61 protein-coding genes, 3 tRNA genes and 1 pseudogene (1 of these 65 only partly in view) are annotated in these 55,866 nt (G+C 51.5%); 45 read left to right on the top strand and 20 right to left on the bottom strand.

Annotation, left to right across the window (positions count from 1 at the left end):
• Positions 1–467, bottom strand: a 467-nt coding sequence (locus tag QZ105_RS01635) for a hypothetical protein (protein ID WP_293728109.1), incomplete at its 3' end; no start/stop codon positions are given.
• A 269-nt stretch (positions 468–736) separates the two neighbouring features.
• Here QZ105_RS01635 and QZ105_RS01640 point away from each other — a divergent pair.
• From QZ105_RS01640 to QZ105_RS01730, 19 genes are all read left to right on the top strand, one after another.
• Positions 737–1,429, top strand: a complete 693-nt coding sequence (locus QZ105_RS01640; RefSeq protein ID WP_366935954.1) for a response regulator transcription factor — start codon at positions 737–739, stop codon at positions 1,427–1,429.
• Positions 1,430–1,435: 6 nt separating this feature from the next.
• A complete protein-coding gene (locus QZ105_RS01645) occupies positions 1,436–2,989 on the top strand; it encodes an ATP-binding protein (RefSeq protein WP_293728111.1) in 1,554 nt (517 codons plus the stop codon).
• Positions 2,976–3,755 carry an SDR family oxidoreductase gene (locus QZ105_RS01650; protein ID WP_293728112.1) on the top strand — a complete coding sequence of 260 codons (780 nt, stop codon included), beginning with the start codon at positions 2,976–2,978 and terminating at the stop codon, positions 3,753–3,755. Before QZ105_RS01645 ends, QZ105_RS01650 begins: the two co-directional genes overlap by 14 nt.
• 175 nt (positions 3,756–3,930) lie before the next feature.
• Entirely contained in the window at positions 3,931–4,551 is a 621-nt protein-coding gene (gene dhaL, locus QZ105_RS01655) for a dihydroxyacetone kinase subunit DhaL (protein ID WP_293728113.1), read from the top strand.
• A 55-nt stretch (positions 4,552–4,606) separates the two neighbouring features.
• A complete protein-coding gene (locus QZ105_RS01660; protein ID WP_293728114.1) occupies positions 4,607–5,599 on the top strand; it encodes a dihydroxyacetone kinase subunit DhaK in 993 nt (330 codons plus the stop codon).
• Between the two features lie 71 nt (positions 5,600–5,670).
• The gene (gene lsrF, locus QZ105_RS01665; protein ID WP_293728115.1) at positions 5,671–6,552 is read left to right on the top strand and encodes a 3-hydroxy-5-phosphonooxypentane-2,4-dione thiolase; all 882 of its coding nucleotides are present in this window, start codon (positions 5,671–5,673) and stop codon (positions 6,550–6,552) included.
• Positions 6,553–6,870, top strand: a complete 318-nt coding sequence (locus QZ105_RS01670; RefSeq protein ID WP_293728116.1) for a hypothetical protein — start codon at positions 6,553–6,555, stop codon at positions 6,868–6,870.
• Positions 6,870–7,772, top strand: coding sequence for a sugar-binding domain-containing protein (locus QZ105_RS01675; protein WP_293728117.1), 903 nt, complete (start codon positions 6,870–6,872; stop codon positions 7,770–7,772). Before QZ105_RS01670 ends, QZ105_RS01675 begins: the two co-directional genes overlap by 1 nt.
• A gap of 213 nt (positions 7,773–7,985) precedes the next feature.
• Entirely contained in the window at positions 7,986–8,993 is a 1,008-nt protein-coding gene (locus QZ105_RS01680; RefSeq protein WP_366935957.1) for an ABC transporter substrate-binding protein, read from the top strand.
• A 207-nt stretch (positions 8,994–9,200) separates the two neighbouring features.
• Positions 9,201–10,082 (top strand): ABC transporter permease, encoded by an 882-nt coding sequence (locus tag QZ105_RS01685; RefSeq protein WP_366935958.1) that lies wholly within the window; start codon positions 9,201–9,203, stop codon positions 10,080–10,082.
• Entirely contained in the window at positions 10,083–10,877 is a 795-nt protein-coding gene (locus QZ105_RS01690) for an ABC transporter ATP-binding protein (RefSeq protein WP_293728120.1), read from the top strand.
• Between the two features lie 244 nt (positions 10,878–11,121).
• Positions 11,122–11,415, top strand: coding sequence for a helix-turn-helix transcriptional regulator (locus QZ105_RS01695; protein WP_293728121.1), 294 nt, complete (start codon positions 11,122–11,124; stop codon positions 11,413–11,415).
• A 203-nt stretch (positions 11,416–11,618) separates the two neighbouring features.
• Positions 11,619–13,490, top strand: coding sequence for a DNA polymerase III subunit gamma/tau (gene dnaX / locus QZ105_RS01700; RefSeq protein WP_293728122.1), 1,872 nt, complete (start codon positions 11,619–11,621; stop codon positions 13,488–13,490).
• Positions 13,491–13,568: 78 nt separating this feature from the next.
• Positions 13,569–13,895, top strand: coding sequence for a YbaB/EbfC family nucleoid-associated protein (locus QZ105_RS01705; protein ID WP_293728123.1), 327 nt, complete (start codon positions 13,569–13,571; stop codon positions 13,893–13,895).
• A gap of 1 nt (position 13,896) precedes the next feature.
• Positions 13,897–14,496, top strand: a complete 600-nt coding sequence (gene recR, locus QZ105_RS01710) for a recombination mediator RecR (protein WP_293728124.1) — start codon at positions 13,897–13,899, stop codon at positions 14,494–14,496.
• A 16-nt stretch (positions 14,497–14,512) separates the two neighbouring features.
• On the top strand, positions 14,513–14,803 hold the full coding sequence (locus QZ105_RS01715; protein WP_293728125.1) for a pro-sigmaK processing inhibitor BofA family protein: 291 nt from the start codon (positions 14,513–14,515) through the stop codon (positions 14,801–14,803).
• Between the two features lie 173 nt (positions 14,804–14,976).
• Complete coding sequence (locus tag QZ105_RS01720; RefSeq protein ID WP_293728126.1) at positions 14,977–16,188, top strand: dicarboxylate/amino acid:cation symporter; 1,212 nt, start codon at positions 14,977–14,979, stop codon at positions 16,186–16,188.
• A 162-nt stretch (positions 16,189–16,350) separates the two neighbouring features.
• Positions 16,351–17,235, top strand: coding sequence for a diaminopimelate epimerase (dapF, locus tag QZ105_RS01725; RefSeq protein WP_366935959.1), 885 nt, complete (start codon positions 16,351–16,353; stop codon positions 17,233–17,235).
• A 98-nt stretch (positions 17,236–17,333) separates the two neighbouring features.
• A complete protein-coding gene (locus QZ105_RS01730) occupies positions 17,334–18,533 on the top strand; it encodes an LL-diaminopimelate aminotransferase (RefSeq protein ID WP_293728128.1) in 1,200 nt (399 codons plus the stop codon).
• A 212-nt stretch (positions 18,534–18,745) separates the two neighbouring features.
• On the opposite strand, the gene QZ105_RS01735 is transcribed toward QZ105_RS01730, so the two are convergent.
• Entirely contained in the window at positions 18,746–19,114 is a 369-nt protein-coding gene (locus tag QZ105_RS01735; protein WP_293728129.1) for a PDGLE domain-containing protein, read from the bottom strand.
• Between the two features lie 167 nt (positions 19,115–19,281).
• Here QZ105_RS01735 and QZ105_RS01740 point away from each other — a divergent pair, with 167 nt between their 5' ends.
• The 9 genes and pseudogenes from QZ105_RS01740 to QZ105_RS10505 form a co-directional block, all read left to right on the top strand.
• Positions 19,282–19,704 (top strand): hypothetical protein, encoded by a 423-nt coding sequence (locus QZ105_RS01740; protein ID WP_293728130.1) that lies wholly within the window; start codon positions 19,282–19,284, stop codon positions 19,702–19,704.
• 79 nt (positions 19,705–19,783) lie between these two features.
• Positions 19,784–22,381: a DNA polymerase I gene (gene polA / locus QZ105_RS01745; RefSeq protein ID WP_293728131.1), complete on the top strand. Its 2,598-nt coding sequence runs from the start codon at positions 19,784–19,786 to the stop codon at positions 22,379–22,381.
• Between the two features lie 16 nt (positions 22,382–22,397).
• The gene (mutM, locus tag QZ105_RS01750; RefSeq protein WP_293728132.1) at positions 22,398–23,219 is read left to right on the top strand and encodes a bifunctional DNA-formamidopyrimidine glycosylase/DNA-(apurinic or apyrimidinic site) lyase; all 822 of its coding nucleotides are present in this window, start codon (positions 22,398–22,400) and stop codon (positions 23,217–23,219) included.
• Positions 23,220–23,228: 9 nt separating this feature from the next.
• Positions 23,229–23,837 (top strand): dephospho-CoA kinase, encoded by a 609-nt coding sequence (gene coaE / locus QZ105_RS01755; protein WP_293728133.1) that lies wholly within the window; start codon positions 23,229–23,231, stop codon positions 23,835–23,837.
• Complete coding sequence (locus QZ105_RS01760) at positions 23,827–24,441, top strand: lytic transglycosylase domain-containing protein (protein ID WP_293728134.1); 615 nt, start codon at positions 23,827–23,829, stop codon at positions 24,439–24,441. The genes coaE and QZ105_RS01760 overlap by 11 nt, the downstream gene beginning before the upstream one ends.
• Positions 24,442–24,516: 75 nt before the next feature.
• Positions 24,517–24,602 (top strand) — tRNA-Leu (locus tag QZ105_RS01765).
• A gap of 32 nt (positions 24,603–24,634) precedes the next feature.
• Positions 24,635–24,720, top strand: a tRNA-Leu gene (locus tag QZ105_RS01770).
• Between the two features lie 267 nt (positions 24,721–24,987).
• A complete protein-coding gene (locus QZ105_RS10500; RefSeq protein WP_366935955.1) occupies positions 24,988–25,239 on the top strand; it encodes a site-specific integrase in 252 nt (83 codons plus the stop codon).
• Between the two features lie 505 nt (positions 25,240–25,744).
• Positions 25,745–25,903 (top strand): annotated as a pseudogene (locus tag QZ105_RS10505) (type II toxin-antitoxin system HicB family antitoxin); the annotation flags it as partial.
• Positions 25,904–25,962: 59 nt separating this feature from the next.
• Here QZ105_RS10505 and QZ105_RS01780 read toward each other — a convergent pair.
• Both QZ105_RS01780 and QZ105_RS01785 read right to left on the bottom strand, forming a co-directional pair.
• Positions 25,963–26,037, bottom strand: a tRNA-Gly gene (locus tag QZ105_RS01780).
• 387 nt (positions 26,038–26,424) lie between these two features.
• Positions 26,425–27,114 carry a DUF554 domain-containing protein gene (locus tag QZ105_RS01785; protein WP_366935960.1) on the bottom strand — a complete coding sequence of 230 codons (690 nt, stop codon included), beginning with the start codon at positions 27,112–27,114 and terminating at the stop codon, positions 26,425–26,427.
• A 122-nt stretch (positions 27,115–27,236) separates the two neighbouring features.
• Here QZ105_RS01785 and QZ105_RS01790 point away from each other — a divergent pair, with 122 nt between their 5' ends.
• Positions 27,237–27,851, top strand: a complete 615-nt coding sequence (locus tag QZ105_RS01790) for a DUF4163 domain-containing protein (RefSeq protein WP_293728137.1) — start codon at positions 27,237–27,239, stop codon at positions 27,849–27,851.
• A gap of 158 nt (positions 27,852–28,009) precedes the next feature.
• Here QZ105_RS01790 and QZ105_RS01795 read toward each other — a convergent pair whose 3' ends face one another.
• The 11 genes from QZ105_RS01795 to QZ105_RS01845 all read right to left on the bottom strand — a co-directional run bounded on the left by QZ105_RS01795 (position 28,010) and on the right by QZ105_RS01845 (position 37,599).
• On the bottom strand, positions 28,010–28,480 hold the full coding sequence (locus QZ105_RS01795) for a cytidine/deoxycytidylate deaminase family protein (protein WP_293728138.1): 471 nt from the start codon (positions 28,478–28,480) through the stop codon (positions 28,010–28,012).
• A 1-nt stretch (position 28,481) separates the two neighbouring features.
• The gene (gene upp, locus QZ105_RS01800) at positions 28,482–29,102 is read right to left on the bottom strand and encodes a uracil phosphoribosyltransferase (RefSeq protein WP_293728139.1); all 621 of its coding nucleotides are present in this window, start codon (positions 29,100–29,102) and stop codon (positions 28,482–28,484) included.
• A 32-nt stretch (positions 29,103–29,134) separates the two neighbouring features.
• Positions 29,135–30,388: a serine hydroxymethyltransferase gene (gene glyA, locus QZ105_RS01805; protein ID WP_293728140.1), complete on the bottom strand. Its 1,254-nt coding sequence runs from the start codon at positions 30,386–30,388 to the stop codon at positions 29,135–29,137.
• 70 nt (positions 30,389–30,458) lie between these two features.
• Positions 30,459–31,025, bottom strand: a complete 567-nt coding sequence (locus QZ105_RS01810; RefSeq protein WP_293728141.1) for a TIGR01440 family protein — start codon at positions 31,023–31,025, stop codon at positions 30,459–30,461.
• 80 nt (positions 31,026–31,105) lie between these two features.
• Positions 31,106–31,549, bottom strand: a complete 444-nt coding sequence (gene rpiB / locus QZ105_RS01815; RefSeq protein WP_293728142.1) for a ribose 5-phosphate isomerase B — start codon at positions 31,547–31,549, stop codon at positions 31,106–31,108.
• 60 nt (positions 31,550–31,609) lie between these two features.
• Entirely contained in the window at positions 31,610–32,707 is a 1,098-nt protein-coding gene (locus QZ105_RS01820) for an L-threonylcarbamoyladenylate synthase (RefSeq protein ID WP_293728143.1), read from the bottom strand.
• Positions 32,670–33,614, bottom strand: a complete 945-nt coding sequence (gene prmC, locus QZ105_RS01825; RefSeq protein ID WP_293728144.1) for a peptide chain release factor N(5)-glutamine methyltransferase — start codon at positions 33,612–33,614, stop codon at positions 32,670–32,672. The genes QZ105_RS01820 and prmC overlap by 38 nt, the downstream gene beginning before the upstream one ends.
• A gap of 1 nt (position 33,615) precedes the next feature.
• Complete coding sequence (gene prfA, locus QZ105_RS01830) at positions 33,616–34,683, bottom strand: peptide chain release factor 1 (RefSeq protein ID WP_293728145.1); 1,068 nt, start codon at positions 34,681–34,683, stop codon at positions 33,616–33,618.
• Positions 34,684–34,840: 157 nt separating this feature from the next.
• Positions 34,841–35,743: a DUF1385 domain-containing protein gene (locus QZ105_RS01835; RefSeq protein ID WP_293728146.1), complete on the bottom strand. Its 903-nt coding sequence runs from the start codon at positions 35,741–35,743 to the stop codon at positions 34,841–34,843.
• An 81-nt stretch (positions 35,744–35,824) separates the two neighbouring features.
• Positions 35,825–36,028, bottom strand: a complete 204-nt coding sequence (gene rpmE, locus QZ105_RS01840; protein WP_293728147.1) for a 50S ribosomal protein L31 — start codon at positions 36,026–36,028, stop codon at positions 35,825–35,827.
• Positions 36,029–36,144: 116 nt separating this feature from the next.
• Entirely contained in the window at positions 36,145–37,599 is a 1,455-nt protein-coding gene (locus tag QZ105_RS01845; protein ID WP_293728148.1) for a sodium/proline symporter, read from the bottom strand.
• A 39-nt stretch (positions 37,600–37,638) separates the two neighbouring features.
• Here QZ105_RS01845 and QZ105_RS01850 point away from each other — a divergent pair, with 39 nt between their 5' ends.
• Genes QZ105_RS01850 through QZ105_RS01860 form a run of 3 tightly spaced genes read left to right on the top strand, consistent with a single transcriptional unit; the run spans position 37,639 to position 38,877 of the window.
• Complete coding sequence (locus QZ105_RS01850) at positions 37,639–37,878, top strand: hypothetical protein (RefSeq protein ID WP_293728149.1); 240 nt, start codon at positions 37,639–37,641, stop codon at positions 37,876–37,878.
• Positions 37,859–38,452, top strand: coding sequence for a hypothetical protein (locus QZ105_RS01855; protein WP_293728150.1), 594 nt, complete (start codon positions 37,859–37,861; stop codon positions 38,450–38,452). Before QZ105_RS01850 ends, QZ105_RS01855 begins: the two co-directional genes overlap by 20 nt.
• A complete protein-coding gene (locus tag QZ105_RS01860; RefSeq protein WP_293728151.1) occupies positions 38,368–38,877 on the top strand; it encodes a WYL domain-containing protein in 510 nt (169 codons plus the stop codon). The genes QZ105_RS01855 and QZ105_RS01860 overlap by 85 nt, the downstream gene beginning before the upstream one ends.
• 55 nt (positions 38,878–38,932) lie before the next feature.
• On the opposite strand, the gene QZ105_RS01865 is transcribed toward QZ105_RS01860, so the two are convergent.
• Positions 38,933–41,017: an AAA family ATPase gene (locus QZ105_RS01865; RefSeq protein ID WP_293728152.1), complete on the bottom strand. Its 2,085-nt coding sequence runs from the start codon at positions 41,015–41,017 to the stop codon at positions 38,933–38,935.
• 350 nt (positions 41,018–41,367) lie between these two features.
• Between QZ105_RS01865 and QZ105_RS01870 the strand changes: the two genes are divergently transcribed.
• From QZ105_RS01870 to QZ105_RS01925, 12 genes are all read left to right on the top strand, one after another.
• The gene (locus QZ105_RS01870) at positions 41,368–42,429 is read left to right on the top strand and encodes a hypothetical protein (RefSeq protein ID WP_293728153.1); all 1,062 of its coding nucleotides are present in this window, start codon (positions 41,368–41,370) and stop codon (positions 42,427–42,429) included.
• A 475-nt stretch (positions 42,430–42,904) separates the two neighbouring features.
• The gene (locus tag QZ105_RS01875) at positions 42,905–43,339 is read left to right on the top strand and encodes a hypothetical protein (RefSeq protein WP_293728154.1); all 435 of its coding nucleotides are present in this window, start codon (positions 42,905–42,907) and stop codon (positions 43,337–43,339) included.
• Between the two features lie 30 nt (positions 43,340–43,369).
• Positions 43,370–43,780, top strand: a complete 411-nt coding sequence (locus QZ105_RS01880) for a hypothetical protein (protein WP_293728155.1) — start codon at positions 43,370–43,372, stop codon at positions 43,778–43,780.
• Positions 43,781–43,890: 110 nt separating this feature from the next.
• Positions 43,891–45,105: an MBL fold metallo-hydrolase gene (locus QZ105_RS01885; protein ID WP_293728156.1), complete on the top strand. Its 1,215-nt coding sequence runs from the start codon at positions 43,891–43,893 to the stop codon at positions 45,103–45,105.
• Between the two features lie 143 nt (positions 45,106–45,248).
• Positions 45,249–46,238, top strand: coding sequence for an extracellular solute-binding protein (locus QZ105_RS01890; RefSeq protein WP_293728157.1), 990 nt, complete (start codon positions 45,249–45,251; stop codon positions 46,236–46,238).
• Positions 46,210–46,935 (top strand): ABC transporter ATP-binding protein, encoded by a 726-nt coding sequence (locus QZ105_RS01895; RefSeq protein ID WP_293728158.1) that lies wholly within the window; start codon positions 46,210–46,212, stop codon positions 46,933–46,935. The genes QZ105_RS01890 and QZ105_RS01895 overlap by 29 nt, the downstream gene beginning before the upstream one ends.
• Complete coding sequence (locus tag QZ105_RS01900) at positions 46,936–47,445, top strand: TIM barrel protein (protein ID WP_293728159.1); 510 nt, start codon at positions 46,936–46,938, stop codon at positions 47,443–47,445.
• Positions 47,446–47,488: 43 nt separating this feature from the next.
• Positions 47,489–48,871 (top strand): lipase family protein, encoded by a 1,383-nt coding sequence (locus QZ105_RS01905; RefSeq protein ID WP_293728160.1) that lies wholly within the window; start codon positions 47,489–47,491, stop codon positions 48,869–48,871.
• Between the two features lie 15 nt (positions 48,872–48,886).
• The gene (locus QZ105_RS01910) at positions 48,887–49,534 is read left to right on the top strand and encodes a uracil-DNA glycosylase (protein ID WP_293728161.1); all 648 of its coding nucleotides are present in this window, start codon (positions 48,887–48,889) and stop codon (positions 49,532–49,534) included.
• 482 nt (positions 49,535–50,016) lie between these two features.
• Positions 50,017–50,838: an AraC family transcriptional regulator gene (locus tag QZ105_RS01915; RefSeq protein ID WP_293728162.1), complete on the top strand. Its 822-nt coding sequence runs from the start codon at positions 50,017–50,019 to the stop codon at positions 50,836–50,838.
• A 1-nt stretch (position 50,839) separates the two neighbouring features.
• A complete protein-coding gene (locus QZ105_RS01920) occupies positions 50,840–51,199 on the top strand; it encodes a DMT family transporter (protein WP_293728163.1) in 360 nt (119 codons plus the stop codon).
• Positions 51,169–51,714 carry a DMT family transporter gene (locus QZ105_RS01925; RefSeq protein ID WP_293728164.1) on the top strand — a complete coding sequence of 182 codons (546 nt, stop codon included), beginning with the start codon at positions 51,169–51,171 and terminating at the stop codon, positions 51,712–51,714. The genes QZ105_RS01920 and QZ105_RS01925 overlap by 31 nt, the downstream gene beginning before the upstream one ends.
• 66 nt (positions 51,715–51,780) lie before the next feature.
• Here the strand turns inward: QZ105_RS01925 and QZ105_RS01930 are convergent, their stop codons facing one another.
• On the bottom strand, positions 51,781–53,250 hold the full coding sequence (locus QZ105_RS01930; protein ID WP_293728165.1) for a PLP-dependent aminotransferase family protein: 1,470 nt from the start codon (positions 53,248–53,250) through the stop codon (positions 51,781–51,783).
• A gap of 169 nt (positions 53,251–53,419) precedes the next feature.
• Between QZ105_RS01930 and QZ105_RS01935 the strand changes: the two genes are divergently transcribed.
• Positions 53,420–54,031: a LysE family transporter gene (locus tag QZ105_RS01935; protein WP_293728166.1), complete on the top strand. Its 612-nt coding sequence runs from the start codon at positions 53,420–53,422 to the stop codon at positions 54,029–54,031.
• 65 nt (positions 54,032–54,096) lie between these two features.
• Here the strand turns inward: QZ105_RS01935 and QZ105_RS01940 are convergent, their stop codons facing one another.
• The 3 genes from QZ105_RS01940 to QZ105_RS01950 all read right to left on the bottom strand — a co-directional run.
• Positions 54,097–54,924, bottom strand: coding sequence for a MetQ/NlpA family ABC transporter substrate-binding protein (locus tag QZ105_RS01940; RefSeq protein WP_293728167.1), 828 nt, complete (start codon positions 54,922–54,924; stop codon positions 54,097–54,099).
• 84 nt (positions 54,925–55,008) lie between these two features.
• Positions 55,009–55,668, bottom strand: coding sequence for a methionine ABC transporter permease (locus QZ105_RS01945; protein WP_293728168.1), 660 nt, complete (start codon positions 55,666–55,668; stop codon positions 55,009–55,011).
• Positions 55,658–55,866 carry the 3' portion of a methionine ABC transporter ATP-binding protein gene (locus QZ105_RS01950; protein WP_293728169.1) on the bottom strand. Its footprint extends 829 nt past the window's final position, so only the last 209 of its 1,038 coding nucleotides appear in the window; the start codon falls outside the window, past its right edge; its stop codon occupies positions 55,658–55,660. The genes QZ105_RS01945 and QZ105_RS01950 overlap by 11 nt, the downstream gene beginning before the upstream one ends.

Genomic DNA, 55,866 nt, shown 5'->3' on the forward strand with positions numbered 1-55,866 from the left:
AGGTTGGCGCGAACAGCGTCGCGCTGTTCGGGAGTCATATTATGCAGCTTTTCGCGGCGCTCCTGACGTTGGGCGATATCCTCTTTTATGAAGGCTTCTACCTCGGCTTTTTGTTCGTCAGTCAGCTTATCCATGGTTTTCTTAGCGTATTGCTCGTGGCGCTGCTGCCATTCCTGACGCCATTTTTCGTGAGCCTCGCGGCGCTGTTCCGGCGTCATTTTTTCCCATTCGGCGCGGCGCTGGGCCATCTTTTCGCGCTGCTCCGGCGTCAGCTGCGGTCTGCGGCGTTTTTCGCCGCGCGGAGCACGGTCGTTGTCGGCAGCGCTGTCCTCATGCAGAATAGCGTTTACGCGGTCGCGCATCGTCGGTTGTTTTGCGGAATTATCCGCCGGGTCGGCGGCGAAAGCGCTGGCGCACAATGCGGTTAAGATGGCGCCTGCCAATAAAGTTTTTTTCAAGTTCAACATAAAGAATCACTCCTCGTCTGTAAATTTTTTCTTGATTTTATTTTTAGGATGCCGGGTGCTGGACGCGCCCTGATTTTTGTTTTTGCTTTTTAACTTGCTCCTTGGATTGTCTTTATTGTACAGGACGATTATGACTTTTTTATGTTTTTTGGCGGCGTTTAAAAAAATTATTTTGGCCGGCGGTCATACTTTTAACACAAATTTGCGCTACGCTATTATATAATATAGAAGAAAGGAATAAGCAGACGGAAGCTGCGGAGATGACGCGAGTGAAAAAAATTTTAATCGCCGACGATAATAAGCAAATTACGACTATTCTTTCCAGCTATGCCAAGAAGGAGGGCTTGGGGCCCGTTATCGCTTTGGACGGAGCGGAGGCATTGGATAAATACGCCCGCTATCAGGACGAAATCGTTATGGTGCTGCTGGATGTGATGATGCCGCAGGTGGACGGCTTTGAGGTTTGCCGCCGTTTGCGGCGCGAATCCATGGTGCCGATTATTATGATTACGGCCCGCGGCGAGGATTACGATAAAATTATGGGGCTGGATATCGGCGCGGACGATTACGTTATCAAGCCCTTTTCCGCCAGCGAGGTGATGGCCCGGGTGCGGGCGGTGCTGCGGCGGATTCAGGCGCAGGAGCCTGCGGCGAAAAATGTTTTGACCTGCGCTAATCTTTTTATCAATTTGGATAAGTACGAGGTGCAGATAGACGGGCAGGAGGTGCCGCTGACCAAAAAGGAAATCGAGCTTTTGTGGACGCTGGCGAAAAATAATACTAAGGTTTTCAGCCGCGATAATCTTTTGGACAGCATTTGGGGCTACGATTATTTCGGCGACAGCCGCACCGTAGATTCCCATATTAAACGGCTGCGGGCTAAGGTAGATAAATTAGAGCATCCGGGATGGGAAATCAAAACCATTTGGGGCGTAGGCTACCGTTTTGAGATCAAGGCATAGGCGGGCATGATGAAAAATAAAATCGCTCTTAAACTGACGCTGTATTTTACGGCGGTGCTGCTGGTATTCGCGCTGATTATCGGCGGCGTGTTTTACGAATTTTTTAAGCAGCACACTATTGGCCTCAAGAAAAAAGAGATGACTATGCAGGCGCAAAAAATCGCCGAGGTTATCAGCGATAATATGGAGTTTTTAGAAAGGCGTTACGGAGATAATATTTCCAGCAGCCGTTTTATTAACTATTTGGATAATCTGACGCAGGAAATCGTTTGGGTGGTGGACAGCGAGCGGGGTTTGAATATCAATAAGGAGCGTATGCAGCGACAGATGCAGGCGCGTAAGCAGCGGGCGAGCCATCACGGACAGCGCGGCGGTATGGAAATGCCAGCGCCGCCCGTCGACCCCAAGGACGCTTATAATAAGCTGCCGCAGCATATCCGCGAAAAGGTGGAACAGGGTTTTACCGGGCAGCGCTTTATCATTGAAGAATATAACGACTGGCTGGATGGCATTATGCTGACGGTGGGCGAACCGGTTTATGATAAAAACGGCCAGGTCAAGGCTGTAGTGCTGCTGCATTCGCCGGTGCAGGGCATGCACGACGCAATTTGGGCGGGGCTGCGCATTTTGCTGCTGAGCGTGTTGGCAGCGCTGGCCTTGGGCATGGCGCTGAGCGTTATTTTGAGCTGGCGCTTTACGCGGCCCATGAAGCTGATGCGCAACAACGCGGAGCGTTTGGCCGAACGGGATTACGAAGTGCGCAACGATATCGCGCAAAAGGACGAGATAGGCGAGCTGGCGCACACGCTGGATATTTTAGCGCAGCGCCTGCAGCTGGCCGACGAGGAAAGCCAGAAGCTGGAAAAGCTGCGCCGGGAATTTATCGCCAATATTTCACACGAGCTGCGCACGCCGGTTACGGTTATCCACGGCAGCCTAGAGGCGCTGCGCGACGGCGTGGTGACGGACAAGGCGGAGGTGGACGAGTTCCACGAGCAGATGTATAATGAAAGCATTTTTTTACAGCGTTTGATTAACGATTTGCTTGATTTGTCGCGTTTGCAGAATACGGATTTTCCCATTGAAAAAGCGCCGCTGAATTTATGCGACGTGATTCAGGACGCGGCCCGCGGCTCGCGGCAGCTGGGCAAGGATAAAAATTTGCAGATTACTTCGCAGCTGGATACCGATTTATATATGGTCAACGGCGACTATGGTCGCTTGCGCCAGATGCTGATGATTTTTCTGCATAACAGTATTAAATTTTCGCCGGATGGCGGCGGCATTGAGCTGCGCTTGGAAAAATCCAAGCTGCAAATCATCGACCACGGCTGCGGCATTAAGCCGGAGGACGTGCCGCACGCGTTCGACCGTTTTTACAAGGCGCGCAACGAGCAGAATAAAAACGGCAGCGGGTTGGGCTTAGCCATCGCCAAGCAAATTGCGCTGCGCCACGATATGCAGCTGGAATTAACGAGCGAGGTGGGCAAAGGCACGACTATCACGGTAAATTTGCCGCCGCAGCTAAAGATGAAGGAGAATGATCATGACGAAGCTTAATTACGGCTGTCAGGGATTGACGGCGTTAATCAGCGGCGGTACGTCGGGCATTGGCTTGGCGGTGGCTGCCAAGCTGCTGGCCGACGGCGCGCGGGTGTATATTGCAGGGCGCAGCCAAAGGCGGGGCGAGCAGGCGGTGGCTGCCTTGCGGCAGCAAACGGGAGCGGAGGCAGTGTATATTGGCTGCGACGTGCGCAGCGCCGCTGATTGCCGCCGGGCGTTGGCGGAAATCGGCGTCTGCGAAGGGCGCGCGGACTGGACGCTGGATATTTTGGTCAACAGCGCGGGCGTATACAGGGAGCAGCGTTTGGAACAAATGTCGGAAGCAGACTATGCGGAAATTATGGACTGCAATGTGAAAGGTACGCTGCTTTTGACCCAGGCGGCGCTGCCGCGGATGTACGGGGGCGGCAGCATTGTTAATATTGCCTCGGACGCGGGTGTCAGCGGCAATTACGGCTGCCCCGTATACTGCGCCAGCAAGGGCGCGATCGTAGCGCTGACGCGGGCCCTGGCGCTGGACTTAGCTCCGTCCGTCCGCGTGAATTGTGTGTGCCCGGCGGATGTGGATACGCCGCTTTTGGCGCGGCAGCTGGTGGACGCGGACGAGAGCTATACGCTGGCCGATATGGCGGCGGCGTATCCCTTGGGACGCATAGGCCGCGCTGAGGAAATCGCTCATACGGTATGCAGCGTGGCGTCGCCAGCCAACAGCTTTATGACGGGCTCGGTGGTGACCGTCGACGGCGGCTTGACTGCGGGCTGATAAATAATTATATTGAAGAAAAATGAACGGCGGCTCTGTCTGAAGCGTAAGGTTTCAGGCAGAGCCGAATTTTCATATTTGCGCTTTTCTTCGGATGAGTAAAAAGTTTCAGAAAATAATTTACAATTGTGCCGACAAATGTTAAAATAAAGGCAGCGAAAGGAACGGTGATAATATGCTGACTTTAGAATTGCTGCAACGCATGCTTTTAGCCGCCGCTACAGAGCTGAAGGATAAAAGCATGATACTGTGCGAATTGGACGGCGTGGCCGGCGACGGCGACCACGGGCTGACCATCGGCAGGATGGCCGACGCGATTAAAGCAAAAATTGAGGCCAATGACAGCGCCGATATTAAGGAGCTGCTGGACGATTTATCCATGGCTTTTATGGGCGTGAACGGCGGCAGCGCAGGTCCGTTGTGGGGCACTGTTTTCGGCGGCTTTGCCGAGGGAGTGGACGAAGGCGTGACCTCGTTGGATACTGACGGTATACACAAAATGCTGGCGCAGGGCAAGGAAGACTTTATGGATATTTCCAAAGCCAAAATTGGCGACAAGACGATGGTGGACGCTTTGTATCCTGCTTTGGACGCAGGCCTGGCTGCCAGCGGCAGCGTTAAGGAAATTTTTGCCGCTATGGCGGAGGCTGCCTGCAAGGGTGCGGACGCTACTGCCGGAATGGTAGCGCGCTTTGGCCGCGCTAAGAATGTGGGCGAGCGCAGCCTGGGAACTAAGGACCCGGGCGCAGTATCCATGTCCATTTTATTTTCCTCGATGGCGTCAGCCTGTGAATAAGCTAGCGCATATGCTTGACAGTTAAGCAAAATAATATATCAACGGAGGCGTAATTATGCAGAAATTTATCAACAATCCCGAAAATCTTACCAGCGAATTATTGGAAGGCTTGGCTTTGTCCAATCCGGATATCATTTCCTTAGAGCAGGGCAACCTGGTGGTTAACAAAAAGCTGGCCGAGGCTGACCGCGTTACCATCGTTACCCTGGGCGGCACCGGCCATGAGCCTGCTATCAGCGGCTTTGTCGGCGAAGGCATGGTGGATATTTCCGTAGCCGGCAATATTTTTGCCGCACCGGGACCCCAGGCCTGCGTGGAAGCTATTAAAATGGCTGACAAAGGCCACGGCGTACTGTTCGTGGTTTTGAACCATGCGGGCGATATGCTGACCGGCAACCTGACCATGAAGCAGGTGAAGAAGCTGGGACTGAACGTCGTTAAGGTAGTTACCCAGGAGGATATTGCCAACGCTCCCCGCGAGAACGCCGACGACCGCCGCGGCCTGGTGGGCTGCGTGCCTCTGTACAAGGTAGCAGGCGCTGCTGCGGCAGCAGGCAAATCCTTGGAGGAGGTTGCCGCTATTGCGCAGAAGTTTGCCGATAATATGGCGACTATCGCTGTGGCTACCAAGGGCGCTACCCATCCTGCTACCGGTATGACCATTGCGCAGATTGAGGACGGCGTTATGGAGGTTGGCATGGGCCAGCACGGCGAAGGCGGCGGCGGCAGCCAGCCTATGAAATCCGCCGACGAAACTGCGGCCATTATGATGAATGCTCTGCTGGCAGACTTGAACGTACAAAGCGGCGAAAAGCTGCTGGTAATCATCAACGGCAGCGGCGCTACTACATTGATGGAGCAGCTGATTGTATTCCGCGCCTGCCACAAGCTGCTGGCTGAAAAGGGCATCGAAATTGTTGCCAGCATCGTAGGCGAGGTGCTGACCGTACAGGAGACCGCAGGCTTCCAGATGTGCATCGCCCGCATGGACGAGGAAATGCTGGGCTACTGGAACGCGCCCTGCCGCACTCCTTACTACAAAAACTAAGAACAGGCTTTGAAAGGCGAAGCAGGCTGCGGCAACAGCCGCCCTGCTGCCGCCGTTTGGGAGGATTTTAGATGGCTGATAAAGATGGTAATGTTTTAGCTAAGGATTACGGTATCGGCATTGAGCCGCCGCAGCGCCTTTTCCCCGTTAAGGGGCATCAGTGCGCCGGTTGGGGCATGCAGGGCCGTTTGTCCCAGATTTTTGGCGACGATGGCCGCACGATTATGCTGGCCTTTGACCATGGCTATATTATGGGTTCTACCGCCGGACTGGAGCGTTTGGATTTGGTTATTCCGCCGCTGCTGCCCTATGCGGACTGCCTGATGGCTACCCGCGGCGCGCTGCGCACATGCATTCCCGGCAATCACCGCAAGGCTGTGGCTCTGCGCTGCACTGCCGACACCAGCGTACTCAAGGACGATATGAGCTTTGGTTCTGCTAGCGTAGATATCGAGGACGCTATCCGCATGAACGCTTCCTGCATGGCCGTGCAATGCTTTGTGGGAGCTGCCGGCGAGCTGGATTCTTTGAAAACTCTGTCCTATTATGTAAATCAGGGCGAAAAATACGGCGTGCCTGTGCTGGGCGTAGTAGCCGTAGGCAAGGAAATGGAACGTACGACTCGTTACTTCTCCCTGGCTACCCGTTTGTTGGCAGAGCAGGGCGCGCATATCATTAAAACCTATTACTGCGATAATTTCGAGCAGATTACGGCTGCCTGCCCCGTGCCCATTGTGATTGCAGGCGGCAAGAAAATTCCTGAAAGCGAAGCTTTGGCGATGGCTTACCGCGCTGTCAACGAAGGAGCCGCCGGTGTGGATATGGGCCGCAACGTATTGCAGGCCGCCTGCCCCAGCGCTATGCTGCGTGCTATCCGTATGGTAGTACACGAAAACGCTAAGCCGGAAGAAGCATATCACGCTTATGAATTATGGCAGAAGGATGTGAAATAAATGAAAGAATTTATGCATGTGGGCGTGCCCACCGATATTGCCCGTGAAGGTGAAATTTATGCCGAAGGCATTAAAACCCATATTATCATCCCCGACACCAACGAATTCCATATCGAATATCTGCGCTTTGAGAAGGATACTCCTTTGCCGCAGGAATTGCAGACCATGGTGCATGTAGCCTATAAGGTGGACGATCTGGACAAGCAGCTGGCGGAAAACACGGTGGTTGTGGAGCCGTGGATGGCGGACGAGCATACCCGCATTGCTTTTGTCATGAAGGACGGCATTTTGTTTGAATTGATGGAAGAAGTTAAATAATGCTGCAGGCAGGAGAACGGGCACAGCTGATCGCTGCTGCCCGCTTATATTACGAGGAGGCGCTTACCCAGGCTCAGGTGGCTCAGCGTCTTGGCGTCTCGCGTCCTTCCGTCAGTAAGATGCTGACCCGTGCCAAAAAGCTGGGCATTGTCCGCATCGAGATTTGCGCCGGGGACGAGGGCGAAAGCAGTTTGCTGGAACGCTTACGCATACGATATGGCCTGGAGGGCGGCTGCGTGCTGCCCGCAGGCAGCAATCCCTGGCAGCAGACGGCGCGGTACCTGCTTTCTGAAACAGCTGCCGATGTGACCCTGGGCTTGGGCTGGGGCTACGCTTTAGGCGAAGCCGTCGTCAGGCTGGAGCGGGGCCGCTGGTACCAGCAGACGGGTAAGGTGCTGCCCTTGATAGGCGAGGCCCACTTCCCTCATAAGGGCTACCACCCCGACGCCTTGGCGCTGCTGTGGGCGGAAGCCAGCGGCCGCACTGCCTATAGCCTGGGCTGCAGCGCTTTCCCCGCCTCGGAGGAGGAACGGGAGGAGCTGGAGGGCAAGAGCGAGTTCCATCAGTTGGCTGGCTTATGGCAGCAGCTGGACGTGGCCGTAGTTGCCGTCAGCGGTTATCCCGGCGTGCCGGACGAGGGAACAGCTACACGCTTTGGCGATTCCTTGAGCAGGCAGCGCGCCGTCGGCAGCTTTTTGTCTTATTATTATAACGAGCGCGGGGAATTTATCAGCGGCAATAACGATTTTTGCCTGCATATTCCCATGGCGCAGCTGCGCCGCTGCCGCAAGCTGATCGGTGTTGGGGTGAACGCTGGCAGCAGAGCCTTAAAGGGCGCGTTGGCGACGGGGCTGTTTACCCATTTAGTTATCGGTGAGGAGCAGGCGCGCAGTTTGCTGTAGACTGTTTCAGACCGCAGGCAGGGCGGAGCGTTTCGCTGTGCCCTGCGGTTTTATTTTTTGAAACGGCGATATGTAAGCTTTTGAACATTATCGGCGGAGCAGAGAATAAATTCTTGAAAATAGCCCGACGGATATTTACATTCTGCAAGAAATATTATACAATCAATACAACTACAGCATACACTAAAAATGTAGGATGGAAGGATGGTAAACATGATTTCTTTGAAAAATTGCAAAATTAAGGCGCTGGCCGCCGGTTTGCTGCTGACCTTGGCTCTGGGCGTAACGGGCTGCGGCGGCAACGGCAAGGAAGCTCCCAAAAAAGCGGAGAAGGCCAACGTAGGCATTGTGCAGCTGGTTGAGCACGCCGCTTTGGACGCTGCCAATAAGGGCTTTGTAGAGGGTTTGGCTTCCAAGGGCTATAAGGAAGGCGAGAATATAGCCTTCGACCGGCAAAATGCCCAGGCAGACCAATCCAATCTGCAAAATATTGCGCACCGCTTTGTAAATAATAAGGTTAATCTGATCTGCGCTATCGCTACTCCGGCTGCGCAGACGGTGGCTAACGTAACCAGCGATATTCCTATTGTGGCTACGGCCGTAACCGACTATAAAACCGCTAAATTAGTTAAAGATAACGCTAAACCGGGCACCAACGTAACCGGTACTACCGATATGAACCCTGTGGAACAGCAGCTGGATTTGCTGCTGAAAATCGTGCCCAACGCTAAAGCCATCGGCACCATTTACTGCTCCAGCGAGGTTAATTCCCAGCTGCAGGTGGACATTCTGAAAAAAGCAGCCGCCGCTAAGGGCGTTACCGTAAGCGAGGCCACCGTTTCCAATGTCAACGACATTCAGCAGGCAGCACGCAGCTTGGTGGGCAAGGTGCAGGCTATTTATGTTCCGACCGATAACGTGCTGGCTTCCGCAATGCCTACCCTGGCAGTTGTTACTGAAGAGGCTAAGCTTCCCGTAATCTGCGGCGAGGGCGGCATGGTTAAGGCAGGCGGCTTGGCTACGTTGGGCGTGGATTATTACAAGCTGGGCTTCCAGGCAGGCGAAATGGCAGCAGATATTCTGAGCGGCAAGTCCAAACCCGCCGATATGGCAATTCAGGCGCAAAAGGAATTTACGGCTATCGTGAATATGAAGGAAGCTGAAAAAATCGGCCTGAAAGTGCCGGAGGATGTTCTGAAAAGCGCGGAAGTAATTAAATAAGCCTGTGGGCAAAACGGCGGTCTGATTTTGCAGTCCGTGCATAAGTCTGGAAAAAGATGCAGAAGTCTGTCATAGATGCCTATGGCAGACTTTCCTTTATGTATAAAGGAGTTTAACTATTTGCTACATATTTTTCGGCATAATGGTACTGCTTGTGCTATAATAAAGGCTATAAGAGATTTTGACGATGGAAGGATGTTCCTGATGATTGATTTGTTGATTCCCACAGTGGCGCAGGGCCTGCTTTGGGCGCTGATGGCTTTGGGTGTGTATGTAACATTCAGAGTGTTGGATATTGCCGATTTGACGGTAGAAGGCAGCTTCCCTTTGGGCGCGGCTACGGCTGCTTCCATGATGGTGGCCGGTTACGGCGTGATGCCGTCGCTATTGGCTGCGTTTATAACCGGTACGCTGGCCGGCGTTGCTACCGGCCTGCTGCATACGAAAATGAAGATTCCGGCGCTGCTGGCCGGTATTCTGACGATGATTGCCTTATATTCCGTGAATCTGCGCATTATGGGCAAGGCGAATTTGTCGCTGCTGGGCGTGGATACCTGCTTTAAAATTGCCCGCGAGACTTTGGGCGTGAATATGGCGCAAACCACGCTGTTGGTGGGCCTGGCCGCTACTGCTTTAGTGGGGCTGTTCCTGTACTGGTTCTTTGGCACGCAGATTGGCGCGGCTATTCGTGCGACCGGCTTCAATCAGCAGATGATCAGGGCGCAGGGCGTGGATACGGATGTGACCATTATTTTGGGCCTGCTGCTGAGCAACGGCTTGGTGGCTCTGTCCGGCGCGCTGGTGGCCCAGTCCAACGGCTTTTCCGACGTGGGCATGGGCACGGGCACTATCGTTATCGGCCTGGCCTCCGTTATTATCGGCGAGGTGCTGTTTGGCACGCGCAGCTTTAAAAATTGTTTGATTTCCGTAGTTTTGGGCTCCATAGTTTACCGCATAGTTATCGCTGCGGTTCTGGCTATGGGCATGCCGCCCAACGACCTCAAGCTGTTTACTTCCGTATTGGTGGCTCTGGCTTTGTCCATGCCGCTGATTAAGGCTAAGCTGAGCGGCAGAAAGGCGGTGCGGTAAATGCTGCAGGTAGATAATATTTATAAAACCTTTTTCCCTGGGACGATTAATGAGAAGCGCGCTTTGCAGGGACTGACCCTGAATTTGCAGCCGGGCGATTTTGCTACGGTTATCGGCGGCAACGGCGCGGGCAAATCCACGACGCTGAACGCTATTGCCGGCGTATTCCCGGTGGATTCCGGCAGAATCGTTATCGACGGCGAGGATATTACGAAAAAGCCTGAGCATAAACGGGCTAAGTATATCGGCCGCGTTTTTCAGGACCCTATGCTGGGCACGGCTGCCGGTATGATGATTGAAGAAAATTTGGCTTTAGCCGCTCGCCGCGGCGAAACGCCGGGCTTGGGCTGGAGCCTGTCCAGCGACCAGCACGACCGCTTTTACGAGCTGCTGAAGGAGCTGGATTTGGGCCTGGAGGAGCGCATGACGGCTAAGGTGGGCCTGCTTTCCGGCGGCCAGCGCCAGGCGCTGACTCTTTTGATGGCTACCTTGAAGAAGCCCAAGCTGTTGCTTTTGGACGAGCATACGGCTGCTTTGGACCCGAAAACTGCCGCTAAGGTGCTGGCTTTAACGGAAAAGATTGTTACCCGCGACCAATTGACCACGCTGATGATTACCCATAATATGCGCGACGCGCTGCGTTATGGCAACCGTTTGATAATGCTGCATAACGGACGCATTATTATCGATGTACAGGGTGAGGAAAAACGGCATTTGCAGATACCGGATCTGTTGGCTATGTTTGAAAAAGCCAGCGGTTCGGAGATGGCCAGCGATCGTTTACTGTTAGGCTAAGGCTGTATGCCGATAAGTATTTCAATAAACATTTGTATATTTTAACAATACGATAGTGCTAAAAAGCAGTGGTTTACCTGCTTTTGTTGTGATATATTATCGATATCGATAATATATAGAAGAAAATAAATAAATTTTAGAAGAAAAAGACTTGATAATTTTGCGATTCGTGGTACACTTTAAATAAGTGCCTGATGAGTTTAAGAATGTTTATTGCAAATTAACCGAAAGGCGGTGCAGAACAATGCAGGAAGAAATCAAGCTTATTGGTCGCAGAATAAGGTTGCTGCGGACGGCTAAGAATTTAACTCAAACTAAGTTGGCAAAGGCAATGGAAATTTCACAAACGCATTTATGCAATATTGAATGCGGTCGTGTGCCCGTTACCCTTCCGAATCTCTTGAAGCTTCATAACTTATTGGAGTGTAATATGAGCAGCTTTTTTGTTGATTTGGATCAACAGCCTGATACGAAGGATCAGGATATCAGTTTGGATGAGGTGCTGCAGGTCGTTAAGCTGTTGAAGCAAAGAAAGTAAACAGAGAATTTATTTTGCTTTATGGCAAATTGCGGAAATATAAAAACTGGCGTAGGCTTTCGGGCTTACGCCAGTTTGCTTTATGCGTATTAGATGGCCTGCAAATGCGAATGCCTGCTTGCGGTGCGGCGGTGAATATACTATAATATTGATGTATGTAACGTGCGCCAGCAAGGGCGTCGCAAGCGAAGGGAGAGGGACGTATGGCTTATGTTGCGCTGTACCGCAAATGGCGGCCGCAGAATTTTGACGCGCTGGTAGGGCAGCAGCCTGTTAAAACGGCGCTGACCAACGCTTTGACCAGCGGACGGATAGCTCACGCCTATTTGTTCGCCGGGCCGCGAGGTACGGGCAAGACCAGCACGGCGCGTATCTTAGCGAAGGCGCTGAACTGCGAGCAGGGGCCGACTCCCGCTCCCTGCGGCTGCTGCGATAATTGTGTGCGCATTGCCGCCGGGACGTCCATGGATGTGTTTGAAATCGACGCGGCCTCCAACCGCGGCATCGACGAGATTAAGGCCCTGCGCGACCAGCTGGCCTTTACGCCGGTGGACTGCCGCTACAAGGTATATATTATCGACGAGGTGCATATGCTGACCACCGAGGCCTTCAACGCTTTGCTGAAAACCTTGGAGGAGCCTCCGGCCCACGTTATTTTTATTCTGGCGACGACGGACCCGCATCGGATTCCGGCTACCATTCATTCCCGCTGCCAGCGTTTTGATTTCCGCAGAGTGACGGTGGACGAAATTGCCGAGCATTTGGCTTTGGTAGCCGAAGGCAGCGGCATTGCGGCAGATGCCGAGGCTTTGCGGCTGATTGCCATTCAGTCCGAGGGCGGTATGCGCGACGCGCTGAGCCTGTTGGACCAGTGCGGCGTAATGGCTAAGACGGTGACGGTGGACGTAGTGCGCGAGGTGCTGGGCATCGTGGGGCGCGAAGCGCTGCGGGAGCTGGTGGGCGCTATAGGACGGCAGGATTTGGCGGCCGCTTTAGGCAAGCTGAACCAGCTTTTGGAGCAGGGCAAGGACGTGGGGCAGGTGCTGACGGAGCTGGCGGAATACTTGCGCGCTTTGCTGCTGTATCAGGCGGTGCCTGGTTATGACGAGGTTTATTTAACGGATACGCAGGAAGCCTTTCAGGCTCTGTCGCCGCTTTTTGCCCGCGACCGCCTGCTGGCGGCGGAGGAACGCCTGCATGCCGCCGTGCTGGAGCTCAAGGGGACGCTGCGGCCGAAGATTACGGCGGAGCTGTGTCTGCTGGATTTGTGCCGCATCGAGGGCAGCACGCTGGCGGCGCTGACGGCCAGAGTGGAGCAGCTGGAACGGCGGCTTGCCGGAAGCGCGGCTGTGCAGCCTGCGCCTTTTTCAGTCGCAGTTGAAGCAGAAAGTACGGAGAAGCAGTCACAGCCTAAAGCTCAGCCTGCTTTTGTGCCGCCTGTCGGCGCTAAGCTGTATACCGGGCCGGAGCTTCCGCCGGAAGCGGGGCAGGACGATGGGCCTACGGCGGAGGAATTAGAGCAGCTGTCGTCTGCGCCGCCGGTGAATAACCGTCCGGCAGCAGCTAAAACGATTCCTACTCCTAAAGCGAGCGCAGCGTCGCAGAAGCCTGCGCCGCAAGCTACGGTGCAGCCTGCCGCGCAGCCAATGGCAGCAGGCGAGGAATACGGCGGCGATTGGGCGGCTGGCGACGATTTTTGGAAGCAGACCCTGGAGCTGGTGCGTTCGGAAAAGAAAATGTCCATGTATTCCTGCGCCAAGGACGGGCGGGTCTACAGCTTTAGCAACGACGTGCTGGTGGTGGCCTTTAAAGCGCCCTTTAAAAGCGAGCGTATGAATAAGGACGATTTCCGCAGCTATTTTGAGGAAATATTGCTGCGGCTGGCGCGCAGGCCGCTGCGGCTGCAGTGCGCGGCGGAAGCCAGCCTGCGTGGTTCAGGCGGGCCTGCTGCGGGAACGAAGGCGCAGCCTGCGCCTCCCAAAAAAGAACAGGCGCAGCCGGCCGCTCCGCGGCAGCTGCCGGATAATCTGCGCAAGGCTATGGACGCTTTCGGCGGCACGATAACCGAGCTGTAATGGGATATGATGCTTTGTGATGCACAAGGCTCAATATAAATATTAAGCAATTAACGTATATTAAGGAGGAATTTTATTATGTTTCTTGGTGGCATGGGTAATATGCAGGCAATGATGAAAAAGGTGCAGAAGATGCAGGCCGATATGGCAAAAATGCAGGAGGATTTGAAAAGCCGTACTGTAGAGGCTTCTGTGGGTGGCGGCGCCGTAACCGTCGTAGTCAATGGCAAGAAGGAGCTGAAGTCTATTAAAATCGCTCCTTCCGCTGTGGATCCGGAGGATGTGGAGATGCTGGAGGATATGCTGCTGACCGCCGTTAACGACGCTATGAAGCAAATTGACGAAATGACGGAAAAGGAAATGGCTAAGGTTACAGGCGGTATGAAGCTGCCCGGCATGTTCTAAAATGGCAAGAATGATCAGGCCGCTGGCTAATCTGTACGAGCAGCTGCGGCGGCTGCCGGGCGTAGGCTCGAAAACGGCCATGCGCCTGGCCTATCATATTATCGATATGCCTGCGGAGGAAGTGCGGCAGCTGGCGGAGGCTTTGAACGGAGCCAAGCAGCATATTCATTACTGCAGCCAGTGCTATAACCTGACGGACGGCGAGCTGTGCGAAATCTGCGGCGCGCCCGACCGCGACAGGCATATTATCTGCGTAGTGGAGCAGCCCCAGGATATTGCCGCCATGGAGCGCAGCCGCGGCTATAACGGGCTGTACCATGTGCTGCATGGGGTGCTGTCGCCCTTGGACGGCGTTGGCCCAGACAAGCTGCGCATCAGGGAGCTGTTCCAGCGCCTGCAAAGCGAAACGGTCAGCGAAATTATTATTGCTACCAATTCCGATGTGGAGGGCGAGGCTACGGCTACCTATCTGGCCCAGCTTCTGAAGCCCCTTGGCATAACTGTCAGCCGCATTGCTCACGGCCTGCCCATGGGCGGCGATTTGGAATATGTGGATGAAGTTACGCTGTCCAAGGCTTTGGAAAATAGAAGGGCTATGTAAAGAGGTGTACTGATAAATGGAAATGTTGGAGGGGATTGCCGCCAGCGCAGGACTGGGGCCGTTGGGCGCTTTAGGGCCGCTGCTGGTAGGCGTAGTGCTGCTGCTGCTCGTGGTCAAGCTGCTTTCCATGCCCTTTAAGCTGGTGTGGAACGGTATCTGCGGCGCGCTTTTGCTGTGGGTGGTTAACCTTTTGGGCTCCTTTGTGGGGTTCGGACTAAAGATTACCGTTATTAAAGCGCTGATTGCCGGCTTCTTTGGGGTTCCCGGCGCAGCGGCAGTTATTTTATTTGAAATATTTGGCAAGTAAGCAGATTCCCTGTGGAGCGCAGCGCTTCGCAGGGATTTTTGTTATTATTGTAACCCTTTAGCAAATATAATGTATACACGGCAATAATACTGTATACAATCAGACTTTTACGTTTTACTCTGTTATAATTTAAAACAGGAAAAAGATTACATTTTTATTAGGGGGTTGTCAAAGTGAATTTATCTACAAAAATTTTGATTGGTCTGGCTCTCGGTATTATCGCCGGTTTAGAGCTGGGCGCTGAGGGCGCAGGCTTCGCCAAAGCCTGGATTGGGCCTTTAGGCACTATCTTCATGAACATGATCAAAATGGTCATTGTTCCGCTGGTATTTTCCAGCCTGGTTATCGGTGTGTGCAGCTTAGGCGATATTAAAAAGGTTGGCCGCATCGGTATCAAAACTCTCGCTTATTACCTGTCCACCACCGCCTTCGCTATCGTTATCGGTCTGGCAATCGGCACCGTTATGCAGCCTGGCGTAGGCCTGACGCTGCCGGTTGAAACTACTAAGGTTGCCGCTAAAGCCGCTCCTCCGATTATGAAGGTTATCGTGGACATTTTCCCGACCAATCCGATGGAAGCAATGCTGAAGGCTAATATGCTGCAAATCATCGTTTTCTCCCTGTTCATTGGCGTGGGCATTACCGCCGTGGGCGAAAAGGCCGATTATTTAAAGCATACTATTAACGGTTTAGCGGAAGTTTCCTATAAAATCGTCGGCATCATTATGGCTGTAGCTCCTATCGGCGTATTTGGTTTGATTACTCCCGTTGTGGCAGCCAACGGTCCCGCTGTACTGCTGCCTTTGCTGAAGGTTGTCATCGCCGTATACTTGAGCTGCTTGCTGCATGCAATCTTTGTCTATGGCGCAATGCTGAAATTTATTGGCAACACCGATGTTGTGAAATTTGCTAAGGGCATCGCTCCCGCTTCTTTGATGGCATTCAGCTCCTGCTCCTCCGGCGGCACGCTGCCCCTGACTATGAGCTGCGCGCAGAAATTGGGCGTATCCAAAGAAGTTTCCAGCTTCGTTCTGCCCTTGGGCGCTACCATTAACATGGACGGCACCGCCGCCTACCAGGGCGTATGCGCTCTGTTCATCGCCCAGCTGTACGGCATCGACCTGACCGGCGCGCAGTACTTCACCATCATCGTTACCGGTACCTTGGCGTCTATCGGTACCGCAGGCGTTCCCGGCGCAGGCTTCATCATGCTGACCATGATTCTGACCGCTTTGGGTCTGCCTTTGGAGGGCTCCGCTCTGATTGCTGGCATCGACCGTATTCTGGATATGCCGCGTACCTCCGTTAATATTACCGGCGACGCAGCAGTTGCTTTCCTGGTTGACAAGAGCGAAAGAGCTAAGGCTAAAGAGCCTCTGTACTGATTTTCATACTGTCTTTCCCTGGCGTCGTTCGCTTTTTGCGGGCGGCGCCTTTCCTTTACTTCTTTGCTGCAATATCATGATAATTTTCCTAAATAATGGTGTAAAGCAGCTTGATTTTTGTTATAATGTAGATGAGAAGACAAAGGAGGCTGAGCCATGAAAATAGAATTTACGAAAATGCACGGAGCTGGCAACGATTACGTTTATGTGGACTGCACTAAGCAGGAGCTGCCGCATCCGGAAATTATTTCTGAATACGTCAGCCCCAGACGTTTCAGTATCGGCAGCGACGGTCTTATCTGCATCTGCAAATCCGACGTCGCCGATTTTAAAATGCGTATGTTCAATGCGGACCATTCCGAGGGAAAGATGTGCGGTAACGGCATTCGCTGCGTAGCGAAATTTGTTTATGACAAAGGTCTGACGGATAAGAATCCGGTGACGATTGAAACGCTGTCCGGCATAAAAACTATTGAAATGAAGATAGAGGAGGGAAAGGTTGTGTCAGCGAAGGTGGATATGGGTAAGCCGATTTTTAAGGCTACAGAAATTCCCATGAATTGCGATCATTATATTTTTGTGGACCAGGGCTTGGTGCTGGACGATAACCATGACGATGTGACCAAGGAAAAGGTGGTTTTCAACGGCACTGCCATTTCCATGGGTAATCCTCATTTCGTAACCTTTGTGGACGATGTGGACTCGCTTAAGCTGGAGGAAATAGGGCCTTTGTTCGAGCATCACAAGCTGTTCCCCGAAGGCGTAAATACTGAATTTGTGCAGGTCATCGATAAAAATACCGTTAAGTTCCGCGTATGGGAGCGGGGCAGCGGCGAAACCTGGGCCTGCGGCACGGGAGCCAGCGCTGTGGCCGTAGCCAGCATTATGCTGGGACGCGCCGGTAAAAAGGGCGAACCGCTGACGGTTATCGCTAAGGGCGGCACCTTGCAGGTTACGCACGCGCTGAACGACCATGTTTTCCTGGAGGGCGAGGCCGTGGAGGCCTTTACCGGTACGGTAGAAATTCCTGACGAGCTTGTTAAATAAAGCGAAGGCTTCAAGCGCCTTCCGCCTGCGGGCGGCGGGCGCTTGCCATTCGTTTTTTATAATTTATATTTTATATTCAATGGGGGTTTATAAGTAAAATGGCATTTGTTAATGAAAATTACTGCAATCTGAAAGAGAGCTATCTTTTTGCCGATATTGCGCATAAGGTGAACGCTTATGCCGAGGCTCATCCTGATAAGAAAATTATTCGCCTGGGCATCGGCGACGTTACGCTGCCGCTGGCGCAGTGCGTAGTGGACGCTATGGCCAAGGCCGTAGCGGAAATGGGCGTGCAGGCTACCTTCCGCGGTTACGGCCCGGAGCAGGGCTACGGCTTTCTGCATGAAGCGCTGGTAAAATATTACGCTTCCTTCGGCGTAAGCCTGGCCAGCGACGAAATTTTTATCAGCGACGGCGCTAAGAGTGATTGCGGTAATATTACCGATATTTTCAGCAATGCGAACACGATTCTGATTCCTGACCCGGTGTATCCCGTTTATCTGGATACTAACGTGATGTGCGGCCGCAAAATTATTTATATGGAAGGCAAACCGGAAAACGACTTCCTGCCCATGCCGGACGACAGCGTGCAGGCCGACGTTATTTATCTGTGCTCGCCCAACAATCCCACCGGCGCTGCCTATACTAAGGAGCAGCTGGAAAAATGGGTGGCTTATGCCCTGAAAAACGACGCCGTTATTCTGTACGACGCCGCTTACGAGGCCTTTGTCAGCAACCCGGCTATTCCCCGCAGTATTTTTGTCATCGAGGACGCGAAGAAGTGCGCCATCGAGCTGTGCTCCCTGTCCAAGACCGCAGGCTTTACCGGCACTCGCTGCGGCTATACCGTAGTGCCCCACGCTTTGGTGCGCAAGACTAAAGACGGCAAGGATATGGAGCTGAATAAAATGTGGCTGCGCCGTCAGACTACGAAGTTCAACGGCGTGCCCTATATCATTCAGCGCGGCGCCGAGGCTGTGTTCAGCGAAGAGGGCGTTAAGCAATGCCGCGAAAACATCACTTATTATCAGGAAAACGCGCGTATTATGATGGCCGGCTTTGACAAAGTAGGCATTAAATATTACGGCGGCGTACATTCCCCGTATATTTGGCTGCAATGCCCCAACGGCATGAGCTCCTGGGAATTCTTTGACTTCCTGCTGGAAAAGCTGCAGGTAGTAGGCACCCCGGGCGCAGGCTTTGGCCGCATGGGCGAGGGCTATTTCCGCCTGACCGCTTTCGGCAGCCGCGAAAATACCGTCGAGGCTATGGAGCGCATTGTCAACGGTCTGAAATAAGGAAACCGTTTGGCAACAGAGCAGTATAATAAAATAAGCTGAAACAAAAATAAGGCCGTACCTTTTTATTGATGGTACGGCCTTTGTACATCTTTATTTTTGCCGCTGCAGGGACAGAGGCAGCTCCAGCCCGTAGTTCTGCAGCAGCTCCTGATTGGCAAGGATGGCGGCGGTTGGGCCGTCGTAAACTATTTGCCGCTTAAAGAATTTTCCTATAAGGCAGGCCCCGTTCCCAGAAGAATTACGGCGGCGCTGCCCAATAATCCAGAAACGACGGTACCCCGGGCGGAGTCTGAATTTTTAAAGCTGTAATCGGGAAGCGGCGCTATGGTTTCCTGTACGGCGGCTGCTTGTCCGTGGAAGGCTGTGCTGGCGTTCAGTTCATCAGTACCGGCAATTTGCAGCAACGACCATTCCAATCCGTCGGGCTTATCGGAAGCGCCCAGGGAGAAGGTTTCGCTGCGCTGAAAGCATACATTGCGCCTGCTACGGCAGGGTTTACTAAAGCGTCTGCCATGTGCATGATGTGTTTCCTCCTTGGGATTATACGGGACTGAGCCCGTAGCTTTATCTGCGCTCATTATAGCACCTTGGGTGCGCTTAAAGTCAAGAGGGAGGATAAGCCTGAAAAATATGTAAAGAATGGGCGCTATTGCTTGCCTGCCGTCGCGTAAAAGATTATAATAAAAGAATAGTCGAAAGCCTGAGCGACAGGATGTTTTTAAGAAGGCTTGAGGAGGAATATTCCATGAAAAAAATATTTATACTGGCCGTAACGGTTATGATGCTGGCCGTAAGCGCTGTTTGCAGCGCGGCAAGCGGCAAGTCTTTGGATGCGGAGGAGGCTGCCGTGGATAAATTCATCAACGGCGGTAATTTCAAGGCTGCCAGCGCGGTGATGTCCGCTAATATGCAGTCTAATTGGGACGAAGCAGCCTATAATAATATGCTGGAGCAGGTGCAGAAGAATTTTGGTAAGCTGACTACCAACCGTCTGCGCGTTATCGAAAAGCTGGACGATGCCGATGTGCTGACTTATCAGGTAGTTTCGGAAAAAATCCCTGTAGCCCGCTTCGTTTATGTTTTTGTAGTAAACGGGGACAAACCGCTGCTGAATGAGTTTGAAATTCTGTTACCGCAGCAGAAGGAAGCGGCGGCCGAGCAGAAATAAGCGCTTTAAAATAAGCAGATAATGGGAAGCCAGTTGGCAGCGCTAGGCGGCGCTGCTAACTTTTTATAGGAGAGAAGTTATGGCAGATAAGTTTTTGATAATTGACGGCAGCAGCCTGATTCACCGGGCGTTTTTTGCGCTGCCTCCCTTGATGAGCCGTCAGGGCGTACACACGGGCGCTGTTTACGGCCTGTGCAATATGCTGCTCAAGCTTTTGGACGAGGTGCAGCCGCGTTATATGGCGGTAGCCTTCGATAAATCACGCAAAACCTTCCGCACGGAAATGTACGCAGCTTATAAGGGCCAGCGCAAGCCTACGCCCAGCGAGCTGTCCGAGCAGTTTCCTTTGGCTATGAGGGTTTTGGACAGCCTGGGCATCCACACGCTGGAGCTGGATAATTACGAGGCCGACGATATTATCGGCACCTTTGCCGTGCATGCGCCCCAGGACGTGGAGGTTATTATCGTTACCGGCGATCGGGACGAGCTGCAGCTGGTGGATAAGCGCACCAAGGTTTATTATACCAAGCGCGGCATCAGCGATATCCAGATATTTGACGAGGCGGAATTTGCCGCAGCTTACGAAGGCTTGGAGCCTAAGCAGCTCATCGAGCTGAAAGGCTTGATGGGCGATACGTCGGATAATATTCCCGGCGTGCCCGGTGTGGGGCCTAAAACGGCCTTGAAGCTGATTAAGGAATACGGCACGGTGGCTAATGTGCTGGCGAATACCGATAAAGTAACGGCCAAGGCCTTGAAGGCTAAGCTGGAAGCCAATAAGGAATCGGCTCTGCTGTCCCAGCAGCTGGCGACCATCTGTACCGATGCGCCTGTGGACAGCAGCGTGGCTAATTATGAGCTGGCTCCCGTTAAGGAGGAAGCCCGCACGCTTTTGCAGGATTTGGAATTCCGCAATATGTACGAGCGCTTTGCCGCCGTTTTGGGCGGCGAGCAGCACAGCTTCGATTTGTTTGGCGAAACGGTGGAGCAGGAATCTGCGCCCGTGGTGCTGGTTAAGACTGCGGAGCAGGCGGAAAATTTATTTGCCGCTTTGCGTCAGGCGAAGGCTGCGGCGCCGGTAGTAGCGCAGACGGCTGGCACGCTGCCGGAGCTGTATTTTACAAGAGCGGAAATACTCTTAGAGAATACGGTGTATGTGCTGAACGCAGCCAGCGGCTGCTGGCCGCAGTTTGACCAATGGCTGGCCGACGGCAGCTGCCGCAAGCAGACTGTGGACAGCAAGGAGCTGTATAAATGCTGCCTGTGTCGCGGCGTGAAGGCGCAGGGCATTGTGGACGACGCTGCCCTGGCGGCCTATGTGGCCGAACCCGGCCATAGCTCCTATGCTTTGGATGATTTGTGCAAGCGTTACTTGAATAATATTTTGCCCAACGACAGCGAAAATCTGGCTCAGCTTTTAGCGCTGCTGCGGCAGGAGCTGGAACAGCGGGAGCAGGTCAAGCTGTACGAGGAGCTGGAGCTGCCCCTGGCGGCGGTGCTGGCGCAGATGGAATATTATGGCATTATGCCGGACATGGAGCTGTTGAGCCAGCTTAACGAGGATATGAGCTTTAGAATCAGCCGCTTGGAGCGCTTGGCCGAGGAGCAGGCTGGCGAAAGCTTTAACCTGAAATCGCCTAAGCAGCTGGGCGTGGTGCTGTTCGAGCATTTGCAGCTGCCGGTTATCAAAAAGACTAAAACAGGCTATTCCACCGACGTTAAGGTGCTGGAGGCTTTGGCAGGCAAGCATCCGCTGATTAGCACTATTCTGGAGCACCGCAAGCTGGCCAAGCTGCAATCCACCTATCTGGAAGGCTTGAAGCCCTTGGTCAACAGCAAGACGGGACGTATCCATACGCATTTTCAGCAGACGGTAACGGTGACGGGGCGCTTGTCCAGCACCGACCCCAATTTGCAGAATATACCCACGCGCACGGAGGAAGGCAAGCAGATTCGCCGCATTTTTGTGCCGGGAGCAGGCTTCGATTGTTTGATGAGCTGCGACTATTCCCAGGTGGAGCTGCGCATTTTGGCCTGCATCGCTCAGGACAGGCTGCTGCTGGAATCCTTCCGCCATGGGCAGGACGTGCATGCCCGCACGGCGGCGGAGGTTTTTGGCGTGCCCTTGGAGCAGGTGACCAGCGAAATGCGCGGCCGCGCTAAGGCCGTTAACTTCGGCATCGTTTACGGCATCAGCGATTTTGGCCTAGCCAATCAGCTGCAGGTGTCCCGCAAGGAGGCTGCAGGCTATATTGAAAGCTATTTTGCCCGCTATACAGGGGTTAAGCAATATATGGAAAGTATTGTGGCGAAGGCTAAGGAGCAGGGCTATGTCAGCACACTCATGGGGCGTCGCCGCTATCTGCCGGATATTAACCACAGCAACTTCAACCTGCGCAGCTTTGCCGAGCGCACGGCCATCAATACTCCTGTTCAGGGAACGGCGGCCGATATCATGAAGCAAGCGATGATTGCCGTGGCACGGGCCTTGGAGCAGGCAGGCTGCCGCAGCCGTATACTTTTGCAGGTACACGACGAGCTGGTGCTGGAAGTAGTTAATGAGGAAAAGGAGCAGGTGGCGGAGCTGGTGCGCACAGCTATGGAGGGAGCCGCCTCTTTAGAGATACCCCTGCTGGCCGAGGTCAACTTCGGTGTCAACTGGGCGGAAACGAAGTAAGCAAAGGAGACTGATTATGCCGGAAATGCCTGAAGTGGAGCAGGTCAGGAAAACGCTGGCTCCGCACATAGAAGGAAAAACCATTACCACCGTTGAGGTGTATTTGGACAGATTGATTAAGCATCCCAGTCCGCAAGAATTTGTGGAAGGACTGGTGGGCAAAACCATCAGCCATGTGGGACGCAAAGGTAAATATCTGGTGCTGACTACGGATAAGGAGCAGCGGCTCATCGTGCATCTGCGTATGACGGGAGCGCTGCTGGCGCAAAGCAGCGACGCGCCGGAGCCTGCCTATGCCAAAATAAAATTTACGCTGACAGGCGGCGTAACCATGTGGTTCACGGATATCCGTACCTTTGGCACGTTGTATTTAGTCACTAACGGAGACGTTTATATCGAAGGCTATGAAACGCTGGGGCCGGAACCCTTGAGCTCAGGATTTACGGCGGATTATCTGGCTCCCTTGGCGCAGAAGAGTCGCAAAGCCATTAAAAGCTTTATTTTAGACCAGCGCGTTATCGCGGGTCTGGGTAATATTTACGCCGACGAATGCCTGGCGCTGTCCGGCATTCTGCCCATGCGCCCGGCCAATACGCTGACGCGGCAGGAAATAGACGCTTTGTGCGCGGCGGTTAATGCCGTTATTGCGCAGGGAATTAAAAATCGCGGCACTACCTTCCGCGATTATAAGGATGGCGAAGGCAATAAGGGCAATAATCAAAATCATTTGCTGGTTTATGGCCGCGGCGGCCAGCCCTGCAAAAGCTGTGGTCAGGCATTGAGCACGGCTAAGGTGGGCGGACGCGGCACGGTGTATTGCGCCCAGTGCCAAAAATAGGAGCATAATATGGTTATTATCGGATTAACGGGAGGCATAGCCTCCGGCAAAAGTACGGTGTCGGCAGAGCTGCGGAAAATGGGCGTGCCGGTGTTCGACGCCGACGCGGAGGCGCGCAGCGCCGTAAATAAGGGCAGTGAAGGACTAGCGCTGGTGGCCGCAGCCTTTGGCAGCGATTATCTGACAGATGTCGGCGAGCTGGACAGAGCGAAGGTGTCGGAGCTGGTTTTTCACGATAAGCAGGCTTTAAAGACACTGGAAAGTATTATTCATAAAATAGTTTGGCAAAGAGCCGAAAGCTTTTTGCAGGACTGCCGCGAAGCCAAGCAGCAGGCGGCAGTCTTGGACGTGCCGCTGCTTATCGAAACCGGCTGGCACAGGCAGGTGGACTGCGTGTGGCTGGTGGCTGTGAGCCGCCGCCAGCAGATAGAGCGTGCCATGCTGCGCAGCGGTATGACGGAAGAAGAAGTGACCGCTCGCATCGAAGCGCAGATGCCGCTGGCTGAAAAAAAGCAATATGCCGACGTAGTGTTGGACAACAGCGGCAGCCTGGAGCAAACTATTGCCGCAGTACATAAAGAGCTGGCCAAGCTTTTAGGTGACGGCAGTGGGCGTTAGACGCAGAATCAGACGCCGTCGGCGCAGGCTGGACTGGCGTCCCTGGCTGGTGCTGGGAGCAGTTGTGCTGGCAGTGCTTTGGGGCTGCTGGCGCGTGTGGAACAGCGACGCGGTACAGATGCGTTTTGTTTACATGTGGGATTATCAGCAGGATATAGTGACCTACAGCCGCAGAAATAAGGTAGACCCTTTTTTGGTAGCGGCCATTATCAAAAATGAAAGCAATTTTGAGCATAAGGCTGTTTCCGGCGTGGGGGCCGTGGGCTTAATGCAGATTATGCCGGAAACAGGACGCTGGATAGCAGAGCAAATGGGGTTGGAGGAGTATAAGGACAGCGACCTGTACCAGACCAAGACGAATATCCGCATGGGCTGCTGGTATTTAGGCGAGCTGGAGCATGAGTTCAAGAATAATATGGCCCTGGTGATGATTGCCTATAACGCCGGACGTGGGCAGACACACGAGTGGATGGAAAAGAACGGCTGGGATTATGACTTCAATGATATCAAGGCCATACCCTTTCCCGATACGCGGGAATACGTGAGCCGGGTGCTGCAGGACCGGGATAAATATTATTTGCTGTACAAGGATAAAGTGCGCTAAAAAGCTGTTGACAAGCAGCTTTCTTTGTGCTATTATATCTATGTTGCTTATGGCGGCAGCAAAAGAATAAAGAATGCGGTAGTGGCGGAACGGCAGACGCGCTAGCCTCAGGAGCTAGTGGGGGCGACCCCGTGGAGGTTCAAATCCTCTCTACCGCACCATTTTTTTATTCACAGGTTTTTACTCCAAAGACGCGGTCGTGGTGGAACGGCAGACACGCTACTTTGAGGGGGTAGTGAGGGAGACCTCGTATGGGTTCAAATCCCATCGACCGCACCAAAAATACCATAAAATAAGGCTTTGTAAGGCGTTGTACATTATTGTGCAACGTCTTTTTTGTGTGCTGTAAAGTGCTACTTACAGTTTTTGTGTCTTTGCAATAGCTGAAAGAAGCAGGTCAATTACGCTACTTTCATGTTATTTTGTGTTATTATTCTCAAAAACGAGGGGAGGTAATTGTAAAAAGATTGTGAAATAATTTTTCTGTTAAGGAGATTTAGACAATGCAGTTTATTTATCTCAAGAAAAAGTTTATGCAGCGGAATTATGCAAAAAAACTTAACCGAGAACACGCTCACATCCTACGAGTATTTTCTAAAGTCTCTAGAAAAGTATCTACAATCTATAGGACGGTTAAACAGTATGGAGCGGGTAACAGCAGGAGACATAAGAGGGTACTTTGTAGAAGCCAGCAAGACGATGAAAGGCATAACGCAGGAAGGCTATTATAGACGGCTAAAGACATTCTTTTCCTGGTTAGCAACGCGCACACCCAAGGTGTCCAGTTCGTCGGGGTAGTGGCCAGCACGTCGAGGTAGGCCTGAGCCAGCTTTTGCATTATCGGCTCCAATAATTTTGTATCGGCGTTTTTGTTCCAAAAGGCGCAATACTTAAAATGTATAGGTTCGCCATTGTCGTAAAGCTGCGCTAAACGGGAGAACTCGCCGATAAAATTGGAAACGCTGCTATTGCTGCTGATGGGCATAAAGCCTTCGTTATTGATGAGCATAGCCAGGGCTGAAGGCAGATCTTTAGCTATTAAAAAATTCCCGTTGAAATTCAAAATACAGCGGTAAAATAATTTTTCCTGCTCCTGTGAATTTTTATCGGCGATGAGGATGCAGGGCATATTTTTTATGGAGGACAATTCAATAACATCTGTGCTTGAGGGTGGGACTAGCGTGTTTTGCAAAGAGATGGCGACAAGGCCTGGTACTTCTTCAACCAAATGGTAGCAGAACTTTTTCTGTTCGGCTTCGCTGCGCAAATCGTTTAACACTATATCTAGCTTGTGGCTAGGAGGATAAGGCATGAAAAAGTAGAGCGATATTTTTATCCTGCTGTGTTTACATATGAAGATGGACAGGAGATAGCTGTTGAATTTCCTGATTTAGGTTGCGCTACAAGCGGTGCGGACGATAAAGACGCTTTGTTGTCGGCGCGCGAGTTATTGGGTTGCGTCCAGTTTTTATAGGAAAAATAAACAAAAGCCCGCAGAAGCTTACTGCGGGCGGTTTTACATGGAGCGGGTAACGAGACTCGAACTCGCGACACATAGCTTGGGAAGCTATTGTTCTACCACTGAACTATACCCGCGTATGAAGTTGAGTACAAAGCAAGTGCAATTATTTTGTACTGTTATATTATATACTAAAATAGTATGGCTGGCAAGCCTTTTGCTATGGCTCATCCACTATTTTAAATATGCCGGAGCCGAAAATTTTTATAAAAATTTTCACGTACATTGTATACAAAATACAAAACTGTGGTATAATATGGGTAGATAAAAAACGGACAGCTTGAAATGGTTGCCGCAGATAAAAAAATGCATTATGCGTGGAGGTGAAGTACTATGTTCAGCGCAATAGGTGTTAGCTTAGTATTTTTGTTTGCTTTGACAGTAATGTGCATTTTTGAATAATATGAGGGGAACTAAGCGCCCTTGGTCTTATGACCAGGGGCGTTTGTTGGTGTAACGCTGGTCTAGATGCCGAACAGCAAATGCATCAGCCCGTAAAATACCGGCGGAACGAGAAGCGAGGGCAGCATGTTTAGCGTTTTGCAGTCGCGAATCTGCAAAATTCCCAAGCCGGAGCTCATGAGAAAGATGCCGCCTAAAACGGAAATTTCGCCCATCAGCGCCGGAGTCATATAGGGAGCGATAAAACCGGCGAAAAGATAGATGCTGCCCTGCCAGCAGAATAGCACCAGCGCCGCAATGGCGATGCCAATGCCATAGGCCGAGGATAGAATAATGGAGGATACGAAATCCAGCGTCGCGTTGGTGAAAAGATAGGTGTTATTGCCGTTAAGACGGCTTTCAATGGGGCCTAAAATAGAAAGCGTGCCGATACAGAACAGCAGAATAGCCGTGGACAGGCCTTCGGCCAGGCGTGAGCCGCCTTTAGCCTTTTCCAGTAGCTTGTGGAAATGGCCGTCAATATCCAAATAAGTGCCGATGATGGTGCCGATGGCAATGCTGGCAATAAAAAGCACGGGATACGTTACCTTGGGCACGTTGCTGACGAATGCGTTGGCGCCCAGCCCGACGGTGGCCAGCCCCAGACCGTCGAAAAGCGCTGTTTTGTAATTTTCTTTTATGCCGCGGCTGACGAAGCTGCCTACGATGGAGCCGGTCAGGATGCAGCCGACGTTGACGATAGTACCTAACATTTGTCGATCATCTCGCTTCACAAAAAATTCTCTAAAGACACGTAAAAGTTGCTTTACTTATACTCTATTATTTTATACTATGATTATAGAAATTTCAAATTCAGATGAGGAGGCGACTAATTATGTTGAAAAAATTTTTACTTCCCCTGGCTCTTTGCCTGACCGTTACGGCTACGGCGTTTGCGGCAGTGCAGGAAAAAGTTGTAACCAGCAGACGCTACAAGCTGACCTATCCTGTGTTCACCTTTGAGAACGCTAAGGTGGCGAAAAAGGTCAATAAAGAAATTAAGCGGATGGTTAAAGATACCCGCGGCCTGTTGAAAGACCCTGTATATCAATCGGTGGCTACGGATTATAAGCTGATCCAGGAAACGGAGCAATTTGTCAGCCTGACCTTTACCAGCTGGAATTATACCGGCGGCGCTCATGGTATGTATTATACCAAGGGCCTGGTTTACGATAAGGCTACCGGCGAGGCGCTGCCCTATACGCACTTTGCCAAGGAGGTGGAAGCAGCGCAGCTGAAGCAGGGTATTGCCGACGGCGCCTTTAAAGTGTTCTGCGACGATTTGCAGACAACAAGCGAAGCGCCGTTTTTAAAATATAGCGAAGATTTTAAGGTCAGCGATAATTATATTGTCAGCGAGGACGGACGCGTATATCTGATGTACCAGCCTTATGAGCTGGATTCTTACGCAGCGGGCGTTACCTATGTGCAGCTGCCTTTAAATAAATAGTTGTGAGGAAAAATGTCGCTGCAAGGCGGCGTTTTTGCTTTAGGCAGAGAGTTTAGTTTTTAGCAGACAAAAACGCATCGCCCCCTGAAAATAGCAGGTGTTCAAGCCGCTGTCAGAAAGGGGAACGATGCGCTTTTTTGCCAATTAAGTTAACGTCTTTATTTTTGGATATTCTCTTTATGCCAGCATTCGATTTCAATGCCGGAGGCCTTCATCATATCCTCCGCCAGCTTATCGGGATAAGGATTGGCGTAGACGATACGTTTGATGCCGGCGTTGATGAGTATCTTGGTGCAAACCACGCAGGGCTGGTGGGTGCAGTACAGCGTACCACCGTTTACTGATACGCCGTGATAAGCGGCCTGCACGACTGCGTTCTGTTCGGCATGAATGCCGCGGCACAGCTCGTGCATTTGCCCAGAGGGCACGTTGAGCTTTTCCCGCAGGCAGCCGACGACGGCGCAGTGGGGCAGGCTTTTGGGCGTGCCGTTATAGCCGGTGGCGACTATCTGCTTGTTTTTGACAATAACCGCGCCTACGCTGCGGCGCAGACAGGTAGATCTTTTGCTGACTACCTGCGCTATTTCCATGAAATACTCGTCCCAATCGGGTCTTTTTTGTTGTTCCATTTTATACGGTACCGAAAATGCGGTCGCCTGCGTCGCCCAAACCGGGAACGATGTAGCCATGCTCGTTGAGATGATCGTCCAGCGCGGCGGCGTAGATTTTCACATCGGGATGAGCGGCGTTCAAGCGCTCCACGCCTTCTGGCGCGGCGACTAAGCACATAAAGCAGATGTTTTTCAGACCGCGCTTTTTCAGCTGGTCCACAGCAGCCACAGCGCTGCCGCCTGTTGCCAGCATCGGATCGACCACGATGGTGTATGCGTCTAAATCCCTGGGCAGCTTGCAGTAATATTCCATAGGCAGCAAGGTGGTTTCGTTGCGGCTCATGCCGATGTGGCCCACATTAGCCTCCGGCAGCACGGTGAGCACGCCCTCCATAAAGCCCAGTCCGGCACGCAGAATGGGAATCAGGTTGACGGTGCCGTGGATTTTTTTGCCGCTGGTTTCGCACAGGGGCGTGGTTACGCGGCAGTCGTCCATGGGAATATTATGAGCGGCCTCAAAGGTCAGCAGCATTGCTACCTCGCCGATGGTGCGGCGAAAGGTGGCGCAATCGGTGTTGATATCGCGCAGGACGGTCATTTTAGCCTGCAAAAGCGGGTGGTTTACAACTGTGATCTGCATAAAATAATACCTCTCTTACAATAAATTACCGGTTACTTGATATTGGGATACATGGGATATTTAGCGCACAGGGCGGCTACGCGGTGTGCAGCTTCCTCCTGCTTTGCCGCGTTCTGCGGGTCGTTGAGCACCAGGCCCATGATAGCGGCCACTTCTTTGAAATCGTCCTCCTTAAAGCCGCGGGTAGTGGCTGCGGGCGTACCCAGACGGATACCGCTGGTGACAAAGGGGCTGGCCGGGTCGAAGGGAATGGTGTTCTTATTGCAGGTAATGCCGATGGCGTCCAGCAAATGTTCTGCCTCCTTGCCGGTGAGGTTTTTATTGCGCACGTCCACTAGAATCAGGTGGTTGTCGGTGCCGCCGGAAACCAGACGGAAGCCTTCGGCCTTCAAGCTCTCGGCGAAAGCTTTGGCATTTTTAATAATGTTTCCCTGATATTCCTTAAATTCAGGCTTCAGCGCTTCGCCAAAGGCTACGGCCTTGGCGGCGATGATGTGCATCAGCGGGCCGCCCTGCAAGCCGGGGAAAACGGCCTTATTGATTTTTTTGGCATATTCCTCGTTATTGGTCAGAATAATTCCGCCGCGAGGTCCGCGCAGCGTTTTGTGCGTGGTGGTGGTAACGAAATCGGCGTAGGGAACCGGGGACGGATGCAGGCCTGCGGCTACCAGACCGGCAATGTGCGCCATATCCACCAGCAGCAGCGCGCCGTTGGCGTGAGCGATATCGGCAATGCGTTTGAAGTCGATGATGCGCGGGTAAGCGCTGGCGCCGGCAACGATCATTTTAGGATGATGCTCCTTCGCCAATTTGTCGATGCCGTCGTAATCGATAAGCTCGCTTTCTGGGTCTACGCCGTAATGAACTACATTATAGTAGCTGCCGGAAATATTTACCGGGGAGCCGTGGGATAAATGGCCGCCTTGGGACAGGTCCATACCCATCATAGTGTCGCCGGGTTTAAGGAAGGCGAAATAAATGGTCATATTGGTGCTGGCGCCGCAATGGGGCTGCACGTTGGCGAATTTTGCGCCAAAGAGCTTTTTCGCACGTTCAATGGCCAGGCTTTCTACCTTATCAACATATTCGCAGCCGCCATAATAGCGGTGACCGGGATAGCCCTCGGCGTATTTGTTGGTCAGAATGGTGCCCATGGCTTCCATTACTGCGGGAGTAACGAAGTTTTCCGAGGCGATGAGTTCAATTTTATTGCGCTGGCGGTTCAGCTCTTCATGGATGATACGGTCCAGCTCCGGGTCGACTACGGCAAGCTTTTCGAGATTCATGATGTTTAAGTCCCTCCTAAAAATAAAACAGATGAGCCTTGTTATTGCCGCTAAAGCCTAAAGACGCCGCTTAACGGCGGTTATCAGGGTAGCAGGCTCTGGGGCCGCCTACCAGAGGCGGTCTTGTTTTGGCGGCAGTCAGTATTGCTTCGCCAATTTTTTTATATTGCAAACGTACCGGTACGGCCACCCGTTGGAGGTGCATACCGATAAGCGTCTGACCAATATCTAAACCCAAATGGGCGGCGACGGCTTCCACCATCACCGGATCGGCAAAATTTTCATAAGCTGCCGTTCCCATCGCTCCGCCGGCGTGAGGCATGGGACGCACTGTAACCTCGCTGAGATTATAGCGTTCTGCCGTAGGGCGGTCGACTACCAGGGAACGGTTTAAATGCTCGCAGCACTGTACGGCTAAGCATAAGCCGTGGGCGTCGCACACGGACTTGAGGCCCTTAAACATGGCTACGGCAATTTGGCTGCTGCCGCCGGTGCCGATTTTTTGCCCCAGCACCTCGCTGGTGCTGCAGCCAAGTACAAAAATTTGACCGGAGCGCGTTTGAGCGGCGGTAATAAGCTCCTCTGCCGCGGCAGTGAGCTCTTGTACGATATTCTGCGTCAATGCGTCAATTTCCATAACCATTTATCTCCTAAGCAGCGCTGGGTTGAAAGCGGTATAGCATATCGCTTTTAATTATGCGCTGCGCTTTGCTTATTTTATTTTTCTAAAGCCCTGATTTTATCCACGCGGCGCTGGTGGCGGCCGCCGGCAAACTCCGTGGTCAGCCAGGTGTCGGTAATCATTTCGGCCAAGCCTACGCCTGTGGTGCGTTCGCCCATGCACAGCACGTTGGCGTTATTATGCTCGCGGCTCATTTTCGCGGAAAAAACGTCGGCGCATAAAGCGGCGCGGATGCCATGACATTTATTGGCGGCGATGGATATGCCGATACCAGTGCCGCAGATTAAAATACCGCGCTCGGCTCCGCTGGCGCCGCTGGTAATATCCTGGCACAGCTTGGCTGCGAAGTCGGGATAATCTACTGATTCTTCGCCGTGGGTGCCGTGGTCCACGACCTCGATACCCTTGTCCTGCAAATATTTTTTGATGTGCTCCTTGAGATGCACTCCGCCGTGGTCGCAGGCGATTGCAATTTTCATAACGCATACCTCCGTGGCGCTGCCACAGCCGCAGTACGCGGCAGGCAGCAATTATTTACTTTATTGTATCATAAATTCCGGCAAATGTTTATCGTTTTTTAAATGCAGCGCGCCGTTTTCCAGCGTCACAATCTGGTAGCCGGCCGCTTTACGCAAGCGGTTCATAATCGCCAGGCCCAGGCCTTCTTCGCTGACACCGGCGGCTAAAATTACGTCGGGGCGAGTGCGGTCGAAATCACGCAGCAGATAGAATAAATCGCCTGCCAGCCGTTCCAGACTATCGCCCCAGCAGGATAAAAGCAGGCGTTCGTGAGAGGGAATTTTTTGCGCCAGCTCCGCGCCGCACAGCACGCCTACCTTGAGCCCGGCGGCCAGCGCTTGGGACGTCAGCTGGGGAAGCAGGATGACGGCTTCGCCCTCCAGTAAATAGACAGGTTCCTGCGGCGCGTAGTGACGGTATTTCATACCGGGGGCTTTGGGCTTAAAGTTTTTATCGCCCTGCAAAGCCGGGTCAATCTCTATTGCGCCCAGTGCTTCCGTCAGCATTTCGTAGGTCACGCCGCCGGGGCGGCAAATCGTGGGAATGGGCGAAGTAGTATCCACCACGGTGGATTCCAGGCCGATGCCACAGCTGCCGCCGTCCAGTACGGCCGCAACCTTGCCCCGCATATCCTCTAGCACGTCCTGGGCGTTGGTGGGACTGGGTCTGCCGCTGATATTGGCCGAGGGTGCGGCGATGGGGCAGCCGCAGGCTTTAATAAAATCCTGCGCTAATTTATTGGAAGGAAAGCGCACGGCTACCGTGGGCAGACCGGCGCTGACTGCGTCGGGCACGATAGCGGCTTTTCCTACGATTAAAGTCAGCGGTCCGGGCCAGAATTTTTCCATCAGCTTGCGGGCGTTGGCGTTAAGCCCCGTGGTCAGCGGCAAAATATCCTCCTGACGGGCGATATGCAGAATCAAGGGATTGTCGTTGGGACGGCCCTTGGCTGCGAAAATTTTGGCCACCGCCGTTGGATTCAGGCCGTCCGCGCCCAAGCCGTAGACCGTTTCCGTAGGAAAGGCCACGACCTCGCCCTGCTGAATCAGCTGGGCGGCGCGGGTATTTGTTTTTTGATTATCAGAGCTCTTTTGTAATTTCCAGTAAAAGGTCTGCATATTTTTTTTCGTCTCCTTCTTGGGGCTGCGCTTTGGCCTTGACGGCAAAAACCATGCGCTCTATACCGGCGTAATCGCGGCGGACGGCGGTTTGGGCAAAGCCTGCGTCCAGGCAAAGCTTCTGCACCTCCTGCGCCTGATTGATGCCGACCTCGAAAGCCAGCAGCCCTTCGTCCGCCAAATGGGCGGGGGCTTCCTTGGCAATGCGCCGGTAAAAATCCAAACCGTCGGCGCCGCCGTCCAGCGCGCTGCGGGGCTCCTGCTGCACGTCCTTCTCCAGCTTGGCGATGTCCGCCGCAGGAATGTAGGGCGGGTTGGACACGATGATGTCGAATTTCTTTTCTAAGGGCAGCTTGCTGAAAACGTCGCTGCGCACAAAGCCGATACGGTCGCTGACGCCGATGCGGCCGGCGTTTTCCCTGGCTACGATGAGCGCGTCCACGCTGATATCCACGCCCACGCCCTTAGCCTGGGGCAGATAGTCCAGCAGCGATATGATAATCGCGCCGCTGCCTGTGCCGATATCCAAAAGCTTGGCGTCGCCGTCGGGGCGCAGGATGTTGGCGGCTTTGACGACGCTTTCCACCAGTAGCTCGGTTTCCGGACGCGGAATGAGGGTGGCAGGCGTAACCTTAAAGCTGTTGCGCATAAAGGCTTTTTCGCCCAGAATGTAGGCCAGCGGTTCAAAATTGCCCCGCCGCTGCACATATTGGCGGTAGGTGGACAACTCGTCCTCGCTCAAGGGCCGTTCAAAATCCACATAGAGAGTGATGCGCTGGCACTTTAAGACAGCACAAAGCAGCACCTCGGCGTCCAGGCGCGGATTTTCCACGCCCTTGGCTTCGAAGTACTGCTTCGTCCAGTTTATAATTTTCATGATCGTCCAAACAGTTTCAGACTTGCTCATTTTATTTCACCTGTCGTAATTGCTCGCTCTGCTTGGCTGTAATGAGCGCGTCCAAAAGCTCGTCCAAATCGCCGTTGACAATGGCGTCCAGCTTGTGCAGCGTCAGGCCGATGCGATGGTCGGTTACGCGCCCCTGGGGATAATTATAGGTGCGGATGCGCTCCGAGCGGTCGCCGGTGCCGACCTGGCTTTTGCGGTCCTCGGCGGTGGCGGCGCGCTGTTCCTCCTGGGCTTTTTCCAAAATGCGGGCGCGCAGAACACGCAGGCATTTCTCGCGGTTTTTCAGCTGGGATTTTTCATCCTGACATTGAGCCACGATGCCGGTAGGAATGTGCGTCATGCGCACGGCGGATTCTGTTTTATTGACGTATTGGCCGCCTGCGCCGCCTGCGCGGTAGGTATCGATGCGCAGGTCTGCGGGATTGATTTCTACGTCCACCTCCTCGGCTTCGGGCAGCACGGCTACCGTAACGGTGGAGGTGTGTACGCGGCCCTGGGATTCGGTTTCGGGTACGCGCTGCACGCGGTGTACGCCGCTTTCAAATTTCATGCGGCTGTAAACGCTGTCGCCGTTGATTTGGAAAACTACTTCTTTGAAGCCGCCCAGCTCCGTAGGACTGGAATCCATAACCTCAACGCGCCAGCCGCGGGTTTCGGCATAGCGCAGGTACATACGGAACAGCACTCCGGCGAACAAAGCGGCTTCCTCGCCGCCTGCACCGCCGCGAATTTCCACGATAACATTTTTTTCGTCGTTGGGGTCGGAGGGCAGCAGCAGAATAGTCAGGCGCTGCTCGTATTCCTCCAGCTGCGGCTTCAGCTCCTTCAGCTCCTCTTTAGCCATTTCTGTGAGTTCGTCGTCTTCGTTGGCTTTGAGAATTTCCTCTGCCTCGTCGCGGGACTGGCACATAGCGCGGTACTCGCGGTAAGCGGTGACGATGGGCTCCAGCTTGGCGTGAGCTTTGGTGGCCTTTTGCCAGCTTGCTTGGTCGGCGATGATGTCGGGGTCGCTGATTTTGGCTTCTAAATCTAAGTATCTATCTTCGATTGACTGTAATTTATCTAACATTGAATCCTATCTCCTACATTAAAAATATCTTAGTGTGGGGAATTTTGTATATTCTGTTTGGAGGCGTAAGAATCGCCTTTAGGCGAGGCGGCTGGCGAGCGGCAAGCGAGATAGTATATCGAGCGCAGCCGGGAGCCAACAACGAAGCATAAAGCGATTATCGCGCCTCCTGCTCTATTATTTCTTCGGGAGGCAGCACAGCCTTCAAAGAAGCGATTGCCACTTCAATCTGGCTGTCGTCCGGCTGCCGCGTCGTCAGCTTTTGCAGCAGCAGCCCCGGCATGATAGCCATGTGCACAAAACGGTTATCGGCATGAGCTCCGGCAAAAAGGATAAGCTCATAGCTGACTCCGGCGATCACCGGCATCAGCACAATGCGGGAAGCAATGCGTTCCAGCAGGCTGGGCCAGCCTAAGAAGGTGAAGATGAACATGCTGATCAGCATAACAATCATTAAAAAATTAGTGCCGCAGCGAGGGTGCAGGGTGCTGAACGGACGCACATTTTCTACCACCAGCGGCAACCCCGCTTCATAGGTATAAATGGTTTTATGCTCCGCACCGTGGTACTGGAAGACACGCTGAATATCCTTCATCGAGGAAATGGCTGCAATATAGCTTAAAAAGATAGCCATACGCAGCACACCCTCCGCCAGATTAAGCAGCATGGGGTCGCCGGTCAGCGCGTGCAGAAAACGCATGGACCAGGTGGGAATGACGATGAACAGGCCGATAGCCAAAGCCACGGAAGTCGCAATGGTCATAGCCATTTCCTTGCCTGTCAGCTGTTCGTCCTCGTCGCCGGACACCTGAGCGGAATAGGCTAAGGCCTTCATACCGTCGTACAGTGATTCAAATAAAGCAATAACGCCGCGCAGCAGCGGTTTTTTCAAAATCGGATATTTATCGCGCAGGCTGTTGACAGGATTTACGTCCACGACGATTTCGCCGTTGGGCTGGCGCACAGCCACGGCTACCTTGTCCGTGCCGCGCATCATAACGCCTTCGATAACGGCCTGCCCGCCTACATTGGGCTTTTTACAGCAATTTTTCGTGCTCATAGTAATTTTGCTCCCTATTTTTCAGGAAAATAAATACAGCAGAGCGACGGCTGAAACGTAACTCTGCTGTAAGTATAAAGATTATTGTTCTTTGTTGTAGCGTTTGTTGAATTTTTCAATACGACCGCGAGCAGCAACGTTACGTTGTTGACCAGTGAAGAATGGATGGCATTTAGAGCAAACATCCACGCGAATCTCTTTTTTAGTGCTGCCGGTTACAAAGCTGGCGCCGCAGGCACAGGTTGCAGTAACTTCACCGTATTTCGGATGAATCTTTTCTTTCATTCTTTACACCTCACTTTACTATAGAACATTATTGTCATCATCGTTAGATATTAACACTAGATGATTGTATCACATAGCGGAGCAATGCGCAAGTGATTTTTTTATGAAAGCCAGGCTTAATCCTCGTTATAATTTTCAGCCCGGTCATAGAGAGCGGCAACCTCTTTGCTGGGGTCCTGGCCGAGCAGAGATGCCAACATCGCCGCAATTAAACCGCCGAAAAAGCCGGGGATAATTTCGTAAATGCCGGTGGAGGAAAACAGCATCAGCCAGGCTATATCCACGAGAGCGCCGGCTACGATGCCTGCTACCGCGCCGTGGAAGGTGAAGCGCTTCCAGAACAGGCTCAGCAAAATTGCGGGGCCGAAGGCCGCGCCGAATACGCCCCAGGCGTTGGAAACCAGCGCCATGATGGAACCGGCGTTAGGATTAGAAGCTATCAGCAGAGCGATAAAGGCGATGCCGAGAACGACAAAGCGTCCGGCCCACAGCATTTCCTTATCTGTAGCTTTATCCTTGCGCAGTACGGGTTTGTACACGTCGCTGGCAAAGGAGGAGGCCGCGGCCAGCAGCTGGCTGTCGGCGGTGCTCATAGACGCTGCCAGCACGGCGGAAAGCAGCACGCCGGAAATCAGCGCCGGGAAGATGCTGCGCACCATAGCAATAAAAACTAAGGAATTCTTATTGATCTCTTCATCCATGCCTAAATACATACGGCCGACAACGCCGACCATGGTAGCGAAGAAAAGAATCAGCGCAGTCCAGGAAATACCGATAATAGCGGATTTTTTCATTTCCTTCTGGGAACCCAGGGACATAAAGCGAATAATGATGTGGGGCATACCGAAATAACCCAGGCCCCAGCCCAAACCGGAAACAATGTCCGTCCATTTGGCAGTGGGGTTCCAGTATTCCGCCGGAATGTGAGCTACGGCGGAGGCGTCGACCAAGGACGCGGCAAAGATAGGCGCGATCAGCAGCGAGCCTAAAATCAGCAGGCCCTGGTAAAAGTCGGTCCAGCAGACGGCGGAAAAGCCGCCCAGGAAGGTGTAGCTGATGATAATGAAGGCTGCCAGATACATAGCGATGGAAGAATCCATGCCGATAACGGTATTGAATAGCGTACCGCAGGCCTTAATGCTGGAGGCGGCGTAGATGGTGTAGGCTACCAGAAAAACTACGGCGCAGACTACCTGCAGCAGATTGGACTTAGATAAAAAGCGGTTGGTGAGATATTGGGGCACGGTGATGGAATCGTTAGCCACGATGGAAAAGCGGCGCAGACGCGGCGCTTCATAAATCCAGCTCAGGGTGTAGCCGATGAGCAGGCCTACGCCAATCCAGATTTGCCCCATGCCCAAGGCGTAGATGGAGGTGGGCAGACCCATGAGAACCCAGGCGCTCATATCGGAGGCGCCGGCGGAGAGCGCCGTTACCCACGGTCCCATTTGACGGCCGCCTAAGAAATATGTCTTCTCGCCGCCGTTGCGGTCTTTAACGAAAAACCAGACGCCAATGGATAGCATAAAGATTAAATAGACGATAAAGACTATCATCTCAATATAATTCATAATAACCCCTCCAAAATACAATAGATACTTACATTATATATGCAAAAAGCTTCATATACAAGGGCAGCAGCAAAAAATACAGAAAAACAGAAGGCTTTTTATGTTTTGCTATGCGGTTTTGCTTTACGTGCCGCTCAGAAAATTTTTAGCGAGGAGAGCGAGGCAGGAGTACGCTATAATTTGAGCTGTTTGGCTGAAAGTGATATAATTTTTACGATTGTATATCTCAATTTATTATCGGAGCAGGCGGGTGATTTTTATGTTGGACAAGGCGGATAAAAAGGCGCTTATTCTTTGCGTTTTAAAAATTTTAGAGCGAGAAACGGATGCGAAGCATCCGCTAACCTACGAAGCGATAGCCCAAAAGATAGAAGAGGACTTTAACGTAGCCAGGCCAAGCCGCAATACTATTGCCGCGCATATAAGTATCTTAAGAGATGGTATGAACTATGATATCGAGCAGGGCAAGGGCGGCAAAGGCTTCTATTTAAATAAGCGCATTTTAAGCGGCGATCAGGCTAGAGCTTTGATGAGTTATCTGGCTACGGCCAAATCCTTGACGCATAGCAATGCTCAAGAGCTGATTAAAGCTTTGGAACCTCTAACTGCCAAGAGTTCTCGCGGCTTGATAAATATCAGCTCCGTGAAAAATTATATCCATCAAAAGAATGAGGATTTTCTTAACAATTTGCAAATCATAGACAAGGCTATTACCGCTCAGCGGCAAATCAGCTTTATTTATAACGATATCGGCGTTAAAGGCAGCTGGTGCCGCGTAAGAAAAAGGGCGAGCCGCTGGCGTATCAGGTGCATCCCTTTGCCCTTGCCTGCGTGGATGGCTTTTATTATTTAATCGGCAGCGCTTTTACTTACAACGAGCTGCGCCATTACCGCATAGACCATATTACGGGTATAAAAATTTTAGACGGCCACAAGCGGGAGCGCTTATCCGCCATGAAGGGCTATCAGAATAGTGTTTCTTTTGTTTTGCCAGAGTATGTGCGCCAGCATGTTTGGATGTACAACGGCGATATCAGAGCAATAAGGTTTAAGGGAGAGCGCTCCTTAACAAATTATATTTGGGACGTTTTTGGCGATAGGGCGGTAATCAGGGAGTTGAAAAACGAGCCAGGAAAAATAGAATTTACCGTGCGCACCACGGCCGGAGCCGCGAAAATTTTTGCCAAGCAGTACTGCGATTTGTGTCAGCTTGTGTTTCCCACAGATTTGCGCCGGGAATTAAAAGAAGAATTTGCCAAAGTATTGGAAAAATATTAAACTGCCAAGAAAAAAGCAGCCAGATTTACGGTGAATCTGGCTGCTATCTTTTTGTTCAGCAGACAAAGCCGATGGCTTTTGCTTTGATATCGTGTTTTAGAAAATCGTCCGGCACATCCTCTGCAGTTATTAAACTGATGCTGTCTTTGTCCCAAACAGAGCCTTCGCCTGCGCTGTAAATGCGGGACGCTTGCTGCATAATTATTTGCTCCAGCAGATTACGCACGAAGCGCCCGTTGCCGACGTTGGCTTGACAGGCCGCTTGCATAAAAATATGTTGGCATTTTGTTTTAGCGTCTTCGGTTAAGACATAAAATTTTTCTGCGGCCATCAGCTCTAAAATAGCTGTAAGTTCCGGTGCGGAATAATCGGGGAAGTCAATGTGAAAATTGATGCGGCTGCGCAGGCCTTCGTTGGCGTTGATAAAATTCTGCATCGGTTTAGGATAACCGGCAAAGATGACGATAGTATCGTCGCGGTTGTTTTCCATCTCCTGCACGATAGTATTGATGGCCTCGTCGCCATAATGACCGCGATAACCGTCCAGCAAAGAATAGGCTTCATCTATAAAAAGAATGCCGCCTTTGGCTTCTTTAAAACAATTTTTAACTTTGATTGCCGTTTGTCCCACATATTGTCCAACAAGGTCAGCCCGTCCGCATTCTACAAAGCAGCCGGAGGGGATGATTCTTTTTTCGGCAAAGATTTGCGCTAAAAGACGGGCGACCGTAGTTTTGGCGGTGCCGGGATTGCCGGTGAAAAGCATGTGACGGGAAAAGTTCATCTTTTGTAAACCAAAATGTTCCCGCTGTTTTTGAATGGCAAAAGCAGCAATAATTTTGTGGGCCGCCTCCTTGACGGTAGTTAAACCAATCAGGCTGTTTAATTGAGCGGATGCCGAAGCAGCTTCTTCCTCTTGGTTTTCTTGCGCAAGCGTAACAGTCGTTAAGGGACTGTAAGCAGGATAAAATTCGGTACATAAAATAGTTTTTTGCAGATTCTCCCAAAAGCGTTGGACGGAAGACATATTATGTATTTTTATATTTTCGTTTACATAGCGCTTTTTCAGATTGGCAAAATCCAAAAAGGCTTTGTATTCTGATTGCTGCCATAGCTGGTAAAGAAATTTTTCCGCATCGGCTATACTGCCGACGCCCTCCTGAATTTTGACGAGAGGGATTTTTTTGTTAATTTCTTTTAATTGGTCGGCGACAAATTTTTGCTGGCCCAGAATTTCTACAAAAATCAACTGGCTGTATTGCTTGTATTTATTGATGGAATCTATGATGTTATCCAGAAAATCATTTTGGCGGCAGCGCAGGCGGCCGATGGGTTTGATTTCTTCCGGCATCTCGATAATGGTCGTCGCTCCGTAATTATTGGCAATAAAATAATGGAGATGGTCTACGAGCATGCGGCCGTTAACGGTGGATTTATTCAGATAGGTGTTCCTCGTCGTCAGCAGTCTGTTGCTGTATCTTAACGCTTGCACCAACACCTCCACGATTTTTTGCGCGGCTGCGCGGGAACCTGCCGTTATTTGATAATGCACGGGAATACCTAAAAAGCGGCCGTGGTCCCTGGAAAAAATTCTTTGCAGCTCCTCCATAAGCGACGGGTCGGGAATAATTTCCCTGGCTTTTTGCAGAATCTCTTCTTTGCCGGCGTAAGGATAAATTTTTTCCGTGTAGCTTTTGCCTTTTTCTTCAAGAAAAGAAAAATATACGTTGGAGCCGTTTATTTCTATATATTGCTGCACAATATCTCCGAGAAAATAGTTTCTATCTATTTGGCTGTAGAAACTATCTGTAGATATTTCCTGTATACTGATAATGACGGCCTGAATGCCGAAAAGCTTTTGCAAAGCATCTATAACATAGGAAGATAAATCTAAATTTTGATTGAGCTCGTATTTCCAGCAAACGGCTACTTGCAGTAAAGGGGCAGCTAAGTCGTCGATTCTGGTTTTTAGATAAGGTCCGTTGACCTTTTCGCCGTAATTTTGCAGCTTGTTATTTAAATATTCTTCTGCGTATTCGGCTGCTGTTTTGCGAAGATATTGGTGCGGAGTATTTTCTTTAATACAGTTAATGGCGTTTAAATTTTGCCGGCAGTCTACTTGAATTTCGTAAAAAAGCATCGTAACACCTCCGAATTATTTATAAGGCAGCTTGAAAAAGAAAAGGAGATTTAATTGTCAAAGAGCAGAAAAAATTTTTGGGCTTGCAGGTAAGGCCTGTTCGGCGTTGCCTGTACTGACGATGGATTTTATTATAACAATTGCTATGCGCAAATTTTTGCGCATTTGTTGAGCTATAATTACAGATAAGCAATAGAGCTGGAAATTTAAATTCTTACGCAGGCAGGAGAAAAGAAAATAAAAAGCGAATTTTAAAATTTAAAGCCAAGAGCGCAGGCGAAGTTTTGCCAAGAGCTCAAGACTTGGCGGTAGTTAGTGCAGTATTAAAATGAATTAAGGAGGCTGATGTTATGAATAAAGAATTTACAAAAGAGGTTGAAAAAATAATTAGAGTAAATTTGGGTAATAATAATTTCCGATGGAGCAGCACAGTAGGCTTATATAAAGATAAAGAAACAGTGGTAATGCTAATAACGGGCGACCATTATAAAGAAAATATGCAAAATAATGCGGCTTGTTTTGAAGGTTGGGCTGCAGTTTTGAAAACGTATTTTATGGATAAAAACTACAATTTTGTTAAACTGAAATGTGTTGAGATACCTTCACCTTCTCCAGAGAAGGGAATCTTGGAAAATGAGCATGCTAATAGATTCCTTTATAGAGCGTTGCGGTTTAGCCAACAATACAAAGATTGGTTTAGATTAGAAGATGATTTGCAGGGAAAGGTAAATGAATTTGAAAAGTATTTAGAGGGGCATAAAGGAGAGCATAAAGAAAAGCTTTTGAATAATCTTCCTGGTGATAAATTCGATGGCGAATATAAAAACGATGGAATCAATATGTTTACCGAGTCCATTATGGAAAAATTTATATATGAGCATAAAGAAGACGTATTATCGCCGCTTTTTAAAGATTCAAAGAACATAATAGTTAACCGTCAGATGCCTGTAGGTTTATTTGAAGGCTCTGTTGAGAAACAAAACAAAATATTTACCGGAGGCAAGTCGGCTATAGATTTATGGGCTTATGATCCTGCAAAGCCCGAAGAGTTTTCTGTTTTTGAATTGAAGTTTCAAAATAAGATGATAGGAATAATTTCTGAAATCTTCTTTTATGCGAACTATATGTACGACTTATTAAATAAACAAGGAAGCTTTACGTTAAATGTCAAAGAAGATGATGCGAGCGCTAAGAGAGGATATGGAACGCTTATTAAGGAATGTAATGATAAAATAGAAAAAATTAACGCGGTAATGCTAGCTGATTATGAGAATATGCATCCTGTTATTACATCAAAATTGCTGGAAACCTTAAATGGTAATGACGGCAGACGGATAAAATATAGTGCGGAAAAATATAAGGTGGGACGTATTGAAGTTGTGGGTGATATAGAAATACTAAACAATAATTGAGAAGTATATTTTTCCGTCCTGTTGCATCTGATTTTTTATTTCGCAAGCAGCGCGCAAATTTTTGCGCGCTGTGTTTGCTACACTATATACAAGCCAGCGCGGTTGACAAAACCGGCAGGCTTGTGGTAATATCTAAAACACGGCGTTAGCCGTGAGCGTTGAAAAGAAAGATTGTTGTAATTTAGAAAACTTGGAAATCCCTTATTAGCCAAACGGATATTTTGGAGGCTAAAGCAGTAGTAATTTTACTCTGCTATAGCTGTACCCATTTGGCTCTATAAGGGATTTTTTCTGCAAAAAAAGCCGCTGTATAGCCAAATGCAATTCTGCCGTTGGCCGGTACAGCGGCTTTTTGTACCTTGAAAACTGAAAAGATTTTGCGCTTTGGAGTTTCGCTTTTACGTTTCCGGAGCGAAATGCTGCCAAAAAAATATTTGTCTGCATAATTTTGGCATTAGTGAAAGGGGTAATATTTATGAACAACAATCTTTCGATTTACGCTTTTTCTTCCGCGCAAAAGCCCGAACTGCTTTATACGGTCAAGGGCTTCGGCAAGCTCAAGTATGCGCTTATCAGAATCGCCGGGAGCTATAACCGGCTGCAGAAATTTTCTTTGACGCTGGATAATTTACTGCGTTTGCAGAAGCAAGTGCCGCAAATTGTGAAGAACCAACTGGAGCAGTTTACTCTATATAATTATCCTCAATGTCGCAAGGTGTATATCAATACTGCGGTCGACGGCGCGCTGCTGCAGCAGTTGGGTATGGAATCGGAGCAGAAATTTGATTTTCTTAGCCGTTCGCAAAAGCTGGAGCTTATGCTGGCGCATAAGGAAAGGTATTTGGAAACGCTGGCGGAGGAAAATGAGTTTTTGCAACAAGCATTACGGAGCTGCCTTGCTGATGCTTAAGCGGACTTTAGCAGATTAGGCTATGAACTTTTGTTGTATTATAATCGCGCTAAGCGGCAGCAGGCAAGGGAGGAGCTGTGTATTTTGCGACGTCAGCAGGAATACAGAGAAGTTTTTTTCGCAGAGGCGACGGGAGATACAAGCCCGGCATTGGAAAAGTATCAGGAATGTCTGCATTTTGACGAACTGAAAGCGGTTTTGCGGGGATATTCTTTTGAGCAAGTGCGTAATTTTTCTATACGCCTGATGGCTGACGAGGTGCAATGCTGCTTTTGGCGTTCTAAAAATAAAGATAACAACCTCTCGACAATGGAACGACTGCTGCAAGAAGCAGCTGAAGCAAAATATGATTTTAGCGAAGCCAGGCTGCAGCTGGCCGTGCAGCGCGGCATTTGGGCTTTGCAAAACGGCGGTAAGGTTTATTGCCGGTTTGCCGCTTAAAGCTGCAAACGTAAATTTCTTCGCTATGTGCAATTTTTTATGCGTTGGTTAAGCTATAATACTAAAAACAAGCAAATAGCAATACGATATAGAGAAAGGGAGGCAGAATTATGGTAAAAATTTTAACTCATAAAGAAACCGAGCGCATTGGCGGCGGCATTACTGAAATTCGCTGTCAAGGGCATCGTTTGATTTTGGATATGGGCGCGGAGCTGCCGTCCGACGCTTGGGGCGCAGGTGAAGCTAATGCTGCGTCGGAAGCAAATCCCAATATCGAGGGAGTTACTCAAGGCAAGGATGCTTGCGACGGCGTGCTGATTTCTCATTACCACGGCGACCACATCGGCTTGCTGCGGTATGTGCTGCCGGAAATTCCCGTTTATATGAGCAAGACTTGTCAGGAGATAAGCCTGTTCATCAAAATGAAGCTTAAAAATGCCGGGCTGCTGGCTGCGGACGATGCCAGCATTGAACGCTTAACTAACGCCCACGTTTTTTCGCAGCAGGATTTTGGCCAGGATTTGCAAATTGGGCCGTTTACCGTGCGCCCCTTGCGGGTGGATCATTCCGCCTTTGACGCTTTGGCGTATCTTATTCTTGTGGATAATAAAAAAATTTTGTTTACGGGAGATTTTCGCAACCATGGGTATACTGGGAAACGCTTTTATGATGTGCTGCAAAAATATGTGGGCAAGGTGGACGTGCTTTTAATCGAGGGAACGATGCTTGGCCGCACCGGTAACGAATACAGCGAAGTGGAGCTGGCGCAGGAAATGCTCAAGGTGTGCGCTGAGCATAAATATGTGCTTTATCTTGCGTCGTCCACAAATATCGACAGCCTTTGCAGTATGGCGTGGGCGGCAGAAGCAACAGGCAAGGGACTCGACATAGACGCAACGCAAAAAGAAATTTGTACAGTTATCGCTAAAAATAGCCGCGCCGGTCTTTATAAAAAGCATTTTAATTTGCCGGCGGACGGACGCGAGGGCTTTGTAAAAGTTATACGTATGAAGGATTTGACGTTAGCCAAGCGCTTTTACGAAAAATACGGCCGGGACAGCGTTTTAATTTATTCCTTGTGGGAGGGATATATAGACCGCACGCCGCAGCTCAAGGCGCTGAAGGAGCAATGGGGCGAACGCTTTCTGCCGCTGCACAGCGGCGGGCACGCTTCCGTGGAAACTATCAAGCGCACTTTGGAGCTGTGCGCCGGTGAAAATACGCTTATCGTTCCGATGCATACCAATTCTGTCGCTCAATTTCGGGAGCTGCCCTGCAAGGGTAAGGTGGCGGCTTTGCATCAGGGCTGGAGTTTGCAATTTTAATTTACGGTTTTATTTACGGAGGGAAGCAAGCGGCGCTTCCCTCCTTTTACTTTCATTTTACATGCTCTTGCTGCGGATTTAACATTCCTCCTTTACAATAAAGATAGTTCACAACTTATTGTACAAATGGAGGAATGTTAAGCATGAAGTTGAAAAAGATTTTGGCTGCGGGCATGGTCTCTTTGCTGGCAGCAGCGGCTTTGACGGGCTGCGGCGGCGAAAAGAAAAATGCAGACAGCGCTCAAAAGGTGCAGATTGAATACTGGCACGTAGCTGCCGAAAGCTTTGGCGGCGCTACCGTTAAAGAACTGGTGGCCGATTTTAACAAAACTCATCCGAATATCGAAGTCGTAGAAAAATATAATCCCGATATGTATAAGGGCTTGACACAAAATTTGCAGGCTGCTATGGCCTCCGGCAAAAATCCCGACGTGGTGCAGATGGGCTATTTCTTCCTGGATTACGCTGCGGAAAATTTAAAGTATACCGATTTGACCGTGGCCTTTAAAGAGGCAGGCGACGCTAATTTTATGCAGGACAATTTTTTGCCCAACGTTTTGAACCTGGCGCAGACTGAGGACGGTAAGCAGATAGGCTTGCCTTATTCCGTCAGCGTGCCGGTACTGTTTTATAATCCGGAAATTTTCCAAAAAGCCGGACTGGACCCCAACAAGCCGCCCCAAACCTGGGACAAGGTTATGGCTGACGCTAAACAAATCAAAGAAAAAACCGGCAATATGGGCTTCTTTATGCAGAAATACGCCGATAACTGGACGCAGCAGGGCTTAATCGAATCCAACGGCGGGCAAATGCTGAAAAAAGTAAACGGCAAAACCGTCGTCGGCTTTGATACTCCGGAGGCTGCGCAGGCTTACCAAATGCTGGCCGATATGGTGAAGGACGGCAGCGGGCTGCACGCTACCAATATTTTAGGCCATGTGGTGCGGCGTTTTACCGCCTTCTACCGTTCGGCGCTGTTTTTGCCGTCCACTCTGTCTTTGGCTGTTGCCAGTATTCTTTTTCTGTGGATTTACAATCCGCTGGCCGGGCCGCTGCATATTGTGCTGAGCTGCTTTTCCTTAAGCTCGCCGCGCCCAGCAGGCCATGGAGATTTTACATTTAGAGGGCTATGAAAATAAAAAGACTCACGAGCTGAGCGGCGGCCAAAAGCAGCGCGTTGCTCTGTGCCGCGCTTTAGTCAAGCAGTCGCCCTACTTTTTGCTGGACGAGCCCTTATCAAATCTGGACGCCAAGCTGCGGCAGAGAGCGCGGACGGAGCTGGTGAAGCTGCACGAAATGTTTAAGCCTACCATGGTCTACGTTACCCACGACCAAATAGAAGCCATGACTGTGGCGCACCGCATTGCGGTTATGCATCAGGGCTGCATTCAGCAAATCGATACGCCGTATAATATTTATCATCATCCTGCGAATACCTTTGTCGCCGGGTTTATTGGTCAGCCGGCTATGAATATTCTGCTTGCGGAGGTGCTGAACGGTATGCTGATTGCAGGGCAATGCGCCATGCGGCTGCCTCAGGATAAGCCGGCACTTATCGGCACGCGCGGTAAGGCTTTGTTCGGCCTGCGCCCGGAGGCTTGCCAGCCGCGCTTTGATAGTGGTATGATAAACGGTAAGGTAGATTTCGTGGAAAACACCGGTAATTTGAAAACAGCCGCGCTGCATTTGGCGGACGGTTCTGTTTTTTATCTGCAATGCAGCGACCCAAGCGTCGATTTACGAGCTGTGCGCGGCTTTGATTTTGCTTGGGAGAACGTGTGCCTGTTCGATGCGGATACGGGAATCAATTTGGAGCTGGGAGGTAAGTAAATGCGCTTTGAGGTCAGCGACCTGCTTTTTGCAGGCTTTACAAAAAATGCTTTGCGTTCCTTGCCGCCGGAGTACGGCATTGAATTTTTTTATGAATTTGGCAAGGACTATTATTGGGATGAAGAAACGGCTGCCTGGGGACGGCGGGAGCTGTCCGTCCACGGGCCCTGCGTGGCCGTTAATCTGTCCGACGCTAACGATGTGCATTACCTGGAAGCGTTTAAAGCGACGCTGGCTTATGCGGCTAAAATTAAAGCTGGCTTTGTGGTGGCGCATACCAACGAGGGCTGGCAGGGCGATAAGCTTCAGACGCAGTTGCTGGTACGGCGCCGTTTAGGCGAGCTGCTGGAGCTGGCTGCCGGATATAATGTGCGGCTGCTTATTGAAAACGTGGGCCTGCGGACAAAGGGCAACGTGCTGTTTAATTTTGAGGAATATCTGGCGCTGAATGAAGAAAAGGAGCTGGCGCAGCGCGCCGGCTCTTTGCTTTTTTGTCAAAGTGGATTATAATAAAAATAAGTATCGATTAGTTGGCGTGAACAGGGGGTGCGTTATGAAAAAGCTGTGCAGAATTTGTTTGTTATTATTATCCTTGTTGCTGGGGGCTGCGTCGGCGCTGGCGGCTGTGCCGAACGTCAGCCGGGAATATGTCGACAAATATTTTACGACCGTCGCGGCGGCGTCGTGCCTGGGCGTATATTTGCCGGACAGCTCGACGGAATTCAGCTATCTGCGCAGCTACGGCTGGGAGCTGGCGCCGCAGACCTATTCTGAAGATAAAGTGGAAACGAATTTCGTTATCGCACGTAATTATTTTCCTGAGCTGCAAAAGCGCGTTTTCTTAGTCACCTTTCGCGGCAGCGCCAGCAAAAAGGATTGGGGCGTCAACCTGCAAACGCAGAAGGTAAATTTTGGCGGCGCGGATTTGACTTCGATGGAGGCTTTGGCCGCGAAGCCTTTGCGGGAAAAAGCGCCGGCTGTACACGAGGGATTTAACAGCTATGTGAATGCGGTGCTGCGCAGCTCCGTACTGGATGAAGCCGGTAAACTCAAAGGCGTGTTTAAAGCGGCGGCGGAGGACGGCGACGCTTATCTCGTTTTGTCGGGGCATAGTTTGGGCGGCGCGGCGGCGACGCTGCTGGGCGAGCGCCTGGTTAGCTTGGGCTTGCCTAAGGAAAAATTTATCGTCGTTACCTTTGGCGCTCCTGCCGTGGGCAACGAGGAATTTGTCCAGGAGTACGGCGAGACCGTTAATTTGCTGCGCATAACCAATACTGCCGACCCGGTGCCGGGCAGTCTGCAAACTTTTTTCGGCGGCTATAAGCAGTTTGGGAAGCATATTAAATACAGATTGTCGCCTAAATTGAGCAGTATGCAGCACGATATGGCGATGTATTTTGATTACAGCGTCAGCGAATTGTATAAGGCGTTTGATAAAGAGGTGGAGCAGGGACATCTATATCCTGTGCCGGATACGAAAGTAACGGAGGGTGAGCCGGTGGTGGCGCTGTGGATTAACGAGGCCGCGCGGCTGCATAAGGTGGCGACGGTTGTGGATTTGAAACGGTTTTTGACCGACGAGTATAAGCGGATGCTGCCTTCATATGTAGTGATGGATAAGGCGCTGGGTCAGGAGGCTTATGCGGAGCAGGATATTGTGCAGCTGAGCCGTTATGCAGGCGCGGATTATATTTTGATTTGCGGCATCGACGGCAGCCGTCAGCGCAATGACAGCGGCTGGTATTTAACTTTGGAGCAGGCGCTGTTCGATAAGCAGGGAAGGATGTTGTCCATGAGCAGTTTGGGGCGCAAGGTAGCGCCGGGCGTGGGCAATATTCAGGCGGCCGGTGAAAATCTGGTGGAGGCCGGCCGGGAGCTGCATAAGCAGCTGCCTTTCGTGCTTTTGCAGCGTGAAGCGCGTTTGTCGCAAGAATAAATGGGGGAAGCCGTTATGGATTTACAAGCATTGGAACAGGAACTGAAAGTCTGCCAAAGCTGCCCGCTGCGCGGGGACGCTATTGCGCCGGTGGGCTGGTACGGCGATCCTCATAGTCCCATAGTTTTTGTGGGCGAGGGACCCGGCGGTGTGGAGGATGATTACGGCTGTCCGTTGATTGGCCCTTCGGGACAGCTACTGGATAAAGCGTTGTGGGCCGTAAAAATGACTAGGGACAGAGTGCTGACGACCAATGTCATTAAATGCCGTCCTAAAAATAACCGCACGCCGGATATTGCCGAGGCGGATTTTTGCGCAAAAATGTGGCTGGAGCGGGAGCTGGAAATTATTCAGCCAAAGGTAGTGGTGGCTTTGGGCAGCGTGGCGCTGCACTTTTTAGGTAATCCCAATATGCGCATCACTCGCGACCGCGGCCAATGGTTCCGCACGCGACAGGGCTTTGACTGCATTGCGACTTATCACCCGGCTTATCTGCTGCGGCTGACGGGCAAGCAGCTGGTGGCGGCTAAGTGGGACGTTTTCCATGATTTGGAGGCCGCGCGGGCAAGGACGCTGCAGCTCGCGCCTGACAGCCAGCTGATGTCCGAGGAAAAGACGGATTTATTCAAGCTTTTCAAAAAGCGGGTCAACGATTATTTGTAAAAGGCTCAGGCTTTTAAGCGGCGCTGTTGCTGATGCAGTCTGCTTTGAATTTTAGCGGAATACTACGCACAAGAAAATTTATAATGAAATCAAACTTCGGCGTACTGGCTTTTTCAGTGTGCCGAAGTTTTATTTTTGGAAAAAAGCGGCGAGCGATAAAATAATCTGTACTTTGAAAACATATTATGCCGCTAAGAATAAGTATTTGATATATGATGCGGCGGACGTTATTATGAAAACAATTGTAATTATAGCGATAAAGTAAGAAAAAGTCGAATTTTGCAGAAGCCGCGTTCTTTTAGCTTTCCTATCGCGAAACGCGAGGGGAAAAGAAGGTTCGTTATAAAAATACGCTGCGCAAATTTTGACGATATTTTACAAGATGCCTGGTGGCAGAAAGGTATACAATAAAGAATATGCAGATATAGCCTGGCGACAGCTTTACAGACTACATTTTTGCTTAAAAGAAGGGAGGCGGGGCCGTGAAGCAAGGCAGCCGCACGATACGTTACGACGAACAGCTGCATTTGGAGGCTTACAGCTTTGAGGGCGTGGCCCAGAGCTTTCCCCAGCATTTTCACGCTTACTATGTGTGGGGCTATGCGGCGCAGGGTGAGCGGCTGCTGACCTGCTGCGGCAAGCGGCTGACGCTGGCGGCTGGGGATATTGTTTTATTTAATCCGGGGGACGGCCACGGCTGCGTGCAAAGCTCGGAAGCGGCGCTGCATTATTTGGCGCTGAACGTGCCGCCGGAAACTATGGCGCGGCTGGCGCAGGAACTTACCGGCTCGGAGCAGCTGCCGCGTTTTGCGCCTGCGGTAGTCGGCGACAAAGAGGCCGCCTATTATCTGTGCTCGCTGCACGCTTTGATTATGAACGGAGCGCAGGCTTTTGCCAGAGAGGAGGCGCTGCTGCTGTTGGCGTCGCTGCTCCTGGAGCGTTACGGCGCGGCGTCCTGCCCTGCGGCTGCGGCCAGCGATACGGCAGTGGAAAAGGCCTGCACGTATATGCAGGAGCATTTTGCCCGGCGTCTGACGCTGGAAAATATCTGCCGGGCGGCCGGGCTCAGCAAATCCTCGCTGCTGCGCAGCTTTACGCGGGCCAAGGGCGTTACGCCCTACCGTTATTTGCAGACCGTGCGCGTAAGCCGGGCGCAGAAGCTTTTAGAGAGCGGAGAAGCGCCTGCGGCGGCCGCACTGCTGACGGGCTTTGCCGACCAAAGCCATTTTACCAATACCTTTACCAATTTTATCGGGCTGACGCCGGGCAGCTACCGGGAAATGTTTTTGAAAGCGGGGCGGTAATATGCATAATTGTGGTAGCGGGCATTTGGCCGCGTTGTTCACTATTTTGATTTGGGGCACGACCTTTATCGCCACGAAAATTTTATTGACGGCGCTGACGCCGGTGGAAATTTTATTTCTGCGCTTTGCGTTAGGGCTGGCGGCTTTGTGGCTGGCGCGGCCGCAGCGGCTGCGGACGCAAAATTATAAGCAGGAGCTGACGTTGGCGGCAGCGGGACTCTGCGGCATTTGCCTGTACTATCTTTTGGAAAATATCGCCTTGACCTATACGCTGGCTTCCAATGTGGGCGTGATTATTTCGGCGGCGCCCTTTTTAACGGCGCTGCTGGAGTGCGCGGCGGCCAAAAGCTGCCGGGCTTGACGCGGTGGTTTTTCGTCGGCTTTGTCACGGCCATGGCGGGCATTTGCCTGCTGAGCTTTCACGGGGCGCGGCTGGCCTTCAATCCCTTGGGCGACGGCCTGGCCTTGGCGGCGGCGCTGGTGTGGGCCTGCTATTCCCTGCTGATGCAAAAAATCGCCGCCTATGGTTATCCCACCATTTTGGCGACGCGGCGAATTTTTGCTTACGGCCTGCTGTTTATGCTGCCCTGCGCGGCCTTGTCCGATACTGCCTGGCATTGGACGGCCCTGCGGCAGCCAATGTATTGGGGCAATCTGCTCTTTTTGGGGCTGGGGGCTTCGGCGCTGTGCTTTGTAACCTGGAATTATGCGGTAAAAATTTTGGGGCCGCTGCGGACCAGCGTGTATATTTATTTGGTGCCGGTTATTACGGTGACGGCTGCGGCGGTAATTTTGCGCGAGCCCTTCACCGTAACTACGGCGGCGGGGACGACGCTGGCTATGGCGGGCTTGTTCATATCAAATTATAAAAGCTAATAGGAGATGCAAGAGCGGCGGCAAAAAGCAAATCAATAGACTGACCGGCAATCTGCCGCTGCTGCGTTAAGCGTTATTCTGCAAGGCGCGGACGATGCGCGCCAGCTCCTTGGCGGCGGCGGTAAATTCTTCGCAGGAGACGTAGGCGAAGGACAGGCGCAGGGAATTGTTGTGCTTGAAATCGTAAATGTCGCCGGGGTTCAGCAAAATGCGGCGCTTGATGGCTTCCTGAAAAAGCTGCCGCATATTCAGCGGGCGGTAGAAGGTGAGCCAGATAAAAAAGCCGCCCTGGGGCTCGTTCCAAAAGGCTAAATCCTTATAATAATTTTCTAAGACAAGCAGCGCATTTTCCCGGCGCTGCCTTAATTCTTGCCGCAGTAAATGCAGATATTGCTCGTATAGGCCGCTTTCCAAAATTTCGCAGAGCAGGGCTTGGGACAAAGCGCTGGCTCCGTAGTCGATTTGCATTTTGATATCGCCCAAGCGCTGCACGATGGGCTCCGGCGCTGCCAGCCAGCCGATGCGCAGGCCGGGAGAAAAGCTTTTGGAGATTGTGCCTAATTGAATTACCGCGCCGGAAGCGTCCAACGCTTTTAAGGACGGCGGCGCAGGCTGGGTCAGGCTCAGCTCCTCGTAGGCCGTGTCCTCGATGATGGGCAGCTGGCGTTCCTGACACAGCTGCAGCAGAGCTTTGCGCCGTGCCAGCGGCATAGTGACGCCCGTAGGATTGTGATGCGTGGGAATGGTGTAAAGCGCTGCGGGGCTGTGGGAGCTGCCGCAGTATTCGGCTAAATGGCGCAGGCTGATACCGTCGTTGTCCATGGGTACGCCCTGCAGGCGGATGTCCGAGGATTGAAAAAGGTTCAGCGATTTCAAATAGCTGGGCGCTTCCAGATATACGGCGCTGCCGCGGGGCAGCAAACCGGCGGCGATAAGCTGCAGCGCCTGCAAAGAACCGCTGGTTATCAGCAGGCAGCTGGGCGCAATTTTTAAGCCGCGTTTTTCTAACAGCTTGGCTACGGCCCGGCGCAGCCGCGGCGAGCCCAAAGGCTCCGTATAGCCGAGGGAGGGAGCGCTGCCCATTAAGCGGGCCATGGCCTCCTGATAAATTTCGGCGGGCATGATGCGCGGGTCGGGCTCGCCGGTGCCCAGACGAATAATATCGCTTTGCGCTTCGTAATGGTTGATGTCCTGCAAAATTTTGCTATTGGCTTTAAAATAACCGGAGCTGAGATATGCGCTCCAATCGGCGTTGGGCAGCAGTACGGACCAGGTGTTGCTGACGATGACCGTGCCTGCGCCCTGATTGGAGGCGACGATGCCGCAGGCCGTCAGCTCGTCTAAGGCGGCGACGATGGTGCTGCGGTTGACGCCGAACATTTCCGCCAGCTGGCGCTGGGCGGGCAGGCGCGTACCGATGGGCCAGACGCCGCTTTTTACTTTCTGGCAGATGAAGCGGACTATTTGCCGGTAGACTGGCAGCGCGGCGCTTTTATCCGGCTGCCAGCCGATACCGACGGGAGTTATCCTTTGCATGGCATTCTCCTTTTTGGTTGGGGAAATTTTTTGTTTTTGGTTGGGTACAAAGTTCTGGCTGTGCGCTATAATCAAAACAGATGACAGCCGTTATGCCTATTATAGCACGATGTTTTAAATTTTAGCTAGAAGCATAGCGGCAAATTTTGGTTGAGCCGGAAGTGATAGTATGACTTATTTTCTGCAAGGGATGCTGATTGGGCTGGCCTACGTTGCGCCCATCGGCGTACAAAATCTTTTCGTCGTTAATTCGGCGTTGTCTAATAATTATAAACGGGCGTTGCTCAACGCCTGTATAGTTTTCCTTTTTGATTTGAGTTTGAGTCTGGCCTGCTTCTACGGTGTGGGCTATCTTTTGGGCAGATATCGCTGGCTGGAGCTAGCGGTGCTGCTTTTAGGCGGCGCGGCGGTGCTGTACATGGGCGTGCGGCTGGCGGCGGCGCGGGGGCAGCAAATAGAGCGCAGCGAGGTGCGCCAGCCTTGGCTAAAAACGGCTTCTTACGCCTGCGTTGTAACCTGGTTTAATCCGCAGGCCGTGCTGGACGGCACGATGATTTTAGGAGCGTTTCACGCTTCGCTGCCGGAGGGCGCAGCCGGATTTTTCATCGGCGGCGTAATTTGCGCTTCCGGAGTCTGGTTTACGGGGCTGACGCTGGCGGTGCACCGCTGCCGCCGCGCTATTACGCCTGCTTTGCTGTTGTGGATTAACCGCGTCAGCGGCGCGGTGATTTTCTTTTACGGCTGCAGTTTGCTGCAGCAATTTTTGGGGCGACTGCTGTAAATTAAAAAGCGCAAGCAAAATAAAAAATCCGCAGCCGGATAAGCTGCGGATTTTTGTAGTTTCGATTAGAAACCGGCAGTGATGGTGCCCTTGAAATGGTCTTCAATGAATTTTTTGTTTTCTGCGGATTGATAAATCTTTTTCAGCTGCGCGATGCGCGGGTCGCTGGCGTTAGTCTTGGTGGTAACGAAAATGTTGAGGAACGGATTGTCCGGACGCTCGATAAGCAGGGAATCCTTCGTGGGATTCAGGTTGGCTACCAAAGCGTAGTTGGCGTTGATAACGGCGATATCCAGATCGGGCATAGCCTTGGGAATGGAAGCTGCGTCCAGTTCGCGGATCTGATATTTTTTCTCGTTCTTCGTAATGTCGGCTACGGTGGCGGTAACGGAATTTTTATCCTTCAGCTCGATGAAGCCTTTATCGGCTAGCACTAAGAGAGCGCGGGCGCCGTTGGAGGGGTCGTTGGGGATGCCGATACTGGCGCCGGCCGGGATATCCTCAACCTTTTTGTATTTGCTGGAATAAATAGCCATGGGGAAGTTTACGGTTTTGAAAACTTCTACCAATTCAAATTTAGGTTCTTTCTTCAGAGTAGCGGCCAGGTAAGGAGCGTGCTGCATGCTGTTGGCGAAAAGCTCGTTCTGGCTCAGGGCCACGTTGGGAGAAACGAAATCGGAAAATTCCACGACTTCGATTTTCAAGCCGTCTTTTTCGGCCAGCTTTTTAACATTGTCCATAATTTCCGCGTGGGGTCCTGCGGTTACGCCGATTTTTACCGGTACGCTGGGGTCAGCCTTCTTAGCTTCTTTGCTGTCGCCGCCGCAGCCTGCTGCAATTAAAGTCAGGGCACAAAGAGCGACAGTGATTAAAATTTTGCTTAATTTACTCATCGTTGAGCCTCCTAGCATATTTATTTTAAATTTTATCGCAGGCCTGGAAGCGCGCTTTCCGTGGCCGTGCAAACAGGTTACAAATTAAAGTTTGTTTTTGTTGAGCTTTTTGGAAGCATAATCGCCCAGGGACTGCATAGCCTGTACCATAACGATCAGGACTACGACGGTGGCCAGCATAACGTCCATCTGGAAGCGCTGGTAGCCGTAGCGGATAGCAAGGTCGCCCAAGCCGCCGCCGCCCAAGGTGCCGGCCATGGCGGAATAACCGATTAAGCTGATAATCGCCAGGGTAACGCCCAAAACGATGGAGTGCAAAGATTCTGGCAGCAGCACTTTGGTGATAATCTGCATGGGGCTGGCGCCCATAGCCTGCGCCGCTTCGATAATGCCGGGGTTGATTTCCAAAAGCGAGGATTCAATGATACGGGCGATAAAGGGAGCGGCGGAAATGGTCAGCGGAACGATGGCCGCCGTGGTGCCGATGGAGGAGCCCACGATCATGCGGGTCAGGGGAATAATCGCTACCATTAAAATAATGAAGGGCGTGGAACGCGTAGCGTTGACCACTGCGCCTAGAATACTGTTGACCGCCTGATTAGGCAGGATGTGCTCCTTGCGGGTGACGGTTAAAATTACGCCTAAGGGAATGCCGATAAGCGTGGATAATATAGTGGAGGAAACTACCATATAGCAGGTTTCCCAAAAGGATTTTAATAAAAGATTCAGCATATCAGGGCTCATAGCCGATTACCTCCGTTTTCAGATTTTGCTTATGCAGATATTCCAAAGCGTTTTTGATACCGGGCTCGGTGCCGTTGATTTCAACAATCAAAGTGCCGAAGGGAACGTCCTTGAGCTGGTCGATATTGCCGTACAAAATGCTGACGTCCACGTCGAAACGCTTAACCATACCGGAAACGATGGGTTCGCCTGCGGAAT

Source organism: uncultured Phascolarctobacterium sp. (genome assembly GCF_905212365.1).
Lineage (GTDB): Bacteria > Bacillota > Negativicutes > Acidaminococcales > Acidaminococcaceae > Phascolarctobacterium_A.

Excerpts from the sequence above, each read along its gene's own strand:
- QZ105_RS01790 (WP_293728137.1), top strand. The coding sequence starts at position 27,237 with ATGTTGAAAAAATTTTTACTTCCCCTGGCTCTTTGCCTGACCGTTACG.
- polA (WP_293728131.1), top strand. The coding sequence starts at position 19,784 with ATGGCAGATAAGTTTTTGATAATTGACGGCAGCAGCCTGATTCACCGG.
- QZ105_RS01645 (WP_293728111.1), top strand. The coding sequence starts at position 1,436 with ATGATGAAAAATAAAATCGCTCTTAAACTGACGCTGTATTTTACGGCG.
- QZ105_RS01940 (WP_293728167.1), bottom strand. The coding sequence starts at position 54,924 with ATGAGTAAATTAAGCAAAATTTTAATCACTGTCGCTCTTTGTGCCCTG.
- QZ105_RS01935 (WP_293728166.1), top strand. The coding sequence starts at position 53,420 with ATGACTTATTTTCTGCAAGGGATGCTGATTGGGCTGGCCTACGTTGCG.
- QZ105_RS01650 (WP_293728112.1), top strand. The coding sequence starts at position 2,976 with ATGACGAAGCTTAATTACGGCTGTCAGGGATTGACGGCGTTAATCAGC.
- QZ105_RS01910 (WP_293728161.1), top strand. The coding sequence starts at position 48,887 with ATGGATTTACAAGCATTGGAACAGGAACTGAAAGTCTGCCAAAGCTGC.
- QZ105_RS01820 (WP_293728143.1), bottom strand. The coding sequence starts at position 32,707 with ATGCAGACCTTTTACTGGAAATTACAAAAGAGCTCTGATAATCAAAAA.
- QZ105_RS01690 (WP_293728120.1), top strand. The coding sequence starts at position 10,083 with ATGCTGCAGGTAGATAATATTTATAAAACCTTTTTCCCTGGGACGATT.
- QZ105_RS01695 (WP_293728121.1), top strand. The coding sequence starts at position 11,122 with ATGCAGGAAGAAATCAAGCTTATTGGTCGCAGAATAAGGTTGCTGCGG.
- QZ105_RS01890 (WP_293728157.1), top strand. The coding sequence starts at position 45,249 with ATGAAGTTGAAAAAGATTTTGGCTGCGGGCATGGTCTCTTTGCTGGCA.
- coaE (WP_293728133.1), top strand. The coding sequence starts at position 23,229 with ATGGTTATTATCGGATTAACGGGAGGCATAGCCTCCGGCAAAAGTACG.
- prfA (WP_293728145.1), bottom strand. The coding sequence starts at position 34,683 with ATGTTAGATAAATTACAGTCAATCGAAGATAGATACTTAGATTTAGAA.
- mutM (WP_293728132.1), top strand. The coding sequence starts at position 22,398 with ATGCCGGAAATGCCTGAAGTGGAGCAGGTCAGGAAAACGCTGGCTCCG.
- QZ105_RS01850 (WP_293728149.1), top strand. The coding sequence starts at position 37,639 with ATGCAAAAAGCTTCATATACAAGGGCAGCAGCAAAAAATACAGAAAAA.
- QZ105_RS01845 (WP_293728148.1), bottom strand. The coding sequence starts at position 37,599 with ATGAATTATATTGAGATGATAGTCTTTATCGTCTATTTAATCTTTATG.
- dhaL (WP_293728113.1), top strand. The coding sequence starts at position 3,931 with ATGCTGACTTTAGAATTGCTGCAACGCATGCTTTTAGCCGCCGCTACA.
- QZ105_RS01920 (WP_293728163.1), top strand. The coding sequence starts at position 50,840 with ATGCATAATTGTGGTAGCGGGCATTTGGCCGCGTTGTTCACTATTTTG.
- QZ105_RS01905 (WP_293728160.1), top strand. The coding sequence starts at position 47,489 with ATGAAAAAGCTGTGCAGAATTTGTTTGTTATTATTATCCTTGTTGCTG.
- upp (WP_293728139.1), bottom strand. The coding sequence starts at position 29,102 with ATGCAGATCACAGTTGTAAACCACCCGCTTTTGCAGGCTAAAATGACC.
- QZ105_RS01705 (WP_293728123.1), top strand. The coding sequence starts at position 13,569 with ATGTTTCTTGGTGGCATGGGTAATATGCAGGCAATGATGAAAAAGGTG.
- QZ105_RS01945 (WP_293728168.1), bottom strand. The coding sequence starts at position 55,668 with ATGAGCCCTGATATGCTGAATCTTTTATTAAAATCCTTTTGGGAAACC.
- lsrF (WP_293728115.1), top strand. The coding sequence starts at position 5,671 with ATGGCTGATAAAGATGGTAATGTTTTAGCTAAGGATTACGGTATCGGC.
- QZ105_RS01715 (WP_293728125.1), top strand. The coding sequence starts at position 14,513 with ATGGAAATGTTGGAGGGGATTGCCGCCAGCGCAGGACTGGGGCCGTTG.
- QZ105_RS01835 (WP_293728146.1), bottom strand. The coding sequence starts at position 35,743 with ATGAGCACGAAAAATTGCTGTAAAAAGCCCAATGTAGGCGGGCAGGCC.
- QZ105_RS01675 (WP_293728117.1), top strand. The coding sequence starts at position 6,870 with ATGCTGCAGGCAGGAGAACGGGCACAGCTGATCGCTGCTGCCCGCTTA.
- rpiB (WP_293728142.1), bottom strand. The coding sequence starts at position 31,549 with ATGAAAATTGCAATCGCCTGCGACCACGGCGGAGTGCATCTCAAGGAG.
- QZ105_RS01670 (WP_293728116.1), top strand. The coding sequence starts at position 6,553 with ATGAAAGAATTTATGCATGTGGGCGTGCCCACCGATATTGCCCGTGAA.
- recR (WP_293728124.1), top strand. The coding sequence starts at position 13,897 with ATGGCAAGAATGATCAGGCCGCTGGCTAATCTGTACGAGCAGCTGCGG.
- QZ105_RS01785 (WP_366935960.1), bottom strand. The coding sequence starts at position 27,114 with ATGTTAGGTACTATCGTCAACGTCGGCTGCATCCTGACCGGCTCCATC.
- QZ105_RS01900 (WP_293728159.1), top strand. The coding sequence starts at position 46,936 with ATGCGCTTTGAGGTCAGCGACCTGCTTTTTGCAGGCTTTACAAAAAAT.
- QZ105_RS01855 (WP_293728150.1), top strand. The coding sequence starts at position 37,859 with ATGTTGGACAAGGCGGATAAAAAGGCGCTTATTCTTTGCGTTTTAAAA.
- rpmE (WP_293728147.1), bottom strand. The coding sequence starts at position 36,028 with ATGAAAGAAAAGATTCATCCGAAATACGGTGAAGTTACTGCAACCTGT.
- glyA (WP_293728140.1), bottom strand. The coding sequence starts at position 30,388 with ATGAATCTCGAAAAGCTTGCCGTAGTCGACCCGGAGCTGGACCGTATC.
- QZ105_RS01680 (WP_366935957.1), top strand. The coding sequence starts at position 7,986 with ATGATTTCTTTGAAAAATTGCAAAATTAAGGCGCTGGCCGCCGGTTTG.
- QZ105_RS01875 (WP_293728154.1), top strand. The coding sequence starts at position 42,905 with ATGAACAACAATCTTTCGATTTACGCTTTTTCTTCCGCGCAAAAGCCC.
- QZ105_RS10500 (WP_366935955.1), top strand. The coding sequence starts at position 24,988 with ATGCAAAAAAACTTAACCGAGAACACGCTCACATCCTACGAGTATTTT.
- QZ105_RS01735 (WP_293728129.1), bottom strand. The coding sequence starts at position 19,114 with ATGAGCGCAGATAAAGCTACGGGCTCAGTCCCGTATAATCCCAAGGAG.
- QZ105_RS01885 (WP_293728156.1), top strand. The coding sequence starts at position 43,891 with ATGGTAAAAATTTTAACTCATAAAGAAACCGAGCGCATTGGCGGCGGC.
- QZ105_RS01895 (WP_293728158.1), top strand. The coding sequence starts at position 46,210 with ATGGAGATTTTACATTTAGAGGGCTATGAAAATAAAAAGACTCACGAG.
- QZ105_RS01810 (WP_293728141.1), bottom strand. The coding sequence starts at position 31,025 with ATGGAAATTGACGCATTGACGCAGAATATCGTACAAGAGCTCACTGCC.
- QZ105_RS01865 (WP_293728152.1), bottom strand. The coding sequence starts at position 41,017 with ATGCTTTTTTACGAAATTCAAGTAGACTGCCGGCAAAATTTAAACGCC.
- QZ105_RS01870 (WP_293728153.1), top strand. The coding sequence starts at position 41,368 with ATGAATAAAGAATTTACAAAAGAGGTTGAAAAAATAATTAGAGTAAAT.
- QZ105_RS01930 (WP_293728165.1), bottom strand. The coding sequence starts at position 53,250 with ATGCAAAGGATAACTCCCGTCGGTATCGGCTGGCAGCCGGATAAAAGC.
- QZ105_RS01795 (WP_293728138.1), bottom strand. The coding sequence starts at position 28,480 with ATGGAACAACAAAAAAGACCCGATTGGGACGAGTATTTCATGGAAATA.
- prmC (WP_293728144.1), bottom strand. The coding sequence starts at position 33,614 with ATGAGCAAGTCTGAAACTGTTTGGACGATCATGAAAATTATAAACTGG.
- dnaX (WP_293728122.1), top strand. The coding sequence starts at position 11,619 with ATGGCTTATGTTGCGCTGTACCGCAAATGGCGGCCGCAGAATTTTGAC.
- QZ105_RS01740 (WP_293728130.1), top strand. The coding sequence starts at position 19,282 with ATGAAAAAAATATTTATACTGGCCGTAACGGTTATGATGCTGGCCGTA.
- QZ105_RS01660 (WP_293728114.1), top strand. The coding sequence starts at position 4,607 with ATGCAGAAATTTATCAACAATCCCGAAAATCTTACCAGCGAATTATTG.
- QZ105_RS01730 (WP_293728128.1), top strand. The coding sequence starts at position 17,334 with ATGGCATTTGTTAATGAAAATTACTGCAATCTGAAAGAGAGCTATCTT.